The following is a 57,671-nucleotide window of genomic DNA, read 5'->3' as shown; positions in this document are numbered from 1 at the left end:
CATCCCAACACCACGTCCACTGACGTCACTGAGCTTTTCCGCAGTTGAAAACCCTGGCATAAAGATCAAGCGATAGGCGTCGCGATCCGACATCGAAGTCGCCTGATCCTGACTGATCAAACCTTTTTCGACGGCCTTTGACTTGATGACATCGACATTGATTCCGGCGCCATCGTCCGAAATTTCAATGCAGACCTTGCCGGACTGATGGAATGCACGCAGCCGTAAATTTCCCTGCGATGGCTTTCCCTTCGCTTGGCGAACGGCTGGCATTTCCAAGCCATGGTCTACCGCATTTCGAACTAAATGCGTCAACGGGTCGGCAATCGCTTCGACGATCGTTTTATCGACTTCGACTTCCTTGCCTTGGATATCCAGTTGGCATTGCTTGCCTAGCTTGGCACTTAGGTCTCGTACGACGCGAGTAAACCGAGTGAAGACATTGCCGATCGGCTGCATCCGAGTCTGCATGATCGCGTCTTGCATCTCGCAGGTGACTTGATTGATCTTGTTGGCGACAGCCTCCAAACCGCTCGTCTCCCCAGTTGCGATTGTTTGCAACAGCTGGTTTCGACCCAACACCAGTTCACCGGCTAGATTCATCAAACGATCAAGCGACTCAACCGAAACACGAATATTCGACTCTGCGTTAACCTTCGTGGCGGCTGCCAGTTCTTGAACGGGTTTGGGGTCAGGGATCGTCGCTGGCACTGCAGATGGCGACGCGATTTCGGGCGCAGGCTCGGCGACGGCCGGTGGACCTGCGGCGAGTGACGATGCTACGGGAGCCGCTTTGGCTGCGGATTTTCTCGCGGGTGCCTTCTTAGGTGCTGGCTTGCTAACCGCTGCCTTTTTCGCCGCTGGTTTCTTGGTCGATGTTCGTTTCGCTGCAGGCTTTTTCGTCTTTTTCGCTGGTGTCGGCATGGACTGAATGCAAGTTGTTCCCGATGCTTCCATCGCGGCAATCAAAGCCTCAGCTGCGGCAAGTGAGTCATCTGCGTTGAGTTCAACGTCTTCGATCTCGTCGTCTTCAGTTACTTCTTGCTCTTCGCCGTAGGTTCCTGCTGCAACTGCATCGAGATCAACGATGAAGTCGCCGACATCAACGGAATTCGATTCGCTGACGTTCTCAAGAAGCGTGCGTAGTTGGTCGGCCGATCGGAGCATCACGTCCACCGTGGCCGTCGTCGGAACAAGTGCTCGCTCTCGCATCAGATTTAGCACGTTCTCTAGACTGTGTGCCAATTTGTTAATTGTCGTGAGAGCTAAGAATCCGGCCGCACCTTTGATCGAGTGCACGCCACGAAAGACAGTGTTGACCAAATCGATATCGATATTGGCACCGGCTTCCTCAATTGTCAGCAGTTGGTTTTCGATGTCCGCAAGGTGCTCTGCCGATTCAACGACAAACTCTTGAATGATCTCTGGATCTTCGAATTCCATTGGATACCCCCGTATCACGATACAGTTGTGTGTGGTTGACCTCGCATTGGATGGGGCGAGTAGCGTTGTTCGCAGACCAGACAAACTCTCGCTTGAAAGATTCAACGAGCGTTGGTTCGGATGTACGACCGACGAAAAGGAGGCCCCCAACCGGAGTGACGTTCGTGAGGCCGCCAGTAAGCGAACACGTGTCGTCAAACTTGTTGCAATGAATGTGCCGCACCGCTTAGGCAAAGCAAGCCGAATCCAAAGAGATTTCCAGAAGTAGCGATTGCCCGGAAGATGCGGTCTACGTTGCCCGCTCCAAGGCACTCCATGCGAGTTTCCAACAAGCTTGCATTGATTGCGTGCTACGTTTCTTAGAAGAGAATCTGATTAGGTTGGACAGACCGTTCGATGTATGCATCGAAAATTGCGATGCTCACCGTCTACCTAGTCAGTCGGACCATTTTATTTTCAAATTTACACTTTGGGTTTGAGTTGGCATGAGCAGTCAAAAAGTCTTACTGGTCGACGATTCCGGCGTGATGCGGAAAATCATCGTCCGCGCACTCAATGCGATTAGTATCACGGACGTCGTGGAAGCCGCAGACGGTGCGGAAGCGCTTAAACTATTCAATAGCGATTCTTTCGGATTGGTTCTGACCGACTGGAACATGCCGAACATGAATGGTTTGGAGTTGCTGACAGCGATCCGTGCGACGGGCTCCAAAGTGCCCGTCATCATGATCACGACCGAAGCTGAACAAGGTCGAGTGCTACAAGCAATCCAGGCTGGAGCGAGTAATTACTTGGTCAAGCCGTTCGAACAGGAAACATTACTGAACAAGTTGCAAAAGTACGTCAGCGTGCCTGCCTAGCCGACTTGTCTGTAAACTCTCCACACTGGGGCAAAACATGAAATTAGAAGTGATCAAAGCGTTTCAAGAATCGACGTTTGATGTCTTTAAGACGATGTTGAATGTCGAGGTAACGTCGGACGATGCAGTACCCAGCAACCAGCAGATCTTCTGCAGCGTCAGCGGTACTATCGGACTTACCGGTTCGATAGCAGGTGATGTGATTGTGTGCTTGGATGAGAGTCTCGCCATGCACGTGACCGGCGCAATGCTCGGCCAGGCGTATACGGAGATCGATGATGACGTCATTGACGCGGTAGGTGAGCTGACCAACATGATCGCCGGCAGTGCGAAGGGTCGGCTTGAGCAATACGATCTTAGCCTTGCCTTGCCGACGGTCATTCTTGGAGCTGGTCATCGAATCGGTTTTCGCCAGGGGATCATGCCCATGAAGATACCCTTCACATGTGAATGGGGCACATTCAGCATCAAGCTCGGCCTCGTCGAAGCCAAGACACCACAGCCCATCGGCTAGTTTGGATACGAGTGGTGGTCCGTCGGGTCGCTTGTCGTCTACCGCAGCTCAACCTTCGGATATTGTTCAGAAAAAGGTCAGCAAAGAACAAAGTGGACACCAAGAACTCCATCGCCTTCGCAAATGAGTACGATCCTACTTAAGCTTGACCGAAGGATTGCGACGGTATGCTGGATCTTTTCACGCCAGCCCTCTGTCCGGGTTCGATCTGTAAATCCAAATCGACGTTGGCGTGACCGCCTAGATCCTGACTTCGTTCAATACTCATGCTCGACCGCTGCATCCGTCGCGTGTCGCTGAGATACCTAGTCTACGTGCATGAGAGCCTTCGCAGCCTCGCAACTGCGAGAGGCCATAGCATCGGGACAATCGGCGCCGCATCTTTGAGGCCGCAATTTTTGACGTCAAGTCAAGAAAACGTTCTCTCAAGCCATCAACTCTGACCCACAGTTACAGCGTTGGAGGGGCAAGCACTTTGCGAATGTAATAGCGGGTGCTCTTCAATCGGATGTCACAACCGACATGAAGAAAACAGTCAACATCATGGGGCACATGAATATGATGATAGAGGGCAATGATGCGATTCCGATCGCATCGGACAGTCGAATTTTTCGCACAGCAGCCCTCTTTGGGTTTGCTTGGATCGCGAGCGTTTCGTTTGGTTTCTGGACGCTGTTGGACCATGACACCGCAAGTAACGACGGCGAGTCTTCGTTTGCCGAAGTTGTTCCTGTCTCGTTAACACAGTCCGCCGTCTGCGTCTCACGAACCGACTTGGCAGACATGGTCCCTGATAAGGGCTGTCTTCACATTGTCGTAGCAATGCATCCGAAGTGCCCGTGCACGCGAACGACTTTGTCACAGCTTGAACGATTGCTCGCCGAAGCACCCGCATCGACCAAGTGTACGTTCCTTGTATCGAAGCCGCGGAATCGTCTGGCATCTTGGATCCAGTCGGATACCACGGATATGGCTAAGTCGTTCGCGAATTCTGAGATCTTTGTTGACATCGATTCTGAACGAGCCAGAAAGCTGGGCATGGCCCACTCTGGAACGGTCTTGATCGTAAGACCCGATGGAACGCTTTCCTTCATGGGTGGCATTACTGCCGGACGCAGCTGCTCCACTGAAAATCCGGGCTCTTTGTCCGTTGCGAGTCTCCTTCGCGGAGAGTCCGCACCCCTGCTAGCGACGCCGACGTTCGGATGTCCGCTAACCCACTGATCAAGATCTTTCGGAATCGAACGATGTTCTTGCACCAACGATCAAAGCACATGCCCGTCACAGCAAAGGCTGTGTTTGATGGGATGCTTCAAGATACCCACAAAACAACCGATCGCATTTTTGCGTTCATCATGTCCGTGCAATGGATTTTCGGCGTTCTATGTGCGTTCTTCGTATCGCCACTTTCGTGGGACGGCGAAATCAGTCGAACTCATCTTCATGTCTGGGCGGCGATTTTTTTGGGTGGCGCTATAACGGCATTGCCGATCGCCCTCGCTATCAAGTTACCCGGTCATCTGATCACGCGACTTTCCGTCGCAACTGGCCAACTGATGTACTCGGCACTCTTGATCCATCTGATGGGCGGACGCATCGAGGCTCACTTCCATATATTCGTATCGTTGGCGATACTTTCGGCCTATCGTGACCGGGTCGTCTTTCTTCCGGCGGTTGCGATCACCGTTTTGGATCACTTTGTCCGTGGCTATCTTTGGCCCCAATCCGTTTTTGGTGAATTCGCGGTTGTTTCTTGGCGCCCCTTCGAACATGCCGCCTGGGTTTTGTTCGAAACCGTTTCATTGTGCTATCTGATCGGGCAGAATCTCGAGCAAAGTGCGATCGTCGCCGATCTGCATGTTGCGCTTAAGGCGGATCGCGACGACCTCGAATCCAAAGTACTTGAAAGGACCTTCGAGCTCGACGAAACAAGAGTCTTCCAAGAACGCATTCTCGATTCAATCGACGCTGAAATTTGCATTCTTGATCAAGACGGCATGATCTTGTTTGTCAACGAGCGCTGGCGCAATTTCGTTGCGACGAATGCCGGTGACCAACGGTCAACAGAAACCGGCGCGAACTATCTCGATGCTTGCGACCGTGATGACGGACCGCTTGGGAAACAGTCAAAGAACCTCGCCGTTGCACTACGACAAATCGCAGCAGGTCAACTCGATTCCTTCGTCGATGAGTACCCTTGCCACCATGGTGAAACAGAACGCTGGTTCCATGTCCGCGTCAATCGAATCGCGTTGCGAGAAATTAACGCGATCGCGTTGGTTCATGTCGAAGTCACCGAAGCCAAGCTTGCCCAACAGCGTGCTGCATCGCTTGCAAAGCTGGTGCTTGATTCGCCCGACGAAGTGTACATTTTTTCGAAAGAACGATTCAATTTTGTCGAAGTCAATCATGGAGCTTGCAAAAATCTTGGCTATGACCGCGAGACCCTGCTTTCAATGTCTCCGTTCGACATCAAACCCCAACTCAGTGAAAGTGATCTAAGGGAACTGATGGAAGACTTGTTAGCAGGAAAAGTGGAAACGATCAACTTTGAAACAGCTCATCGCCGAAGTGATGGAACGGATTATTGGTGTCGTCTAAATCTTCACTTAAGCGTCCTAGAGAGTGAAGAGGTTGTCGTTGCTTTCGTAACTGACATTTCCGATCGCAAGCGTCTTGAAAGTCAATTGTCACAGGCTCAAAAACTCGAGTCGGTAGGACAACTCGCCGCTGGCGTTGCGCACGAAATCAACACACCGATGCAATGTGTCTTTGGCAATGTCGAGTTTTTGCAAACCAGTTTCGAACGCCTATTGGCTCTTTCCGACCATGTAGTGACACTGCTAGAAAAAAGCGAACTGCAATGGTCCGAGGAACGCAAGACGCTGTCTGAATTGCGAGAAAAATACAAGTACGACTATCTTCGCATTCAAACGCCTGAAGCAATCAAGGAAGCCACCGATGCGTCGTCACGAGTGATCTCAATCATTCGTGCCATGAAAATCATGTCCCATCCGGGCTCAACCCGAAAATCATCGACAGACATTCACGAGATGATCGATCAAGCCTCGATCATCACCCGAAGTCGCTGGAAAAACGTTGCAACGATTGAATTTGACTTCGATGCTGACTTGCATACCGTCGACGTCTTACCCGCTGAAATCAGCCAAGTGTTCATCAATTTGATCGTCAATGCTGCGGATGCTATTGCGGAGAAAATCGGGCCAGAATCTTCTGAACTTGGCAAAATCACGGTTGCGACGCGACTTGAAAGTGATTGGATCCGCATTGCGATCCGTGATTCGGGGACTGGAATTCCCAAATTGCTTCAAGAGAGAATTTTCGATCCGTTCTTTACAACAAAGGAAGTGGGAAAAGGCACTGGCCAAGGGCTGTCCATTAGCCACAACGTGATCGTCAACTGTCACTCCGGGACGATGGACGTCGAGAGCGTTGACGGTGTTGGTACGACGTTCATCATCCGGATACCGAGATTTCCTTTGGAAGACGCGATCCCATCCCAAACCAATCACAACCCAGTTCCGTTGATCACAAATCCTGATTTAAGTGGTCTTCCGACGACATCGACTTCTTACTGAGTTACCTAAATTTTTCGTCTATTCCGCGCAGTGATTTCTTGAAAAGAGACAAGCAATTTCCATCATGAGTAAGCAAATACTATTCGTCGACGACGACCCGTCGCTTCTTAGCACAATGAAGCGTAATCTGGGATGTGACTATACTGTCCACACGGCCGAGGGCGCTGAGATGGCCCTTAAAACCGTTTCGCAACAAGGGCACTTTTCGGTCGTGATCGTTGACATGCAGATGCCAAAGATCAATGGTGTCGAAACCATCAAGCTGTTGCGAGAGCAGATGCCTGATGCGGTGTTCGTCATGTTGACAGGAAATCAAGATGTTACGACTGCGATCAACGCTTTGAACGAGGGTCAGGTGTTTCGGTTTTTAAACAAGCCGTGCAAGACAACCGAAATATCGGCTGTGATTGACGCAGCGCAAAAACAGCACAACCTGTTGATCGCTGAAAAGGAGTTGCTTAGCGGTACGTTTGCTGGGGCGATCAAGCTAATGACGGACGTCATTGAGATGCAAGAGCATCAACCGGTTGATACAGGAAGAATGGCGGCATCGCTTGAGGAACTCGCATCACGGATGTCGATCGAGACCGGATGGGAGGAAAAGGTCGCCGCACGGGTATTCACCCTCGGGATTGCGATGCTAGACACCGATCAAAAGCGAAAGTTCCTTTCGCTGGATCCCACCGACGACGAACATAAGCGATTGTTTGGTTGGATTTGCAAGCAGTCAGCGACGCTCATTTCCCGTTTACCGAGAATGGCCTGGATCGTTGATACGCTAAAGGCCGTACCGGCCGCAGATCGGCTAGAAACAAACGCCGATCGACAAGCAAAGGCAGCCACTCTTCTTCGGATCGTTTTCTATTGGAATTTCCTGACCAATCGAGGCTTATCTGTTGAAGCGACCACTTCTCATATCACAAAGCTGATGCCGAATCTCGGCACGAAGCTTGTTCAGGAAATCCAGTGTCTCAATGACAACCGCGACTCCCATGTCGTTAAGTCCGTTCATGTTTCGAAACTTAGACCGGGAATGATCTGTCAGACCGACATCACTTTGCCGGGCGTTGGAACGGTTGTGAAACGAGGCCTGCCTTTGACCGCCGCAATGGTAGACAACCTCGTCCGCTGCGATGGATCTGACGAGAGAAAGATTCAAGTGATCGAAAATTCGATGGTGGGTGTTTTATAGTTCGACCGTGGAAGACACATTGGTGCGAGCTGTAGGCGTTTGGGTCGCTGAAGTTTCGGTGAATCTAGCTCAACAGAATCGGACTTGTGCCTCTTCCCCATTTACGTCACTGCGTATCTTCGGCTGACGACTCCAATGACTCCACTCGTACCCATCAACACGATCAATCCGAAGGCGGTAAGAGCGCCAACGGCACGCAATCGGCCACCGACTTCGATATTCTTCCAAGCCGTGCGGATCTCGTCTTGCTTGCGACCGGTAAATCGAATCTCGACGGCCGCTTCGTATTTGGTCGCCGCACCCTGAGTGACCGTGCCGACATATTGACGGGCGATCAGGTCCGATTCGAATTCTTCATCACTGGGATCATAGAAATCGAACGCGCCGCCGGCCTCCACCAATCGATTCACGTAGGCAGACACGGCCGCCCGTTTCATCCAACTGAGTTCTTCCAACGATTCTTCGGCGGTGTCCCATGGCATCGACACCACAATGACTCGATGCTCGTCGGGCAACGGTTTTTCGTCGATCCATTTCGGTCGGTCCTCGGGATACTCGACGTGATCAAGGGGAGCGACAGACAGTTCCGACGTCACCGGACTTCCGGAAACGGCAGCGGGTGATGATTTTTCCGACGACCAGGCCGAAGACACCATGATCAGCAGAATCCAAGTGGATCCGCCCCAAATGATGGCCGGGCGAAGTGATAACTTTGCGTTCATGCCAGGCTCCTAGATTGATTTTTGCTCGATGCAACCGGTGGTGTCGCGGTGGTGGTGGTCGGCGTCGGTTGTCTTTGATTCACCCAAGGCGCCGACATCTGGACGGCGATCGCGATCCCACCGGCAACCAACATGCCCATCGGTTGCGGGATCGGAAGCACTTGATGAACGCCCCATTCGGCGACCACCGCAACGGCAACCGCCCAGACACTCAAGCGCGTCCGCCGCAACGGATCGACCGGTTTCCACCAACGCAGTACCGCGAACAGCAATGCGTAGTGGGCCATCATGGCCGACCCCATGGGGATTCCGCCATCGGTATAGAACGCTTGGGGCAAAGCCGACGCATCAATGTCTCGCATCAGCCCCACATCCAACGGCAGCATTAGGAATTGATGCATCGCAAACGCTCCCGCGCCGACGCCGCCACCGATTCCGGCTAGGGCGATGCGGCGAGGCAACCCTTCCCCATCTTCGCGTTCCCAAAGCTTGCCAAGTCCCAAAATTGCGAACGAAGCCATCAAGACCACGATCGCCATCCACTGGTACGGGGCGATGGTCATCGCAGTGACCGGACCGCTGCGAAGTCCCACAACGCCTGCAACGGCACCCAGCACCACAGCTGTCATGATCGCGGCGATCCAAGACGTGTTCAATTCAGCGACGCGGTGGATCGAGTGTTTTGCCCGCAGTCCGCTGCGCAAAAATTGTCGTCGTTGTGATCGCGTCATCGGACGCACCGCTGCACCGGAGCTTGTCGCCAATGCCTGAGCCTGGGCGTACGACGGTTGTTGGCGAACGTGCAACACCATTTGCCGAACGATGTAGTACGGAACATAAAAGACGGCAACCACGGACATCAGCGGCAACAGCCAAGACGTATTGACCAACAAGATGAAACCGGCGACCAAGACGAGCGCTGCTTTCGAGCCGGGCGATCGATCTAGCGTTCGCCACCACAAGTTCAGATCATTCAGGCTGTGTCGGATCGCGCGGGCGAGCGGTTCGTCACTAACTTCACTAGGCGATGCGTCGCTTTGGGGCGAATCACTGGAGGACGACGACACCAGTGTTGCCATCACAGGCGAAGCATCCGACGAAAACATGCCGGCCAGCGGTGTCGAAGCGTAGGAACCTTGGTCGGTCGAAACGCCGAGCGACGACATCATTTCGGGCACGCTATGGAATCGGTTGCCTGGATCTTTTTCCAAACACTTGGCGATCGTTGATCGATAGGGTTCGGCGATCGACGAAAGATCCGGCATCGCCGTCATGTGCTTGACGATAATTTCTTGACAGCTTTCACCGTCAAACGGAACTCGGCCCGTCAATAGTTCGTAAAGCACCACACCCATCGCGTAGATATCGATCTCGCGACCGTACTGGCCACGTCCGATCTCCGGCGCCATGTAGTGAAAGGTGCCGACGCTTTCGGTGTGTCCGCCACGATGCGACGTCGAAATGAACTTGCTCAGCCCATAGTCGCCGATTTTGACGATGCCGCTGTCATCGAAAACATTGCCTGGTTTCAAGTCGCGGTGCACCAAGCCGGCCGAGTGCAGATGTTCGACGCCGCTAGCGATCGCGGTGAACCAACGATTGACTTCTTCCGTTGCCAGACCGTCGGGTGAATCGTCGAGTACTTCGCGAAGGTTCGGTCCGGCCACGTACTCCATCACGACCCACCACTGATTTTGGTCGTCTGGGCAAATGTCGTACAAGGACACGAGGTGGGGGTGCTTCAAATTCAAGCAGTGCGAAACACCCCGAAGCTCGACTTCAAGGTTCCGCTGGATTCGCTTCAGTGCCACCTCTTTGCCGGCATCAGTGACTGCGAAATAGACCTCACCAAATCCGCCAACACCGATCCCACGACGAATCGTGTATCGCGGCAATGGCGTCGATCCTGGTGAATAGGCGAAGTTCATTTGTCGTGGAAGAATAGGTTGAGAAGCACGTGTCTCCGCGAGCCGTGAAAAATCGGCTGGGGGTACGGCTGGCGATACTTGGCTGCCGTTTTCGCCCAACACGAACGATCCCGAATTGGATGGCGGGAGTGACGCGTTGCCATTGATGCCGACCCTCAGTTTATCGAAAAGGCGTGACATGACGCGTTTTTTCCCTGAATAAGAATCGGAACTTGGTTTGGAGCTAGCGAATTTCGGCGATCCCGCGGCCACAGGATCTATGGCCTGAGCCCTTGGACACCAGGGCGCGCGAAAAACTCTCTTCCACGCATTTTCGGCCTCAACCAGCTTGTTCATCGGTGCGTTCATGCCGGCTCCAGCGTCATCGTGATCGATCCCAGCGATACCGGTTGCCCGGTCGCCATTTCTTGAAAATGCCCACCCAATCCGAATTTCACCGACCATTGTCCCGATCGGAAAACCATCACTGCAACATCGGTGGCTTCTCGATGCCGAAGATGACACTCGCGTCCGTTGCCGATCACGATGGTTTGGTCGACCAGCACAACGCCGTCAACGTGCTCGTCAAATCGGTGCGGCGGAGCGATCGACAACACGGCCGTCGATGACAGCGGGCTATTGGCCTGCAATTGGACCTTCGCAGTCCCGTCCACGCCAAGAGTTTGCCCCGAACTTACCAATACGGCCGACGACTCAGGCGCGTCGGTCGCGCGGGATGTCTCTGTCCAAAAATAGTCGCCCGCACGGCGGCAGATCGTTCCGGCATGACGAGGCCAATCGGCGAAGACGCCGACGTCGACTTGCCTACCCGATGCGTCGGATTTTGCCAGTGTCGGCTGAACGGCATCGGCCCGGCCGAGCGATAACTGATCACCAATCAACAACAAAAAACCACCGCATCCATCAATCCACAACCGCCAACGTAAAGCTGCGGCAGGGTTCTTTGGAAAGGTGGTTGGAAGGGACACGAGAACATTCCCGTCGTCGAAGGGAGAAAGAAAAAACGCGTCAGGCCTCTCAGCCTGACGCAAAACCGTCGCTTGTCGAACCGCTTCCGTCACATCTTGCAAGCTAGTTCAACTGAATCGATACCAGTGCTCTGGCGTTGTCCTTGGCTGGCGATTCGAAGTAGGTGGAAATTTCATCCAACAAGTCCGCTTCGCTTGGTTGATCCAAGTCGATTTCGCCAAAGTACTCGACATCGACATGCATCGTTTCTTCTTCGACGTCGATGCGCGATGCAATATCGTTCAGCAGTTCACGAGTGTGCGAAAGCTGGCTGTCATCCAAGTTGAACTGGCTAGTCGTTTGTGCGACTCGCAAGGCGCCCAATCGAGCCTGCAAATTCTCGACTTCGACTTCCAATTGCCGCTTCGCACCCAACATCGCATCCATTCGCTCGTGTGCGGCGCTCAATGAACCCTCTCTCGCGGACAACATTTGTTCCAGCTTGTCGGCGGTGGCTTCGCGAGTCTTGAAGCGTTTGAATCGGTTGCCCAAATCGCTTTTGACTTGAACCGAAGTGTAGGTTCGGCCGGCATAGGTATAGGCCGTGCTGTCGCTGCGAAGATCTTCGCTCAAACGCTCGATCTCGCTTTGGCCTTTCGCCAAACGGTCACGAGTTTCTTGCAGCTGTTCTTCCAACCGGGCAACCTGAATCTTCTCGAGTGCGATTCGCTTGGCGTTCTCTTTGATCTCGGGTTCAAGATCAGCGATCATTTGGCGTGCCCGTTTCAGTTCCCATTCCAACGGCACCGCGTCATTGGCCGAACTGCGAAGCCAGTTCACGCCACAACGAGCGTAACTGAAGACGGGTTTGCCCAGCGTGACGCTCGACAAAAGCGCCAACGCCGATCCGGCAAGAATCATTTTCTTAAACATGGGTCTTCCCTCAGGAAAGTTTCTTTCGATGTGGTCGAGCCGGTCCAGGCAACGTGCCTGGTTTCGCTCGACCGATTGAGCGTCACAACCCATGATTCGCGTCCCTCGCCCCGTTCTTGGCTCAAGCTGAAATATTTTTCCGAATCAACCTGACAAATCGTTGGGATGCCGCTAAAGAACGTTCATTTGATGCAATTTCGTGCGATTGCGGCCAAAAACTCACCTCAACCGTCGCGGACCACTCAACGGAGATCATGTTGACGCCAAAGGAAGAATTGCCGACAACAACTTGACATTTACGGCATATAATTACACTGAGGGACAGGAAATGGCCGATATGGTCTGACAGTGCCTGCCGAGTTGGCAATTCGCGACACCTGTGAATCAAATTTGCAACATTCCCGCGCAGCAGAACTCCGTAACCTAAATTACTTAAACCCTTGACCAATTGTGACTTATGGCATGTGCGGCGAGTTCCTAGGAGCTTCCGGCACATTGCTTGCTGTGAACTTGAGTTACCGTTTGCGGCTCTTATGAACAGAGTCGTGCGGCGGTGCGAGCCGATTCCCCCGCACGGGTTTGGTTTGTTTCCCTAATCGCAATGGATTGCCAAGTAACGGAGCCTCATCCGATGACCACATCAAGCGACAACACCGCCGACCCGCTCCCCAACCCAGATTCAAAGCTGGCACTTGCCGGTGAACACTGGTACGAAATGACGGCCACGCTCGCGCCGGAAGCGACTCAGGCGTTTGCGGCTTGGATGGGCGAAGACATCGACCGTTTGACGGAAGAACTTTCCCACTTCGCATCGGCTCGGTCCGTTTTGAAGAGCATCCACCGCTAACAGGCTCTTAGGCGTTCACCTCGGATGACCCGTCGCGTGATTGCCGACGGGTCATTTTTCGTCTGCAGGACTCGAACCTGCCCCCTCCTTGGCCTGGACATGGCTTAAAATCAGGGAATCAAGCGACACCGGTCGCATGGTTCGCCCTGGGGAAATTGCCATGAGTTCATCGCCCGTCTTTCTGAACCCAGAGGATGACAAAGAAATGGAGGCCGCCTGGAAACAGGCTCGGCAATCGTTTCGTTTCTTCTGGCGAGAACTAGCTTGGGAGTATCGACGGATCATTCCGGGACTTGACGTGGCCTGTGTCAAAGTTGCCTTTCGCGATCCACCCGGCCAGACGCCCAGTGACGCACCATCCGTCGAGCACATGTGGATCAATGACGTCCAGTTTGATGGTGATCTGGTAACCGGCACCCTGATCAATTCACCAAACTGGTTGAAGTCCGTCGCCGAAGGGGATGCCATCGCGGTCAAACCGAGCCAAGTTTCAGATTGGATGTACGCGATACACAGCATCGCCTACGGCGGACATACGGTGAACCTGATGCGTCGTCGAATGAAGTCGGGTGAGCGAAAAGAACACGACTCGGCGTGGGGTTTGGATTTCGGCGACCCCGAGATGCTGCGTCTGGTGCCGCCTGATTATATCGGCCAGCCCGCGTTAAAGACGGGTTTCATCCAACGCATCTTCGGCAGCAAACAGGTCACCCAAACCGTCGCCGAGGTTGGCAAACACGAACACCCCATGTCAGAAAACATGGGATCGTCCTTCGATCAATCGCTTACCGAAGATCCAAGCCTGGTGACCTTTGCCGACGACCGAGGCTTCACGTTTCTGCATCAACTCTCACTCGCCGGCAGTCAAAAAGGCGTCGCCGTCATGCTGCGTCACGGCGCCGATCCGAACGCAGTTGCCAACAATACCATGACGCCCCTTCGTCTAGCAAAATCGCTGGGCTGGAAACGAGTGGTCAACGAATTGGAAGCTGCCGGAGCAACGGGCTAAGTGCCCGTCTTTGACTTCGCACACAGCTCCGCCAATCCTGGCAAATACGATTCGTATTCGGGTTTCGCGGCGACGTTCACGGTTGCACCTGGATCGTTGTCGAAATCGATCAACTCGATCGCGTCCAACTCGCCGGTTTTCATGTTTCGCCACTCGGTGTAGCGGAATCGTTCGGTTCGGATGCTGGTTCCCCGCATCGAACCGACGCCGGGTTGATTTCGAAGGTATTGGCTGAACGCGGCCGGTTTGATGGTCGCCGACGGATCCACCAAGATCGGCGTTAGACTCTTCCCTTGACAGTGGGATGGTACTTCCAGTCCTGTCATCTCGCAAAGCGTCGGAAAGACGTCCACAAACTCGGCCATCGAACGCGTTGATCGATTCGGATCCAATCCCGGTGCCGACACGATCAACGGCACACGGGTCGCGATCTCGTAATTGGTGTGTTTGCACCAATCGCCGAAATCGCCGACGTACCAACCGTGGTCACCCCACAGAATCACAATCGTCTTTTCTCGCTGCCCCGAACGCTCCAGTGCATCGAGTAGTTTTCCGACTTGCGCATCGGTGAAGCTGACCGCGGCTCGGTATCCGTGTATCAGTTCGCGAGTCTTGTCGTCGTCCAGAAATTCGACATTCTTGGGGATGTCGGGATAATTCTTCAGTTCGCCCCAGGTCGAGTTTCCGTACGGCACGCCGTCGACGACATCTTTGCGAGGGGGAATCTCGATCGACGATCGGTCATACAAATCCCAGTACTTCGCCGGCGCATTGAACGGCAAATGAGGCTTGATGAAACCGACGGCAAAGAAGAACGGTTTGTCGTGATCGGCGAATCGTTCGATCACCTTAGCGGCGCGTTCGGCAATGTGACCATCGACATAGCGTTCGTCGGCTACATCGCCACCATTTTCGATCGACGGGCCTGCCTTGGGCTGGACTTTCTGGTTATTGGTCTTTTGGGGTTGGGGAACATCGTCGGAATAGTCCTTTAAGTACGAGTGTCCCTTGCCGCGCTGCTGGGGTGCCCAGTCGCTGGCATTCAACGTCCAAGATTCCGCGTCGTCTTTGGGGCTGTGATAGACCTTTCCGAAAAAGGTCGTTTCGTAACCGTTTTGCTTGAAATGTTGGGGCAACGTCAACACATCGGGCATTTTGGATCGAAGCAACGTGCTGAAGTTCCAGCACCCTGTCGTTTCCGGACGACATCCGCTCAATAAACTCGCTCGCGACGCACCGCAAACGGCAACCTGGCAATACGCCCGATCGAATCGAACTCCCTGGCGCGCCAGACGATCGATGTTGGGACTGTGGATGTAGGGGGCTTCGTAACACGCAAGTTCTGGACGTAAATCGTCGACTGCGATCATCAAGACGTTCAGCCGGTCATCGGCGGTTGCGGTGACAGTGAGCAAAAGAAGTGCTGAAAGAAACGAACTCGGTTTCGAAATTTGAGTCAAACTAGATTTCATAGCGACGGTCCTTCGACAAGGTGTTCGAGGTGCGGAGCGACGATGATAGCTCAACGTGACGACGATTGCCTCTTCATATGAAATCGCCGCAGCATACAAACGCGGTCCGTCCAAAGGGTGCTGCCGACACAGGCCGTCCGCTTCCGACGAACTATCCATAAATAAAGGAGGCCGTTCATTCTGAACGGCCTCCTTCGTTAATTCACGCGTTCGTCAACGCAATTCAGGGTGTCAGAAACGACGCCTACTTACCGTAGGGATCCGCTGCCTCTTGTTCTAACATCGCTCCGTAATCTTCCATCTCTTGAGTCGCATCTACGGGTTGGATGATCACTTCGTTTTCTTCTGTTCCGCATCCGACAAGGGTCAAAACCAATGCGAAAGCAGGAACGATCGTCAGGAAGCGAAGGAAGTCTTTGGTTGTTTTCATAGTTTAAATGCTCGTGACCAGGTTCACAAAGTCGGGAAGTAGGAGAGAGAGGATGTTATCAAAAAATCAGAGCGGCTTCGCTCGAAAGTGAAGCCGCTCTGATCGGATTAGTCACCGAAGTCGAAAACTTCGCCAGACTCTAATTCGTGTCCAAGGACTTCGTCTCTTTACTGGCTCTGGTACCAAGAGCACCCCAAAGACCGAACGGACTTTCGGCGCCCGCATTGCCAGGATTGTGGTCCTTGTAAACGGTGTGGGCACGAGAATCACCTGCCTCAATCGAGTCGGTGATGAATTGCACCGCACCGTCAGCCATCAACACGTGAACACCACCTTGGTGCCGTGAACTTGGCGGGTACATGCCCCAAGAGCTATCATTTGCAACACGGGCGACACATTCACTGTTGGGTGGAAGAATGGTATTCATCCCCGAGTGGTGCATTTCACCGTCGGCCCAGTGATAACCACGTGCCCAACTGGCTCGTGCTCCGTCACCCGCGGCATTGTCGACTACCAAGTTTTCGCCGGGCAACCAAAAGGTAGGACGCAGTGGGTCCATCTTGTTGTTGTCCTTTGCCCAAGAAGGATTGTCACGCAAAGGACCGGATCCCGGACCATCGATCGGCGACGTACGAATGTCGCGGTCACCCAAGTCGGTTGCAATTTCGCCAGCGGCGATTGTGTTGGACAGTCCGTCTAGAATGTCGCGGAATCTCATGTATTCACGAGCAACGAAGACACCACGGCCGGCAACGCGAATTTGCTCGGCTCGAGCGCTTTGAACCACCATGGGATTGGATCCACCCCAAGCACCGACTTCGCCATACTCAACGGCATCACCTTGGCACGCCGCGTAATTGGTTCGGCCGAGTGCCGGCAGTCCCCTACCCGGATCGCTTGGGCATCGCAGTGCCGGCAATTCGGTAATCCAGGGAATGTAATCACCGCGCCAAGGTTGGGGGCCCATTGGCGGCCAAGGACCCGCGCCACGCAGCGAACCATCCGGCAGGATCGCCAGTGGGTTAACGATTTGCTCCCACACCGCTTGCTGTTCGATGAACGGCAGGATTTGAGGAAGCCAACCCAAACGCAGTTGATTCCCGCCTTGGTTTCCACCGACGGCATTGTTGGTGCCCCCCTTCTGGGCTGGAAGCTTTTTATAAGCCGAGTGGTAGTTGTGGAGCGCGAGCCCAATTTGCTTGAAATTGTTGCTACAGCTCATTCGACGGGCGGCTTCTCGAGCCGCCTGCACCGCTGGCAACAGCAGCCCGACAAGGACTCCGATGATCGCGATGACGACTAGCAATTCCACCAAAGTGAAACCGCGACTTTGAGATCTCTTCATCTTCTTAACTTCTCCAAAAGAACAATAAAAACGCGACGTCGTACCTGCAGCCTGCTGCTGCGGTTGAAAATACGCCACACGCTGCCATGATACGTAGGTGATGATGCTTTTAAACCCGGGCCTCAAATTTAATCTACGAAAATTTCCAAAAAACCGAAGATTCAAGGGTACTATCGCCCGTTTCCGGAAACTTTAGGAACCGTTTGCAGACGACACAGTCAAATCGACGGGGTTTCGGCCAATCAACGGAGCAATCACTCGAGCGATGTGCTTGGCGATGATGGCGTTTCCTTCGGCGCTGGGGTGGACACCATCGGCGCTCATCCAGCTAGGTTCGCCGCGGAGTATCTGTTGCAGGTCGACAAGCGTAACGTCGTGCTTGGCGACGACTCGAATCGCTGCTTGTTGGTATGCGCTCACCAGAACTGGTAGTCCTCCCGCGGCATCGTAGAGTTCTCGCGGGTGCCGCTTGAAAAAGGCTTCTTCGCGAATCGGCGGCAACGTACACAGCACGACTTCGGCATCTTGCTTTCGACACGCGTCGATGATGGCTTCCAGGTTCTTTTCGTACTGCTGTGGCGGGACATGTTTCGTCGCATCGACTCGCAAATCGTTCGTGCCGAAAAACACGACCACTGCATCCGGATTCTTGCTCAAGACATCGGCTTGCATTCGACGCAGTCCCTCGCCCGACGTGTTTCCGGCTACGCCCGCGTTGGTGGTTTCGACATCCAGCATTTGCCCCAAAATAGACGGATATCCTCGCTTAGTGATGCTGTCACCAAAACAAACCACCATCCAACGCGAAGACGGATCCGCCGTTTCCCCAGCGTCGTCCACAAATGCCGTCGTCGCCGTCACAACAACGATGGTGGCAAAAATTCCGAGTCTCGAAGTCTGCCAAATCATGATCGATACCGTCGTTTCCTCACCGGTGACTTCCGGATCCGCGAAATGGATGGTGCCAGATCTAGCAGCTCAACGAAACCATGTGAAGATTGCTTTCGGTGTCGGGGATCGTCCCGGATCGTCCGATCGTCGATGGGAATCAGTCACCCATGAACATCTCACCGAGTCCGCCGAGCACGGACCCTTCGCCCTTGCGCGATCCACCGCCGATGCCGGGCATGCTGCTGGCGACTCGTCCGGCCAAGCGGCTGAACGGCAACGATTGCAACCACACCGGACCGGGACCGGTGACCGTGGCCAAGAACAGTCCTTCGCCGCCAAAGAACGCGTTCTTCAGCCCGCCGACAAACTGGATGTCGTAGTTGATCGACGGGCCCAGCGCCATGATGCACCCGGTGTCGACTCGCAATTGTTCGCCCTGGTTCAATTCGCGGTACATCATGGTGCCGCCGGCGTGGACGATCGCGATTCCGTCACCCTTGAGTCGCTGCATGATGAAGCCTTCGCCGCCGAATAGCCCGGCGCCGATCTTCTTCTGAAATGCGATATCGATTTTGATGCCGCGAGCGCCGCAAAGAAACGCGTCCTTCTGGCAAATGATCTCGCCACCGAGTTGGTCCAAGTGCATCGGGATCATCCGACCCGGGTAGGGCGAACCGAACGCGACCTTTGCTTGGCGTGGGCCCATGTTGGTGAAGGTCGTCATGAACAAGGACTCGCCCGTCAGCACGCGCTTGCCGGCTGACATCGCTTTGCTTAAGAAGCCCTTGTCTTGCTGTGACGGATCGCCAAGCACCGTCGCCATTTCGATACCGGCGGTCATATACATCAGTGCACCGGCTTCGGCGATCGTCTGCTCGCCCGGGTCCAACGTGATTTCGACATACTGTGCCTCGTGACCAAAGATCTCGTAGTCGATTTCGTCGGCGTTTCGGGCTCGCCCGTCATTGGATTGGCCGCCCCGCATCGACACCTGGGCGGTCGCGATCTCGTTGTTGCCCGCCATGAAGTCGTTGTCACCGTCGGCAGCGGAATTGGCCATCGGCGCTGACGACTCTGCCACGCGACCCGTGATCGGCTGCATCGCAAAGGGTTCGTCGGATTCGTCCGATCCGGGGATGCCGAAATTGCTGCCGCACGCTTTGCAAACCACCTTGCGGCCGATCATCGAGGCTTCGCCACGGTACTGTTTTCCGCACTGGGGACAATTGAAAAGCATCGACAAGACCTCGAAATTCGTTTTTTGGGGGGAATGTACAGCGGCGATCGGCACCGATGGCGGCCGTCCAATTTACCCAGGCCGAATCGGTCACGCCCTGGGGCGCTCGATCGAAGAAAATCATTGGGACGATGGAAACTCTACCGTCACAGAGGGTAAACTGTGGGGATCAGATAAGCCTCACTTGGCTTTTTGCCCGCCTCGATGCCCCACCGACATTCCCGATTTTAAGGCTTTTAACCTTGTCCGACAGCAAACAACAACGGCGCCAGTTCTTAAAGACGACGGCCATTGCCGGGACCGCCGCATCGGTCCCCTACTTCACTTCCGGTTCCAAAGCTTCGGCCCAAGAAACGAAGTCCGATGATAATCGCATGACAATCGGCGTGATCGGTTCGGGCGGTATGGCCAGCGGAAATATGAACGCGGCCAAGAAGTGGGTCGAAGTCGTTGCGATCGCCGATGTCGACAAAGGCCGCGCCGACAAGTTCAACAAACAATTCTCCGACGGCAATGCGGACGTCTACGAAGACTACCGCGAAATTCTTGAGCGCGACGACATCGACGTGATCCATGTCGCGACGCCAGATCACTGGCACACCAAACCGCTCATCGAAGCGATGTTGGCCGGCAAGGATGTGTACTGCGAAAAGCCGCTGACGTTGACCATCGACGAAGGCAAACTGATCCGCAAAGTTCAAAAAGAAACGGGCCGCGTCGTTCAAGTTGGAACGCAGCAACGAAGCACGTTCAACCTATTCGTCAAAGCGATGGCAATTGTCAACGAAGGTCGCGTGGGTAAGATCCAACGCGTCCAAGCTGCGATTGGCGGCGCGCCCTCGTGCGATCCGATCCCGGTTGCCGAAGTCCCCGAAGGACTGAACTGGGATCGCTGGCTCGGCCCGGTACCAAGTGTCGCCTATCGACACACCGCGGCCGGTGACAAGAAGGGACGCGGAAACACGAATTGTCATTACGAGTTCCGTTGGTGGTACGAGTACTCGGGTGGCAAGTTGACCGACTGGGGCGCTCACCACGTCGACATCTGCAACTGGGCGCTCAAGCTGAACGGCCAGACCGAAGGTCCAACGTCGATCAGCGGAACTGCAAAGCACCCGGTTGAGTTCAAAAACGGTATGCCGGTCGAAAACGATCGTTACAACACCGCAACCAACTTCTTGTTCAACGTCGCTTACCCAGGCGGCACCGAAATGGTGATTCGCAATGACACCGACAACGGCGTCTTGATCGAAGGCGACAAGGGCAAGATCTTTGTGAACCGCGGCAAGCTGGTCGGCAGCCCCGTGGATGATTTGAAGAACAACCCGCTTCCCGATGACGCGATCAGCAAGGTGTATCGCGGCATGCCGATGGAGCACAACGAACGGGCTCAGCACTGGGCCAACTTCCTGCACTGTGTCAAGACGCGCGAGACACCGATCAGCGACGTACACACTCACATGGAAATGTTGAACGTGTGTCACCTCGCGGGCATCTCGGCAAGACTTGGCCGTGACTTGAAGTGGGACAACGCCACCGAGCAAATCATCGGCGACGAAGAAGCCAACGCGATGCTGGCCCGTCCGTACCGCGAAGGTTACGAAATCGAAATGCGTCAACCGGCGCTAAGCTAAGCGATCGCGTCGTTCGGGATACTTGAGAATCAATCTCGCACGGTGTTGCCGTGCGAGATTTTTTTGACCATTCGCTGAGTCACGATCACTCGAAGATCGCCTGCACGTCTTTGGCCCACGATTCCCATTCGTCGGCCGCGTCTTCGAAAGGTGCCCGCATCCATCGAATCGGATTCTCGGGCAAGACCCGCGGCGGAAACTTGCTGCCGCGGCTGATGGGAAGCTGGCTGCTGTCGCCCATCGCCAAACGGTCTTCGGTTTCGGGCGTCACCAAGTAGTCGGCAAGTTTGCCGGCGGCGATCGGGTGCGGTGCGTCTTTTAAGATCGCGATCGTGTTGGGAATCCGAAGCGTGCCAGGTTCGTCGGATGCTTGATCGGGGTAGACGATCGCGACGGGAAAATGCTGATCCTTTTCGATGATCGCGTCGTCGGTGTCGGTCAAACCCCAAGCGACGGTGCCGGCCGATACCGCCAGTGCCACTTGTTTGTTGCCCGATAAGATCTTGGCGTTCGCCGCAATCGCGCGAAGCTGGCCCAGCGTCGCGTCGCGTCCATTGATTTCGCGAAGCACCGCAAAATGTGTCGCCGTGGTTCCGAACAAAGGCCGAGCCATCGCGCAGTTGCCCGCCCATTTCGGATCGGCAAGTTCGGCAACCGAAGTCGGATACGTCGACGGGTCCGGCAACAATTTGGTGTTGACGACAAGAACGCGAGCTCGCGCCGCGAAACCGCACCACGTCCCGTCGGTGGACATCATGTCGCGAGGATATCCGCCGTCGACGTTCCAATCATGACGCGCCAACAACCCCAGCTTCTGTAGCCGAACCGTGTGCATGATCTCGTTATTCCAAAACAAGTCACAGGTCGGCGATGGTTGTTCTGCGATGATCTGATTGACCAAACCGACGGTCTTGGTCGACTCAACGTCAAACTTGGAAATCACACCGGTATCGTGATCGGTCGTCCGCTCGAATGCGTCCAGAATCGGCATCGCGAATTCTTGATCGAGAGCCGAATAGACGACGACGTCGCTTTCCGCTTTGGGGACACAGCCCGCCAACGCGACGACGCTCGCCAACCCGATCAAGCGAAAGAAGTTAGAATGATGGAATGAATCGAACATGGATCTTTGCAGTCTTGATTTGCGGATGGTGCTGGACCGGCGCACCGATGTTCGCAGCCGAATTGGTTCGCGTCGACGGTCGTTTCATCGAGTTGACCACCGACTTGGAATCGCGTGACGAAGCCGACGCCTTGGTGGCTTCGTTCGACGCCGCCGTGGATCAGTGGACATCGTTTTGGAATCTGTCATCCGATTCGGTGGCCGATTGGAAGGTTTCCGCGATGGTGATGCGTGACAAATCGCACTTCGCCGCGGAAGGTCTGATCCCCGATCACGTCCCCGATTTCCCGTACGGGTACGCCTATAACGATTCGGTTTGGGTGATGGCTCAACCGAGCCAGTATTACACACGGCATCTGTTGTTGCACGAAGGCGTCCACTCGTTAGCGTTTCACTGTTTCGACGGAGCCGGACCGACGTGGTTCATGGAAGGCACCGCCGAACTGTTGGCAACCCACACCGGCGACGGCAAATTGATTCGAACCATCACCGTTCCCACCGACCGCGACGACGTACCGTATTGGGGACGATTCAAGAAATTGAACCAAGTACGGACCGATGGCAGCGTCCCACCCATCGAAACGGTGATGGCGTATCCGCCAACGTTGTCGGGCGATGTCGAGACCTATACCCTTAGTTGGGCTGCAGCATCGTTGTTCGCCGGCTACCCCGAATATCGCGAGACGTTCGAGTCCGCGGTTCAAAGCGGCCGCGATTCGGGCCCAACTTTTAATCGTCAGTTTTATTCTCGTTTGTCGAAAACTTGGCCCATCGTGGCAGCCCGTTGGCGCATCTTGGCGAACGATTTCGATTTCGGTTTCGATTGGGAACAACAACGGCTTTCGATTTCCACGTCCGATCCATTGTGGGATGGCAAACCGATCAAGTTTTCGGTTCGCTCCGACGTCGGTTGGCAGTCGCCGGGAATTCGCATCCCCGCGGGTGCCAGTGTGAAAATAGAAGCGACCGGACAAGTTACCTTGGCCGACGAACCGAAGCCCTGGATCAGCGAGCCGCCCGGGGTCACGATCGACTACGTCGGTGGACGTCCGCTGGGTCAATTGATCGCGTGTGTACTTCCGAACCAAACGCCTCGCGAAGGGAACCTGCCGCCGTTAATGGTCCAAACGGTTGGCAACGATTCAGTCATCGAAGTTGAAAGCCACAGTTGGTTGCTGTTCAAAGTCAACGACGCCGTCGGCGATCTCGGGAACAACCGCGGTACCTACGAACTCACGATCTTGTCGCCACCACGATGAAACCGCCCGCGACGCCGCCTCGGCCCAGAATGCGATCCGCTTCGATCGACAACCGCAAGCAACGATCAACCGACCAGCCGCTGGAGCTTAAATCTCGCACCAACTCGGTTCGCGAAAATCGGTGCATGAACATGCCGCTTAAACCACGATACGCATACGTCGAATCACCAAACTCGTAGTGCTTTTTTTGGATCGATCGCAATCTCGAACGGATCAGCGATCCATATCCGCCCGGTTCGCACATCGCCGCCCATCGGTTGTGCACGTGGATCACGAACTTGCCGCCCGGCCGAACAATTCGGGCAATGTGCCGAAGGAATGTTCGCCGATTCGATCGCCCTTGAATCATGCCCATCGTTGCAAACAAGCACACCGCATGATCGGCCGCTCCGTCCGCGATGCCACCCAGATCGACCAAGTTGGCTTTCACCGGATAGACCGACCCCGGCGATGACTCGGCCGCGTACTTTTCGGCTGCGATTTTGTGGACCAGAACGTTCAGCATCGGCTCACTCAAGTCGATTCCGATCACGTCATAGCCGCGTCGGGCCAGCGGCAAAGCCGTCCTGCCGGTGCCACATCCGAGATCCAGGACCATTTCCCGGCGCGAATCCGCTTCTTCCACGCCCGGAAACTCATTTAAGAGAATTTCGGCGTCTACCTGGCAAACCGCTGCATCTTCCACAAACGCGTCATAGTGGTCCGCGATCGACCGTTGATGGACGTATTGCCAAGTTCCCGGGGCGACACCGGGGGGGCGGCTCCACAATGGAGGCGTACTTGATGGCGGGGGCTGTTTCACTTTTCGTGTCGCTTCCTATAATTCGCGGCTAAAGAATCTTTGGTGGGCCGTTCGCCGTCCTAAGAAAGATCGTTCCTCGAACACAATCAGAATAAGGTAACGCACACATGATTAAGGTCGGCATCAACGGATTTGGTCGGATCGGACGTATGGTCTTCCGCGCTTCGGTCAATCGTACCGATATCGATGTTGTGGCAATCAATGACTTGCTCGACGTCGACTACCTGGTCTACATGCTCAAGTACGACTCGGTCCACGGCCCATTCGAAGGCGAAGTTTCGCACAAAGATGGCAACCTGATCGTTAACGGCAAGACGATTCGCGTCACCGCTGAAACCGATCCAACCAAGTTGGCTTGGGGAGCCGTCGGCGCCGACATCGTTGTCGAATCGACCGGCATCTTCTTGACCGGCGAATCGGCTCAAGGCCACATCGACGCCGGTGCAAAGAAAGTCGTCATGTCGGCACCGTCGAAGGACGACACCCCGATGTTCGTCATGGGAGTCAATTGCGACTCGTATGCCGGCCAAGCCATCGTCAGCAACGCTTCGTGCACCACCAACTGCTTGGCACCGCTTGCCAAAGTGTTGAACGACAACTTCGGCATCAAGCGTGGTTTGATGACGACCGTTCACGCGGCAACCGCAACGCAAAAGACCGTTGACGGACCGTCGAAGAAGGATTGGCGCGGCGGACGCGGCATTCTGGAAAACATCATTCCGTCCAGCACCGGTGCCGCCAAGGCCGTCGGGAAGGTCATTCCCGAACTCAACGGCAAGTTGACCGGCATGGCTTTCCGCGTCCCAACCTCGGACGTTTCGGTGGTCGACTTGACCGTCGAACTGGAAAAGGAAGCCACCTACGCCGACATCTGTGCGGCGATGAAGAAAGCTTCGGAAGGCCCGCTCAAGGGCATCATGGGTTACACCGAAGACTTGGTCGTCTCGACCGACTTCCGTGGCGACGCTCGCACTTCGATCTTCGACGCCAACGCCGGCATCCAATTGGACAAGACATTCGTCAAGGTCGTGTCGTGGTACGACAACGAATGGGGATACAGCAACAAGGTCCTGGACCTAGTCGCCAAGATCGCATAATTCGATCGCATAGCGAATTCAAAAGACGAAAGGGTTCGGCATTCTTGCCGAACCCTTTTTTCGTTTTACGGTTGCAATTGCTTTGGCCGCAGAACGCTTATCCCGGGCCACAGGTCACCACGACCTGTGCTGTCAATCGGATCTGACGCCCTATTCGTCTCCGGACGTTTCGTCTTCGGATTCATTTTCGTCGTCCGAATTCGAATCACGATCATCGTTCATCTCGGCACCGTCTTCATCACCGTCACCGACTAACTGGGTCGCTGGTGATGTCGATGCCGTCACGATTTGCTCGGTTTCTTCGGACACTTCTTCGGCGGGAACTCGAACGACGGCGATCAAGCTGTCACCATCGTCAACGCTCATGATTCGGACGCCTTGCGTGTTACGACCAATGACGCTGATGTCGGAAGCCTCGATCCGTTGGATCTTGCCCTTCGCCGTCATCATGAAAATCTCGTCGTCGTTGTTGACGCGTGCGATGCCGATCACTTTGCCGTTTCGTTCGCTGGTGCGGATGTCGCGAAGTCCCTTGCCGCCGCGCTTTTGCGTTCGGTATCGGGCGCTCGAGCTGGTTTCTTCTTCGCTGGCTTCCTCATCGTCGCCAAGCACGTTGGGTCCGAACGGAGTTCGTTTGCCGTAACCGTTTTCGCAAACCGTCAACAGTGTCGCATCGGGATCGGCGACCACCATACCGACGACTTCGTCATCACCGACCAAGCCGATGCCTTTTACGCCCGATGTGTTTCGTCCCATCGGCCGCGAATCGGATTCTCGGAACCGGATCGCCATGCCGCCTGCGGTGACCAGGATAACTTCGTCGCCCGGTCCGACCACGGCGGCATCGACCAATTCGTCGTCCTCGCGAAGCTTGATCGCGATGATGCCGCCTTTTTTGGGTCGGCTGTATTGTTCCAGTGGCGTCTTCTTGACCAAGCCTTTGCGAGTCGCCATGGCGACGTAATAGCCTTCTTGGTCAAAGTCGCGGACCGCCAAACACTCGGCGATCTTTTCGTCTTTTTCGAGGTTCAAAAGATTGACGATCGCGCGGCCTTTCGCATCACGTGCCAACTGCGGCAAATCATAGACCTTTTGCCAACGCACTTTTCCGGCCGTTGTCAGAAACAACAGGTACGCGTGCGTGCTGGCGACGAACAGGTGCTCGATGGGATCTTCGTCGTCGCTCTTGGCACCCTTGAGTCCCTTACCGCCGCGCCGCTGAGTGTTGTAGACGCTCGATGGCGTCCGCTTGATGTACCCTTGGTGGCTGATCGAAACGACCATGGTTTCTTCGGTGATCAAGTCTTCCAAGTCGATGTTGCCGAGCTCTTCCATCGAAATGCGAGTGCGGCGGGCGTCACCGAAGCGACGCTTCATGTCTTCGAGATCGTCCTTGATGATGCCGAAGATTCGCGACTGGTTGGCCAAGATGTCCAAGTAGTCGATGATTTCGGCCAGCAACGCCGCGTGCTCGTCGGCCAACTTTTCTTGTTCTAGTCCGACCAACTGGCTCAATCGCATCCGCAGGATTTCGTCCGTTTGGACGCTGGTCAGCGGGTACGAATCGGCCACGCCGCGTTCGGCTTGGAACTGTTTGAAACCGACGTCCCCGAGAGCCCGTTCCATCATCGACGCGGGGCACTGGATGCCCATCAATCGTTGCTTGGCTTCGGGTTGCGTACGGCTTTCGCGGATCGTTTTGATGATCTCGTCGATGTTGGCCAGGGCCAGCAAGAGACCTTCGACGGTGTGCTTACGGCGACGGGCGCGGGCCAGCAAAAACTGGGTCCGGCGACGGATCACGGTGACACGGTGACGGATGAACTCCATCAACATTTCTTTCAGCGTCAACTCGCGCGGCTTGCCGTCGACGAGCGCCAAAAAGATCATCGAGATCGTCGATTGCAGCGGCGAGAACTGATACAGCTGGTTCAGCACCACGTCCGGATCGGCATCCCGTTTGAGCTCGATGACAATTCGCACCGGCTCTTTCAAATCGCTCTCGTCACGGATACCCGAGATGCCCTTGATACGGTCGCCGTTGACCAGTTCGGCGATCTTTTTGACGACGCCGTCACGCGACTGTTGATAGGGAATCTCGCGGATCAGAATCCGCGATCGCGAACCTTTCTTTTCTTCGATCTCGCACTTGCCGCGAACCAGAATCGTGCTGCGACCGGTCTTGTATCCGCGGCGGATTCCCGCGCGGCCGCAAATCACGCCGCCCGTCGGGAAGTCCGGACCGGGAATGATTTCGTATAGGTCCTCGACGGTCAGGTCGGGGTTTTCAACCAGCGCGATCACGGCATCGCAAACTTCAGTCGGGTTATGTGGCGGAATGCTGGTCGCCATCCCAACGGCAATACCACCGGATCCGTTGATCAGCAGGTTCGGGAACTTGCTCGGCAGCACCGTCGGTTCGGTGCGGACTTCGTCATAGGTCGGGGTGTAGTCGACCGTGTCCAGCTTGATGTCTTCCAACATCGCCGCGGCCACGGGTGACAAGCGGGCTTCGGTATACCGCATCGCAGCGGGCGGCAGACCGGCGATCGAACCAAAGTTTCCCTGCTTGTCGATCAGCAGCCGGCGCATGTTCCACTCTTGGGCCATCCGCACCAGCGTCGGATAAATGACCGATTCACCGTGCGGGTGATAGTTACCCGATGTGTCACCCGAAATCTTGGCGCATTTGACTCGCTTGGCACCCGGCGTCAGGTTCAAGTCGTTCATGGCGACCAAAATCCGCCGCTGGGACGGCTTCAAACCGTCGCGGACGTCCGGCAACGCGCGGCTGACGATGACGCTCATCGCGTACACCAGATAGCTGTCGCGAAGCTCGTCCTCGATCGGCTGGTCGATCATCCGGAACGCGCCGGCCCCTGTGCCGGTGTAAACCATGTCACTGCCGCCCGCCTTGACGGGCGGGGTAAAGTCACCGGCGTCACTCGTATCGCCATTGCCGGTCTGGCCAGGCTCGCCGTTCTGGTCGGGCTCACCGTTCTCGCCGGTTTCGTCCATCTCGTTTTCGTCGTTGCCGTCTTCGTCTGCCAAGGGAGAAATCCAGAGAGGAGGTACGCAAAAGGCCGAGGAACCCGACCGCCGATCAATCGCGAAATTCTACCCGATTTACCCCATCCTCACAACGACCCGAAGCGTCAGGGGAGACCGCCAACACTTGTCGCAAACCGTTTCCTGGATGATACTTACGCATCCTCCTTCGGAGCCCATTCATGATCGTGATCGAAAGTATCCAATGCGGCCGAGTCGTCACCGAAGGCGACCCGTTGACCCAAGACCCGACGCGCCGAGAATGGACGACGGCGTTTTACAAAAATCCGATCGACGGTCCCGTGGAAATGAACTCCATGGGGCTGGTCGGCGACTCGGTCGCCAACACGAAGAACCATGGCGGCCGCGATAAGGCGGTGCTCTGTTACGCGGCAAGCCACTACGAAAAATGGGCCGCGGAGTATCCCGAGCTGGGCATGTCGGCAGGCGGTATGGCCGAGAATCTGACGATCGCCGGTCTCGACGAGACAACCGTTTGCATCGGAGACCGCTACACGATTGGCTCAAGTGTCACCGGTACTTGCGTCATCGAAGTCAGCCAACCCAGACAACCGTGCTGGAAGATCAATCGTCGCTGGGGCAACAACACCGTTTTGAAACGTGTCACGCAAACCGGTCGCACCGGTTGGTACGTGCGAGTCATCCAAGGCGGCACGATCGCGGCCGGAAACAAAGTTACCCTAACCGCGCAGCCACATCCGAATTGGCCGGTCGCACGCGTCAGCGAAATCATGCTCGCGAAGACGCCGGACACCGATTCCATCGAAGCGATCAAGAACCTTTCCGAGCTGTCGCCCGATTGGAAAAAGGACTTGCCGTAGGTTCAACACCGCCTACGTCAAGATTTCTTGGATGATCTTGCCCTCAACGTCTGTCAAACGAAACTCGCGGCCCTGATATCGGTACGTCAGCTTTTCGTGGTCCAAACCCAACTGGTGCAGAATGGTTGCGTTCAAGTCATGCACATGGACGCCGTCTTTGACAATGTCCATGCCAAAGTCATCCGTCTCGCCGTGACTGACGCCGCCCCGAACACCACCACCGGTCATCCAGATCGTGAATGCGTCTTTGTGATGGTCGCGACCGGGTGCGGTTTGGCCGGTGCCGCCTTTACTCTGACCGAGCGGCGTTCGCCCGAACTCGGATCCCCAAACCACCAACGTTTCGTCAAGCAGCCCGTGTCGTTTTAGGTCCGTCACTAGCGCCGCCATCGCTTGATCAACGTCACCGCATTTCTGTGGCAATCGCGTTTTCAAATTGTTGTGGTGGTCCCAGTCCGAATCATACAGCTCGATCATCCGTACGCCGCGTTGGACTAATCGCCGGGCCAGCAAACAATTGTTGGCGAAGGATGCTTTGCCCGGTTCTGCACCGTAGGCAGCCAACGTGGCAGCACTCTCGCCGGAGATGTCCATCAGATCCGGAACAGACGTTTGCATCCGAAACGCCATCTCGTATTGGGCGATTCGCGTTTGAATTTCTGGATCCCCCGTTTCGTCTTCGTGCATCGCGTTCATTCGTCCAAGCGTGTCGAGCACGTCGCGCCGATCGCCGGGCGTGTGTCCGGCTGGACTGGAAAGGAACAGCACGGGGTCGCCGGCCGATCGAAACTGGATGCCTTGATAGACACTGGGCAGAAATCCGGTCGACCAAAGACTCGTTCCCGCGCCGCCGGGCGGACCGCTCAACAGCACAACGTAGGACGGCAAGTCTTCGTTCTCGCTGCCCAAACCATACGTCACCCAAGACCCCAGACTAGGCCGCCCGCCACGACCGAAACCGCTGTGCAAAAACATTTGCGCCGGCGCGTGATTGATTTCTTCGGTGTGCATCGAACGCACGATCGCAATATCGTCGGCGACGGTGTGCAAGTGTGGCAACAGTTCTGAAATCGATTGCCCCGATTCGCCGTGGCGATTGAATTTCCACTGCGACGCCGCCAGTGTCGATGTTTTGCCGAGAAACGCAAAGTCTCGCCCCGCCGTTACCTCCGGCGGACACGGTTTGCCATCCCATTTCGATAACAACGGTTTGTGGTCAAACAAATCCAACTGCGAAGGCGCGCCGACCATGTGCAGATAGATGATGTTCTTGGCCCGCGGTCCAAAGTGCGACGGTCGCACCGCGTGCGGATTTTCGATCTCGGCTGCTTCGCTGGTTTCGGATCCCAACAATCGGGCAAACGCCAGTCCGCTCAAACCGGCACCGCCGAATCGAACAAATTCACGACGACCGATGTTTGGTTTCCGCGATTCCATGATTCACTCCTTGGTGATCGTTTCGTGCAAATTCAGCATCACGTTGGCGACACCGAACCAAGATGCAAATTCGATTTCGGATACACCGTCGAGTTGTTGCCCAACCGCCAACTGTTTGGCTCGGTCGGGATGCGCGTCCAATTCGGCCGACTGATTCAACCACAAAGACGACATCGACTGAACTTCGTCGACGTGCGGTTCTCTCGCCACGCATCGTCGAAATTCGTCGTAAATCGTTGACTCAACCGACTGTCGCTTCGCGCTGGTGGCCGCCCGCAGCGCGATCGCCTTGGCTGCCTCGACATAGACCGGATCGTTCAACAGGGTCAACGCCTGCAGCGGTGTATTGCTTCGTGATCGCCGTACCGTACACGCGAACCGGCTCCCCGCGTCAAAATTCGTGAAGCTGGGATACGGTGCGCCGCGTTTGATGACCACGTAAACGCCACGACGATGTTTTTGATTCCCCGGGCTGACGACGTAATCGTATTTCTGTCCACCGACCTTCGTCCAAAGACCATTGGGCTGGTAGGGGCGAATGGGTGGGCCAAAGGAATCAAGCGAAATCAATCCCGAGATCGCCAGCGCGTTGTCGCGGATCGTTTCGGCATCCAAGCGAACTCGCGGCCCCCGCGCGAGCCATCGGTTTTGGTCGTCCCACTCCAACAACTCCGACGAAGTCGCCGACGATTGTTGATAGGTTTTGGACATCACGATCGTCTTGACCAAATGCTTCATCGACCAACCGTGCTGGACAAAATCGACCGCCAACCAGTCCAGCAATTTCGGATGCGAGGGTCGGTCGCCTTTGATCCCAAAGTCCTCTCGCGTGCGAACGATTCCTTCGCCAAACAAATCGGCCCAAATTCGATTGACCGTCACTCGCGCGACCAACGGGTTGGACGGATCGATCAACCATTTCGCCAAGGCCAACCGGTTGCCGCCGGATGACAATTCTTCGATCGAATGCAAGAACGCCGGAGTATCCGGCTGGACCGATTCGCCGCGTGAACGATAGTCGCCTCGCATGAAAACGTACGAGGGTCGCGGTTGATCCAGTTCTGACATCACCTGCGTCGTGTCGGGAGCGACGTCGGACAAGGATCGATCGATTGCCGCGATCTCCTTGTCCAACAGCAGCATCGCGGTGTCGGACTGCGATCGGAAATCGATCAACGCATTGCGATTCTTCGCCGACCATTTTTGGCTGGGTTTGTTCAGCAACGAAACGATCGTATCGGGAATCGTGTCGTGGTCCGGATTGCCCGACACGGCCGACAGTTGCAGACAACCGATTGTTCTCGCGTTGCCAAACCGTTGATCCAAAACAAACTCGACCTCGACGGGCCCATTTTCGTTCAAGGGTTTCTCGAGCGTGAATAGCGCCCAGTGTGGCCGCGAAAACTGGGGCGCGATGGCCCAGCCTGTCTTCTCGATGCCGTCGATCGCCATCGCCACGTCGTACGATCCCTGCGAATGATCGGCACGTGCGCCGACGAAAGAAAGCGGCGTTTTGATGCCGTCACGCCGAACCAAGGATGCCGAAAACTCGTTCAACACAAAATTGTTTCGGACGGGGTCGCCGCGACCGGGGCCAGTCCCGGGCAGCGACGGATCCGTCAATACGTCCAAGCGAATGGCGCGTATGTCCGACGCATCGATCTTTGCCGATATCAGGTATCGGTCCGACGATGGCGGATCGTCACCGACCAACAACACGGCACCGTCGTTGCGAACCTGGTACGAATCGGTCGTTCCTTCGGATTCGAACCCAGTGATCTTCATCACGTGCAATTGGGGGGACTGTTTGAAATCCTTTGCGAGCCGTTTTGCCCAGTCGTCTAAGTCGACTTCATACTTGGATCGCAAGGCCTTGCGTTCAACGACGAGTGGTTTCTTCATCAGTTCCAATTCGCGACGTTTTTGATCACGCGCCGCGTCGGCGATCGGCATGGACGGGCCGAGAAATCGGATCGACGAAATCGTTTTTGGATCCGATCGATCGGCTTCAATTTCGGTTTGGTTGAAGAACGCAGCGAACTGGTAATAGTTCTTGATGGTGAACGGATCAAACTTGTGATCATGGCACTGGGCACACTCAAGCGTTGAGCCCAACCAAACGGTGGCCGTTGTGTTGACGCGATCAAGAACCTGCTCGACGCGAGTTTCTTCCGGCAACGCACCGGCTTCGACGTTCGTCGGAGAACAGCGATGGAATCCGGTCGCCACTTTCTGAGACTCCGTCGCATCGGGTAACAAGTCGCCGGCAAGTTGCTCGATGGTAAATTGGTCGAACGGCATGTCGTCGTTGATCGCACGAATGACCCAATCGCGATACGGCCACAAGTCACGAAGGTCGTCGCGTTGGAAACCATGCGAATCGGCATACCGCGCAAGGTCCAACCAAGGACGCGCCCAGTGCTCGCCGAACTGCGTTCGCGCCAGCAATTGATCGACCACGCGACTGTAGTGCTCGTTCGAAGGATCCGCTTCGAATGCACGCACTTCATCAAGCGATGGTGGAAGTCCGATCAAGTCCAAGTGGACGCGACGAAGAAGCACCGCGGGATCGGCGGCTTCCGACGGCGCCCGACCCAGATCGTCCAACCGCGCCAGCACGAAATGATCGAGGGGCGTTTGGGGCCAATGGCGATCTGAAACGGTGGGCAGCGATGGTCGCGTCGGCAATACGTAAGACCAATGCGGCGGAGGCTGGAAACCATCGGGCCATGTCGCACCGGAAGCGATCCACTTGCGAATCGCACGGACTTCCGATTTCGACAGGGGATCGCCGATCATCGGCATGACTTCGTCATGATTTCGCGGCAACTCGATCCGCCGAACCAACTCGCTGTTGTCGGGATCGTCCGCCTCAAGGATTCCCGATTCCGTCAAGCTTGATTCTTGATCCAACCGCAACCCGGCATCTTGGCGTTCTTCACCGTGACATTCAAAACAGGAACGATGAAGCACGGAATAGATATCCGCGACGAAATCGAACGACTCGGCGGCAAGCGAGACCGATGCCGACCCGGCGACGAACATCATCGTGATCGCAATGCGTACGAGAGTCCTCGGTGATGAATTTGGGTAGTGATCCTGCACGGCGAGAGAATCCAAAATCAGTCGAGAATTGCAATCAGCCCTACTATACCCCATCATCGATGGTTTCCTGTGACGCCCGCGTTCCCATGGCTCCCCAAACGCCGAAGACGCTCGGTTCCCCGGCGGTGCTCGCTGTGGCGACCGATTGTGGGGCGCCGGTATCGATGTTGTTGGTAACCAATCGCACCGCTCCGTCACCCATCAAAATATGGGCGCCGTCGGCGTGCAGGCTGGCCGCCGTCGAGATTCCTTGGGACATATCAGTATGCTGGAAGCAACTCATCTGGTTGGGTGCCAAAATCGCGTTGAAGCTGGTTTGCGTCAGCCGTCCATCGGCCCAAAGTAGACCGCGAAGCATATGAAATTCACCGACATTCACACTCGTTCTCAGACGGGTCGGCCGCAGGGGATCGATCTGTTCCATGCACGCCGTGATCGATACGGCTTGCATACCGATCGAGCTTACCAAACCCGAATACAGAGCGTTGTTGGCGCTCACCAGCGTCGGATCCCAACTTGTCGAGATTTCACCGCACATGATCGTATTGGAAAGTCCATCTGTTACGTCGCGGAATTGCGTCCGGTGGCGAGCCCGAAACATCCCTCGATTATGGTGGCGGGCTTCGACGATGATACTCGCGTCCTGAATCGGAATGACACCCAATAAACCCGCGTTAAAGGACCTGTCCGCTTGGTAGACCCCGATTGAATTGCGGCCTCCCGAGTGGACCAATCTTGTCGAGTCACCGACGCATGCGGCGTAATTAGCCCGTCCGTACTCGTCGGACACGACCGGTTCGCTGGGGCAGCGATAGGTCGGAATGTTTCGTTGCCAGGGATCAAAGTCGCCCACTTCGGGCGCGGGCCCCATCGATTGATAGCGGATTCCCGTGCCATCAGAACCATGAACGACCTGCTCCCATGTCGCCTGTTCGCCGATGAACGGAGTCAACGGCACCAACCACCCCAGCCGCAAGCGGTTGGTCACGGACGCCCGGGTGGCGCTGCGCTGAAACGACATCGTCCCACCCATGCTTTTTGGCAGCTGGCGAAACGCTGAATGGTAATTTTGCAGCCCCAACCCAATCTGCTTCAGGTTATTGGAGCACGTCATCCGACGCGCCGCCTCCCGAGCCGATTGAACAGCCGGCAACAACAGCGCCACCAAGATGCCAATCACGGCAATCACAACCAACAATTCCAACAACGTGAACGCCCGGCGCCCACCGCAATGACGACCAGAGAATTTCAACATCAATCACCCCTCACTAAAACGCCCGTTTCCAGCAACGCACTCGCACCAAAGCCTCGGCTCATGCACCCGAAGTTGACGCGATAGCTTAACTAGTGTCTGTCCGGAAATCACTCCGAGTGCGATTTCCTCGGGGTGAGCTTACGAGTTTCAGTCGCGAAGATTCGGATTCCGAGTAGCGGGCGAAGTGATTTCCGGCTTCTCTACATGTTTTGCGAGCGCGCGATGGACGTCGGTGTCGAGGTCCATTCGATGAGCAAGGGCTACGACATGATCGGTTGGCGGATGGGGTTCGTATGCGGCCACCCGCGGATCGTATCGGCGTTCGCCGACGTCAAAGACAACTCCGACAGCGGCCAGTTTATCGCCACGCAAAAAGCCGCCGCGGCAGCACTGGACGACGACGCGATTCCCGCAAACATCCGATCAAAGTACTTGCGCCGCATGAAGAAGTTGGTCACGGTGCTGAAGGAATGTGGCTTCGAATGCGAAGTCCCCGGCGGTACGTACTTCCTTTACGCCAAGTCACCCTCGGGCACCAAGTCGGGCGAAACGTTTGCCGCCGCCGAAGACGCGACGCGTCACCTGATCGAACAGTTCGGCATCGTCACCGTGCCCTGGGATGACGCGGGAGCGTTCTTGCGGTTCAGCGTCACCTACGTTGCCCCGACCGAAGCCGACGAAGACGCGTTGATGATCGAAACCAAAAAACGCCTCGGCGATGCCGGGCTGGTTTGGTAGACGAATCGGTTAAGCACCACGCCACCGAAACTACGGCGTCGGAACTTGCGTGGGATGCGAAAGGTACGCGATCAATTCGCGGATCTGAACGGGCGTTAGCGCGTCGAACAAGCCATCGGGCATCGGCGACTTTTCGGTTATCTTTCGCGATGCAATCGTGTCTTTGTTGATTGTCAGAGACTCGGTCGAGGTCTGCAGTGTCACCGTTTGATCGGTTTCAGCGATGATCAGCCCGTTCATGATTCGGTCGTCATCCAACAACAAAATGGACATGCGATAGTCTCTGTCGACGACCGCGCTGGGGTCGATGATGTTTGACAGCAAGTAGTCCAGGTTGCCTCGATTGGCGCCCGTCAAATCGGGCCCGACCTTTGCGCCCTCGCCGTAGAGTCGATGGCAAGTTTGGCAAGCCTTTTGGAACAGTTCTCGCCCATGGCTTTTGTCAGCAGACGCGATCACTTCGGCCGTCAGTGACTTCTTCAACGCATCGATCGTTTGCTGTTTCGCCTCGGGCGTATCGCGCACCTCGCCCCAAACTTCGCTGACTTGTTTCGTGAGTTGTTCATTGCCGTGGCTGTGAATTTGTCGAACTTGATAGGCCGATAGATCGTTGCGGGAAATCTTGCCGCGATCGATCGCGCTGAGCATCTCCCCGGCAAAGTTTGGTCGCGAAACGAGGATCGACATGATTTTCGGCCGTTCGGGGGCACGAAAGTTGTTGTAGCGGGCGACCAGTGCTTTTCCGATTTTGGGATCGTCGAATTTTGAAAGCCCCTGCGCCGCCAAGACATTCATCTTTGCGTCCGCAAGCAGTGACTCACATATCTGACGCAGATCACTCGGTTCGATATCGATCAACGTCTGCAGCGCGGACAGCCTCATTTCCGAATCTGCTTCCGTTTTGCCTCGTGCGATCGCCTTCAATTCGTCGATCGCACGACCGTCGCCGAACACCACGCTCAATTCGCGAACGTTCGGATTGTTGGTTGCGGAATCGGATTCGATCAGTCGGTCCCACGATGCAGGCCGCGGTGCGGTTCGCCAACCTCGCAATCCTTCGCTGATGCCGGCCAATACGGTGGCCGTATATGCGGCGTCGTTGCGCTGGACCGCGATTCGGATCAGTCGATCGATCGGCTCGGGAAGCTCGGTCATTTGCTCGGCCATGGCCCGCGTCATCAATCGCAACGTCGTTGGCAATTGACATGCCGCAGCGACAGGAACCAATTCGCCCGGGGACTCCAAGGCGACGGGAATCAAACCGTACCAAATCATCAACGGTAAGTTATGGTCGCCTGCGTCCGACGCGTGAGCCACCAAGGGAGTTGCAAGCGACGCTCGCATCGCAACCGGCAATCGCTGGATCGTGGACGCTAAAGCTAGTCGCACGACGGGCGAAGGATCCGAAGTCGCCAGTTCGATAAACGTCGGCAACCACCGACTCGCTTCGTCGGCGATCTTGGTCGCTTGTTCTGTTTCAATCCAAGCCGGTCCCAGCGCGTCGTCGATCGTCCACTGATCGGTGATCATGCGAATCGACCAAGCGCGAAGGTGGGGTTCAGCATGCTGCAGAGTCGATGCTAAGAGTTCATCGCTTGCGAAACCCAGGCTGTGCAGCGTCAGCAATGATTGAACGGCGACTTGGGGGCGATCAGCGTTGTGGAAATACTCGGTCAACAACGTTCTCGCTTCGCCAATATCTCCGCTGCCTGACTGTCGCCTCGCCAACTCCAATCTTGCTTGTTGGGTGTACCAATGGTTGGTTTGTTGATGGCTGGTTGCCAATTGCGTGGCGGACCACGTTCGCAGATCGCTGACGGGCATCACGGGTTCATCGGCAAGACGCGAGACCCCGCCATCGGACGAAATCTTGATCACTCGCCCGCTAGTCCGGTGAACGCCGGTATGTTCGTGGCACTCGCCCGCGTCCGACCAATCCAGCACCATTGCGTTACCGTCGGGGCCGCTGCTGATTTCCATTCCGCGAAACCAAGGGTCATCGGAGAGAAAGAAGTCCGGTTCATGGCGAGCCACGTAGCCGCTGCCGACGGGATCTAGTAACTCTTGGTTGGCGCGACGGCCGTGAAAGTTAAGCGTGAATAGTTTTCCGTTGTACTGGGCCGGCCAGCGACCCCCTTGATAGATCATCGTGCCACAGTGCGCGTGGCCACCGCCGAACGAGTTGGCGACACCGTCGCGTGACTCGTGCCACGCACCCTTGGTATCGAAATGCCAATGGTCGGCGTGAAAGTCGATCAGCTCGTAAGTTCGAGGATTCGGATCCAGCGTAAACGGACGGGTGAAGTGGGCGCCCGGGATCATGTGCCACAGGTGCCCGTTGACCGTGTTGATGAAGAACATCTCGCCAAACTCGTTCCAATCATGTCCCCAAGGATTGGTCGTTCCCGTGGTCAGTACTTCATAGCGCTGCGTCGTGGGGTGATAGCGCCAGATGCCACCTTCCAAAGCCAATCGTTGGTGGTCGGGGGCATCAGGTTTGCCGATTCGTCCCGGGCACGAACCGCCACATCGGCCGTAGAGCCACCCGTCGGGACCGAAGCGAAGTCCATTGGCAAAGTTGTGATAGTTGGCGCGGGCGACTTCGAATCCGTCCAAGACAATCTCGCCATCATTGTCGGGGACGTCGTCGTGGTCGCGATCGGGGATGAAAATCAGCTTCGGCGGACACATCAACCAGACGCCGTCGTGACCGACCTCGATGCCCGTCAACATCTGCACATTGTCGGTAAACACGGTGCGTTTTGTTGCAGCATCGCCGTTGCTGCCGTCCAGAATCACAACTCGGTCGCGCAGATCCAGCTGGAAACGCTGCGTCCGTTCGGCGTAGGTATAATTTTCCGCGACCCATAAACGACCTCGACCATCCCACGTCATCGCGATCGGATTTTGGATATCAGGCTCACCCGCAAACGCCGTTGCTCGAAATCCGTCGGGTAACTTGATCGATGCAGCCGACTCGCTTGCCGACATCAAAGACTGATCGGAAATCGGTTCGCTGTTGAAGGGCTGGGGAAAGTCGTCGCCGAATCCCGTGCCGTTGAAGATGCCAAGGCATAGGAAGAACGAAAGGATCCGAAACGAAACGCTCATGAAGTGCTCATCAATGTGGGAACGACCAGAATTGTCGACATCCCCATTGTACCAACGATCGCCAGGCACCAACGATCGCTAGAGCAATCGCCGGCGGCCTAACGAGCGGCTTCCGTCCAAGCGTCGAAGACTTCGTCGTCGAAAGCGACCAGAACGGCGGAACGAATTGCCGTGTGAGACTCGGCGGCCAGTCGGATCGTCCTCACAGAAATTTCAGCGGCTTCGACAATCGGAAACCCATAGATCCCACAACTGATTGCCGGAAAAGCGATCGACGCGGCTCCGACTGCTTCGGCCAACCAAAGCGATTGACGGTAACAGGAGGCCAATAGATCACGCTCGCTATGGATACCGCCGTTCCAAACCGGGCCGACGGTGTGGATCACGTACCGAGCGGGCAATCGAAATCCGCTCGTGACCCGCGCGGCGCCCGTCGGACAACGTACGCCGGGCTTCGTTTCGGGAAACACCCGGCAAGCCGCAAGCAGCTCGGGACCCGCCGCGCGATGAATCGCTCCGTCGACACCACCGCCGCCGAGCATCCGTTCATTGGCCGCGTTGACGATTGCATCGACATCAAGCTTGGTGATGTCGCCACGCTGAACTTCAATATCGATCATGGTGTTCGGAGATAGAGTTAACCAACATCGAACTCGGCCAAGTACCGAATTTTTTGTTGGTTCGTGTCAAACACAATGTACTCGTTGTTCTGAACACCGGAATCACCCGCTTTGCCGAACACGCAATGATGCCCATCCGGCGGTGCCGTGTAGCCGTGTGCGTGAGGCGCCACGAACGGCTGGCCAAGGACGACATCCATCGCGAACATAAACGCGCCACGGCCGGACACGCTTCCGCTGCCGCGACTCCAATAACTGTTCGTCAAGCTGGTGTAGCCGGCGGACTTTTTCCAGTCATCGGCAAAGTAAAGTCCAGGGCCGAACATCGCGCCCGAAATTACGACGCCCACCAGTTCTTTGGGCATTCGCAACGACTCTTTCATGATGCCCCGAACGTTTACACTGCGCGTGCCGTGGAACATCAAAGCCGTGTTGGAATCCTTGTACGATTTACGGGTCGCGGTTGGCAAATCGGACCGAGTCTTTGGCTGGTACAACGGCCGCTCGGCGATCTTTGGTTTCGCTTTGCAGATCGTCGTTTGCCATTTCTTCAATCGATCCTTATCAGCGTGACGTTCGATTTCCCACAGATTGCGAATCGTCATGTCTTTGATGTAGCTGTGCCGATTACCTGTCGCGGTTGGCCACCATTTGTAGAGCCACTTCCCGGTTGTTGATTTCGGATCAATCCACTTCATATCCAAATTCAATTCGGACAGCGGATTGACCGGTTCGTCGTCCTGTTCGATATCGGTGGCATAGAGAGCGCTCTCGAATGCGTCCAAGTCGTTGGACCACAGCAGCACGTTGTCTTTGGTCAGCACCCATGTTTCCGGTTCGGCACGCAATTCTTTGCGTTTCGGAATCCTGCCGTACATCAGCGTCGTCATCTCAAGAAGCTTTTTGTCTTTGACCTGCTTCTTGATACTGTCGCCGATCTTGGTTTGGCGTTTTTGGGCCTCGGCAAGAATCTTGCGAGCGTCATCGATCGCGGCCTGAGTCGGCAGGCTCTCGTCCGCCATGCTGCCGCGGGTGTAAGCGATCGTGGCGATGCTCAAGTCTCGTAACAAATCACGCGTCGCTTCATCGACTTTGGGTGTCTTTGTCGCCGACTTTCTTTTGGTCGCTTTCTTTTTTGATCCGTCGACTGCGTTGCCGGTGACGGGTTTCGGTTTTGCACCTTCATTGATTTTGATACTGCGAGCATCCGGCAAACCGGTACTCCGGGTCGCCATGGGGCGAACGAGATAGCAGTCTTTGCCCGGCTTTGCACGCAGAGTACGGATTCCCGCGACGGTTACCCATTGTCCGCGCCGATCGTTTTTGGAATGCAACTGCGAAGCGAAACTATTTACGGCATCCTGTTCGCCACCGCAAGCAACAAACTGAAAACTTGGCCGCGCCGCGCCGGTGCGTCCCCATTCAAAATACGCATACCAATTTTTTGATTTGCGATGTTGGACCACCGCCGCGTGGTAGTACTTGTTGGTGTCTTTCCCGTCCTGGGTGAAGCAACCAAGGTCACAGATTTTTACAGCATCGAATTCGCCATCTTTGGTCGCTGGTGGACCAAAACACTGAAAGTCAGATGCGGAACCTTTCTCCGGATAGGCGTCCTTCGCCAGTTTCGTGCCCATGTCCTCGACCTTCTCAGAATTGAAATTGAAAAGAGCAACGTCATTCACAATGTTCGGAAGTTCACAACGTGCTGTCCTGGTGCAAACGAGAAGGGCTCAGTCCCTCACGGATTGCAATTGTGCCAAGAAATCTTTGGCCAACTCGGGACGCGTCATCGCCACAAACGCGATCATGCCCTGCATCCAAGCACGGAAATTGGCGTGCTGTTCGCGATTCTGGGCCGACAAACCGTCATGATGGGCGTGATGCAGGATCGCCCGGATGCGGCGAAGCTGGGTTCGCGAAACGGTCGGCTTATCGTTGACGACCAAACCAGTGACAATTTGTGCCGTGTTTCGCCGCAGCACTCGGGTCTTGGATCGGTTGATGACGAAGCCTTCGTCTTCGGCAATATGCCGCAACTTTGCCATCATGTAACCGATCCGCGTCGTCATCTCGGCGCCACCCGATACTGTCATATCGTCGGCATAGCGTGTGAACGCGACGCCAAACTTCGTCGCTAACCCTTGCACGCGTCGATCCAATCGCTTGGCGACTTGGTTGCTGATCGCCGGACTGGTACACGCACCTTGCGGCAAGCCGCGTGGACCCGATGCAACCAGGTACGGCTGGCCGGCATAGGTGACCGCGCGTCTTGGCGATTCGGTGCAAAGCAAGGCAAGAATCGTAGCGACCGCCGGGGAATAGCCGAGGCCTTTAAAAACTTGCCGGACGCGAGGGAACCCGATGCTGGGGAAGAAGTTCTCAAGATCCATGTTCAACACGACATCTTTGCCGACGTGCGGGATTGCATTGGTCAGAATGTCACGGTCTCGAACAAATCCGTGCGCACTGTCCTCGACGGGCAACTTGTTCAGAATCTCTTTCAGAATCCACCGTTGTTTTTCGGCCAGCAGTTTATGTGGCGAACTGAGTTGGCGTGTCCCGCCGCTGCGTTTGGGAATTTCGAAACGAACATAGTGCGTGCGAGTCGCGACGTCGTTGTGGAACGCGAGCCAGCGAAGCTTCGATATCGTCAAACCCAACGCCGACGCCAATTCGGCAGGTGTCGACAAGATCGGCAAATCAGCCGCAGCAAGTTTTTCGGCATCACTGTCGCGCAGATGCAATTGTCCCGATACGCCACGCCCGAGGAACACGATGTCCGTCGCCTTACGCTCGGCGATGTCGGATTGACGTTTTTCTTTTCGCTCCTTCGCCTCTGCTTTCTTCTTGGCCTTCTCTTCGGCCTTCCGCTTGTCGTCGACTTCGATGGCCGATCGACCCGCGGAATGTGCTTGTGACTCGATCAAGATCTGGGTCGGTCGATAGTGATCCATGTCCGCGCCGATGCGGTGAATCTCTGCCAACTGGTCCGGCGTCAGAATCCCTCGCGCCACCATCGCTCGATCGATCAGCTTCGTCCGAGGGTCTCCGATCGGCGGAATGATATCGCGACGTCCGAACCATGGGTTTCCCCACAACGTCGTCGTCTTCGCGGCCGACATCAAATCGTCGCGGGAAATCGGCAAGAAATCACTCGCATCCAAATCTAGCGACGCAGGGGGCCGAAGCGCCAAAGCGCCAACATCGTCACCACTCGCCGCATTCCCGCCGTCCCCAACGACACGGCCCACGATGGGTTGGTCCTTGCCGCCGCCGAACAAACCTTTGACCAAGCGACCGATCAGTCCAGGGGTATTTGCCGGAGGCGCCGCGGCGGGTGGGAAGGGCTGCGTCGGTAAAGCACCCGGTGGGGCGGAAGCCGCCGTCGCCCCCGTCGATCCTGATTGATAGGTGCGGGGACTGTCGCCGCGTCGATGGTAAACCATCGGGTTGGCGTCGGTGCCTAGGTCAACGACCGTTCGCGTGTAGTCCGTTCCCATCCGACCGGTGTTGAACAATTCATGAACCAGATCACGACCTTCGCCATGTCGCAACTGCATTCCGCGACCACGCGCCTGCAGCGTGATGTCATACGCGGTGAACATTGCGCCCGCCGCGACTTGGTTCAAAACCAACTGGCTGACGACTTGGCGTGTGGTTGAGTCCGTCATCCGTTCAATTCCAAAAACTCTGGTACCAAGAATCAAGTGTGTCGGTTTTCGTCATCGCGTTGATATGATTGCGGACCGCCTGCAAATGGCGGCAAGGACCACGTCGCAATCCGCCCGTGAAATGATGCGAACACTTGCATTGACCTCGCGTGATTCGCCCGTCGCCATCGATGACCATTTCCACTTTGCGATTTCCGTCAAACCGATCGTTGATCGAGGCTTCGATCAATCGCATGCCGGTACGCGAAACCTCGTCGCGAGTGATGTCGAACTTGGCCCGACCGATCAACACACGCGCTTCCACCGTTTCCTTGTCATCACCACCGACCTGCTCGGCCGTCAGCGGCACAGGCATCACCTGCCGCCAGCGATAGACGCTGTGCGGCAAGTCGTGAATCACTTGCCCCAACAACGCCAATCGATTCAACGATGCGGCCACTTTCGCCGGCGGCAAATCGATCGACGAAGTCAGTTGGTCAAACGTCCGCACCGGGTCCGACTTGAACGCCGCCGCAACGGCCGTCAACATGACCTCGTTGATCTCCGTCGGCGGCATCAATTGCGTCAGCGCCGAAGCCGCCGTCCAATCGTTCGTCGTCCATCCGCTCAATCCCAGCGTCAAACGCATGTCGCCCATCTGGGTCACCCAAAAGCTCGGCAAGCCGTTTCCGAGCAGATAGACATCGGCCGAATCGGTGATCGGTAGAGTTCGCGCCAGCACTCGCAATCGGTCGCGTCCCCATACGCGAATGGTCTCACCGCGGGGACCGTCATACGGTGTGCTGTGCAGTTCGATCGGTTGCTCCCACGGTTCCAAGACGATTCGCACCGGTTGCCCCGGCATCAATTCAAAGCGAACCGCACGCGGGCTGCGCGCCGCCTTGTGCCGTCGCAAAAACGCCAGGACGTTGTACAGCCCTTCGCGGCTGACCGGCACACGTCGCATTGGCAGGCTCATCGCCGACTGCAACTGCATGAAACCTCGCAGCCAACTGTTGGGAAGATCCACTTTTTCTTCGCGATGCGAATCCGTCCCGGTGGTCGCGACGTCGAATCCTTGTGGGTCGATCGTGAATCGCGTTTCGCGGTAGCTGCGCAGCGTTTGGAAGTGTTCGTACAGCGGCCATGTGTAGTCAACGTTCGTCGTGCCCAGCGAAACCGCGTCCTCGCGCTTAAACGCTTCTCGCGAAACGCTCAAGCAACCGTAACTGCTCTCGTCGGCGCTAAAGCACTCGAAAAACAGACTGTCCGGCGCGACCGTCATGACGGGATCACATGGCATCAACAGCCGCCATAATTCGCGGTCATGCATCAGCAGATAGTTGGAGTACTTTTGGCGTGCTCGCCAGTATTGTTTCCGCGCCGTACGGAATCGCCCTTCCAATCCGTCGGGCATCACGAGCGGTTGCTTGGCCTTGATCTCGTCTCGCTTGGCACGCGTCGCCCCGGTGTAGATCGCTTGGCGTCTCTGTTGCTCGGCAGCCTGAAACGCTTCGTAAGTCGACTTATCACGAGGCTTGTAGCGCAGGTCGCTGATCACGATCTCGTGCAGCGCACTGACCGCTTCGCGGAATCGCAGAGGCTCGCGCAGCACGCCATCGAAACTAACACGATCGCGGCGCAGGTTCGGCGACAACGCGATCGCAAGACCCGCCGGCCCACGATCCACACCGCTGCGTCGACGATAGGCGAGATCGATTTGCATGGATGCGCTCGAGGGTAACGGAGTCAAATGTTTTGCAATCGACTCCCGTCAGGTGTGTCGAACGCATGGCGAAGAAAAGGGAATAAAAAAGCACCCGAGAGGTAGCGGCACGATCGACTTCGAAGCGCCGCCCAAGGTCGTTCACTCAGCCGGATACACCACTGTATCGGAGGGAACCACGTTGTCTCGGCCCGCCGATACAGTGGTGTATCCGGCGATCGAACAACGGCCTTGGGGAAGCATGTCAAAGCAAACTCAAACCACGGCGGAACGCCGCAGCAAATTGGTCTCGATCGTGTCCACTCTCCTCTCGGGTGCCAGTTTCAAAATCACTTCAAGTTCAATTGCAGTTCCGGAAAATTTGCTTCGACCGCCGACGACAACTCGGGACGCCGCTGGATCAACTGCACCAACGCCGCAAGCCCCGCGCGAAACTCCGTCCGGCGAATCGATCTTACCGCCACGGTTAAAATCGGCAACAACGAATCCACTTCATCGGGTCGTCGACCCAACCGATCGGCGATCGCCGTGATCACCGCCGGTTTATGTTTTCCACCGCTATGAATGCCAAGCAGCGTCGTCGCCCACAGTGTTCGTAAAAGATTCGCATCAAGCCCATTGTTGCGAACCAATCGGCCGGTCACTTCCTTGGCCGGAATTTCATTGCGTCGCAACTGGTCGACCAAACCGAATCGCACGTCTTCGTAGGGCGACTCCATCAACGATTGCCAAAGGCTTATGTCGCGATTCAGCACCGCATCGCTGGTGAACCAAACCCACGCGGCGCGGCGCACGTCCGATTGCCGTGCGTCCAGCAATTCCAACAGCCGACTGCGCTGATCCACACCGGCCTCGCCGCCTCGCAGGATCTCGATCATCCACGCTAAAAGTGGCTCTCGCATGGCGTCACATTTCGCGTCGACAAGCACCAACGTTTCCGTTCGCTCGGATTCCGATACCGATCGTTGCTTCAACCAATCTAGCGACATTTGCACCACCGGCGCGGGCGTAGCACATGCTAACTTCAACATCTCGTCAAGCGAAAGCGAACCAGCCTTCATATGCGAGCGAGCCACATCGCAGACCTTATCCAGCACGTCGGAGTTCGCTTCATCGAAAACACGCACCCACGTCGGCGTGTCGATCGATGCCGTTTCCGGCGACTCTTTCAACCGATCGGCCGCGAAATCCGCGAGTTCTACATCGTCACTGGCCAGCCACGCCAAGATCGTTTCGATCGAAAGCGACTTTAGCGAATCGCCGCAATGATCTCGCAGCAATTGCAAGCTCCATTGTCGCACGGGTCTGGCCGATGCGTTTCCGCACACTTGGATCAATGACATCGGCGCCGCGGTCCAGGCCTTCAAAAAGATTGGCTTGGGCGACAACGCCGACAATGATTTTCCTTCGCCGAGCCGCCATCCGCTGGCGGTCGATTCCAACACGTCCGTATCGTGGAACATGACGTGGACGAGCGACCAATTGTCCATCAGCGCCAGCCCGTCGCGGCACGCATCGTCCTGGTATCGTGGCAACGCACCGGTCATCGCGGCGACATAGCGAACCGGATCCCGTTTACCCAGTTCGCGGAAGTAACGCCACACTCGGCGACGCAGGTAGTTGCGCGTTCGCACCGAAAACAACCTTAAACGACCTTGCCATTGTTCGTATCGAAGTCGCTGGGCAGGCGTTGCCCATTGGTTCGGCGGCGTGGACCGCGGATTGTAAGTCTTCGGCAACTCCGTCCGCGGCACCATGCGAATGGTTTGTTCCGTCCATTGCTCGCGAGATCGCCAATCGTATCGGTGTTTGGTGACCACTTCGCGGCGAACCACCTGGTCCAGCATCACCATGAACCAACCCATGACTTCGTCGTCGCCGGCCGCCTCGGCCAACTTGAACAACTGCTTCACCAGCGATTCGTGGCGATAATGTGCAAGCGGCAATTGCAGGTACTGATCCAACAGCCGCCGTGCTTCTGGGCGACGATCGGCGTACCAAGTCTTCGCGAAAGCACCCAGCCGACCCACGTCGTCGATGCGACAAATCTCGTCGACGAACCCATGGTCACCCGCTTCAAAGAGTTCTTCGGCCAACAGCCAAGAACCCTTGGGTGAATTCGCACCGTTTGATGAGTTTGAAATGCGATTGTTCATAACAAAAAACATTCTAAGGGGTCCGTTGACACGTTTGGTCAATCGGAATGCCTCTTTACGAAAATTTTTCTTCGGCCGCTTCCGCCATCTCGATCATCACATCGCGATCGCAACGCGACTCTTTTCCTTGGCAACCCAGGCTGTAGGACGTGATCCCGTCGATCCACCGGCCACGAATCGCCTTGCGTCCGTGAATGGCACCGACGTACGCGCCCACGATCGCCGCGATCGTGTCGTTGTCTTTCGTATCGTTTACCGCAGCAATCAGACTGCTCGTCATGTCGTCGGCGTGGCACATCAGCGTGTACAGAACGGCAGGAACGGTCTGCAGGATGTCGGCTCGCGAACCAAATCCGTCCAGGGAACACGCATCACGCAGCGGGACTCCTTTGCGAAACGCGTCTCGTACCGGACCATCCAGAAAATCACACAGTCCGCCGCGAAAGTTCTGGAACCATCTCGGAATCGGATCCGTGTCCAGCGGATACGGCATGGGGCCGATTTCGATATCAGCACCGACGCGAATGTACTCGTCGAGCCACCACGCATCAGGCGGCGGATCATCGACATCGCGTGCCAACACGCTCCACAACAAGTGAGTCATCGGTGCGATCGACGCGAGAGCCCAGGAATTGCCGTGCGTGGCCAGAGTGGACATGATCGCATCGGCGTACATTTCGTTGGAGGGCTGACGCAAGTACGGCAAAACGATCGGCGCAAACCGCATCAACCCGCCGTTGCCGCGGCCTTCGATGATCGGATCGCCCGCGCAAGATTCAATCGACGCGCGTCCCGATTGCAGTCGGCGATGATGGCGCGTTAGCGATGCGCCCGTGTTCTTTCCCATCCCGACGATCTTGCCCTGTCGATCGACGAAGCAGCCGACGACATCATCGAATTCGAATCGCCCATGGCTGAGCAATCGTTCGACGGTCCAGAATGTCATTTGCGCATCATCGCTGATCCGCCCCGCTCGCACGTCGCTCCCGCGCAAGTGATCGACGATTGTTCCGAATCGTTGGTGACGCGAATCAGGATCAAAACGCCACTCCGTTGAATGCCCCAGCGCATCGCCAACGCCGACACCGATCAACATCCCCGCGACACGATGGTCGGCTCGCAGTCGCTGCACGTCGACGGAGATCGGCGTCGATGAAAGCAAGTCGCCGCGTCGGATCGGGATCCGACGCTGATCGATCAGATCGTCCAACGAGTCCACCGAAAAACTCTCGTCGTCGAAGTCATCAAAGAGGCTGGGGGTGCGCTGCGTCATGCCGCTTAATATAAGTCGGCAACCAACGGAGATGTTTGAGTCCAAGGCGGAGATACCCGCCAAGTGCTCCCAAGCCCGCGTTCGTTGTACGTATCTGGATTCGTCGCCTGAATAACGACACCTTTCATTACCAGCCGTACCACGACCGCTACCAAGGCAAACTGCAAACCCAAAAAGCCTGACGCCAATTCGGCACCAGGCTTTCAAAGAAATACCCCCGGCGGGATTCGAACAACGGGACTGAAAAACCGAAAAAGGCCAGTCAACCGGATCGGCGGTGTCACGGGCGGTGTCATCGTGTTCAATCCAGGACATTAAAGCTCAAGAATTGCTGCAGCTGTGGTATGTGAATCGTCACGTGCGTAAATCGCTCGCGGATCTTTTCGACAACTCGCCGCAGATCATCGGCCGCTCCCAGGCTTGCGTGGGCACTGCCAAAGGGCAGACTCGGCAACACGACCATGTCGTTCTGTGCACAAGTGATCGCGCGAACTTGAAATTGGTACTGGTTGTAGAAACGGTGAAAGAGGACGAGCTGTTGATTGCCATGCGCGGGATCGTCGAAGGTGTCGATGTCCAACGTGATCTCGGCTGGCGCTTGGGCAAAGGAATCGACGAAACGGTCGATGAATCAGTCTTTCATCTTCAGCAGATCGGTTGCGGTGACGACGTTCTCCGACCGTGAGATGATCGGTTGGCTAAGTCATCGTCTTCGGGCGACCGACCGGCGATGAGTTTAAAGATGGGATTACTTCGCAGTGAGTCGTGATCGTTTTGGTCTTCGTATCCGGCGATGATTCCAAAGACAAACACGGCAGACACGAAGGGGCTTCGTCGCTCATCCACATTCGGCCCGCTTGGGCTTCATTCCCCGGCCTTTGCCGGATCAATACTTGGCACACGATCGACGCATCGAACGACCGTTGCATTCCTGATTGTCTTAGATGTTAAACGCTGGTCTTGTCGCAACTCGGGAGGAGCTCGAGTTGCCAAGTCGTGATCGTTGTCGAGCAATCGCGACAACCGGACAGATGGGCGGATTGCTGCGACCTTCGCCTCGGTGGTCAACAGCAACCGACAAACTTAGAAGTAGGCGACCCGTCTTGACTGCGACTGTATCCCATGAGGTAAAACCACCTCTCGACTTGATGCGACACGTTGATCGATGATGACATCGATTCGCCCGGTGTTCGTTTGAATGTCCGCTGATTCTCTGAGAATCATGAACTCTGGGCCAACCTGGGCTAAAGCGAGTATCTGCCCGGCGACGGCGAGTCGAAGAACCACTTTCGCGGAATAAGGGTCTCGTGGAGTCTGCATGAACGAAATTGACTCTCGAAAGCGTGCTACCGAATACTGTCGGGCGTTGAATCGTGAGACCGACTTTGACAGCTTACTTGGAACCGGGCAAGAGGGATACGTTTGGAGAACGAATGACAATTCAGCCATCAAAGTCTTCGATCGAGTGGTGAATTTTGATCGGGAATTGGCTTGCTACCAAATTCTGTCTACGCATCAGATCAGCGACATCGATGGATTTGCGGTGCCGGAAATGCTGCAATTCGATAGCGATTTGCGAGTGATCGAGATGTCGATCGTGGCAGCTCCGTACATCCTGGACTTCGGGAAGTGCTACGTCGGCCGTCCACCTGACTTCCCGCCTGACGTGATGGAAGCCTACGAGCGTGAGCGTGAGGAATGGTTCGAGGGGAACTGGCCAATGGTGCAATCTGCACTTTGGACGTTGGAAACGCTGGGCATCTTCTATAACGATGCGCGGCCTGGAAACATCGATTGCACGGGTCACCCTGAATCAAAGCAGACCGGACTGTAAAGTCTGGTTCAACCACGAAACCAACTTGGAAAATCGCAAGCATCATCGGGCAACCGGCCGACCAGCTCAAAGCCGTCGCGTTGTTCCGATTCGGTCTTGAACATCCATTCCTGCTCGCTGGCCAAGGACCGACAGCACAACTGCCAAGAACACCGCCAGGATCAAGAACACCGCCAGGATTCCGAGGCCAGCATCGTCGCGACACCGCGGCGGTGTCACTGGCGGTGTCATCTCTGCCGATCAGGGCCGATCGGGAAGCAAGTCTACCCGTAAGAAACCACGAAAAAAGCCTGCCCTGATGACCTCGGAGGCATCAGGACAAGCTTACAGGCACCCCCGGCGGGATTCGAACCTGCGACCTGCTCGTTAGGAATGAGCTGCTCTATCCAGCTGAGCTACGGGGGCGATGTGGGAAGTTTGAACGTTAGGCGGGGAAGTTTGAATGGGGTACGGATTTTTTTGATCTGGCGCAATTCCCTCTGCCGAAGTTTAGCCGCCTCTTTGCCCCGTCGCCTGCCGACTTCCAGGGGGAAATTTGGGCCAGGCCGCCGCGATGGAATCCATGTCCTTCACGGGGCTTCAAGCTTTTGAAGCCGAACTGCCGCCGGCCCGTTTCTCGAAGTTCTTGCGTGAATATCGAAAAAATCAGAAAAGCCGGAATTTTCGCTGGCCCTTCCGTTCGCCAGACGGCGCGTTGCTTCTTAACGAAGAAATCCATCCCCGCTCGATGCACTGCAACTTGCATGCTGAGCTCCCAGCGTTGAGCTCCCGACACGGGGGGTCCTAATCAACTTTCCAATGGAAGCCATTGCCACGATGTCGAAATCCCAGAGTCTTTTCCGTCGGACGTTATCAAAGTTTGACCGCTCGCAGGATCGCAAAGGACCACGCCGTCGTCGGCCGTCGCGTCGTCTGTGTGCCGAGGCGCTGGAAGCCCGCCAGTTGCTGGCCGGTGACCTTTTCATCAACGAGATCATGGCCAGCAACACGGCCACCATCGAAGACCCCGATGAAGCGGGCGCGTTTGAGGATTGGGTGGAAATCTACAACGCCGGTACGGCAGCGGTCGATCTGGGCGGCATGTATCTGACCGACGATGTAAACGCGCCCACTCAATGGCAGTTCCCGGCTGGATCGACCGTCGCCGCCGGTGGCTTCCTTTTGATTTGGGCCGATGGTGAACCCGAACAGGGTAACAACCACGCGCCGTTCAAGTTGTCGGCCAGCGGCGAAGCGGTCGCCCTTTACGACACCGACGGCGCGACTCTGGTCGACTCGATCGAGTTCGGTGTGCAAACGGCTGATGTCGCCTATGGCCGTTCACCCGATGGTAGCGCAGCGCTCAGCGTCCTGACGACGCCGACGCCCGGTGCTGCAAACTCGGTCGTTGGCGAAGCGAATCTGGCGCCGAGCGCCAATGCGGGCGGTCCCTACTTCGGCACGACGGCGGATACGATTTCGTTGACGGCTGCAACGTCGTCCGATTCCGACGGAACGATTGCGACATACGCTTGGGACTTCGATCGCGACGGCGAGTACGACGATGCGTTTGGTGAATCGGCAAGCTTCTCGTCGGCCACCGTCGGAACATTCGTCGTCGGTTTGCAGGTGACGGATGATGACGGCGCGACCAGTGTGGACACCGGTACGATCAAAATCTCGCAAGTGGGCGAAGTTGCATCGCCGTGGGAAGCCGTCACCATCGATGACGAAGCGGCTGCGTTCTTTGACGACACCTATGTTCACGAACTCTCAATCACGTTTGAGGATGCCGACTGGTACAACACGCTGTTTACGTCGCACGACACCGATGCAGCCGACCCCTATTTCCAGGCCAACTTTGTCGCGGACGGGGTCGCACTGGACAACGTCGGTGTTCGCTTCAAAGGGAACTCGTCGTTTAGCGGCAGCGGCGTCAAGAAGTCGATCAAGATTGACTTCAACGAGTACGAAGATCTGACGTTCATGGGGATGAAGAAGCTGAACCTGAACAACAACTACAAAGACCCCACGATGCTGCGGGAGAAGTTGTTCTACGACTACGCTTCGAACTTTGTCGAAGGGGTTGGCCGCGCGGTGTTCACCAGGGTCACGATCAACGGCGAATTCTACGGGCTGTACACGGCGGTTGAACAAGTGGATTCGACGTTCACGCAAAGCCGATTTGGTGACGACGAAGACGGCAATTTGTACAAGGGCACGGCATCGGACGACGCCGTGCTGGAAGATCCATCAGCCGACTTTGGTTCAGACTTGACGTATTTGGGTACCGATCAAGCTGCTTACGAAGCCTTCTATGAACTGAAGACGAACGAAGCCGCGAACGATTACTCGCAGTTGATCGAGATGATCGATGTGCTCAACAATACTCCGTCGGCCGAGTTGGCGGATGCGATCGAACCGCTGCTGGACGTTCAGGACACGCTTGCTTCGCTGGCGCTGAACAACCTGTTCGTGAACTTGGATTCGTACTCGGGCGCGGCTCACAACTATTACTTGTATGACCGTGATGACACGGGCCAATTCACACACTTGTTGTGGGATGCAAACGAATCGTTCGGCACGTTCACCCAGTTTGTTGATCGAGGAACCAACGTTGTCCAACTCGATCCGTTTTTTCTGCCGGTGGGTACGGGGGGGCGTCCCGGACAGCCCGTTGAGGAAGAACTGCGTCCGCTGGCCGAAAACCTGTGGGCGGTCGAAGAGTACAGTACCGCGTATCTGCGCGATCTCGCCGAAATGTTGCGTGAAGGTTTCGACACCACCTCAGCCTCCACTCGAATCAACAAGCTAGCGAATCTGATTCGCTCCGATGTCTCGGCCGATCCTAACAAGCAGTTCACACTCGCACAGTTCAATTCGAACCTGACGACGAACGTGACGTCGGGAGGGAGGACGATTTACGGTTTGACGAGCTTCATCTCATCTCGGGCGTCGTACCTGTCTTCGACTTTAGACGGATATGCACAGCAGTCGGATTTGGCGCTGAACGAATTGATGTCCGCCAACGTCGCAACGGCACAAGACCAAGCGGGTGACTTCGATCCTTGGGTTGAAATTTACAACAACGGTCCCGGATCGGTATCGTTGGCTGGGTTGTACCTGACCGATAGCGCCACCGAACTTAGCAAGTGGGCGATTCCGACGGGCAGTCTGAACGATGGTCAATTCCTAACGATTTGGGTTGATGGTGAAACCGGCGAAGGCAGCAATCACGCCAACTTTTCGCTCAGTGCATCCGGTGGGGAAGTGTTTCTGACCAACGGCACGACGGTGATTGATACGATTCCCTACGGCGCAGTCTCAAGCGGCAACACACTGGCTCGCATCCCCGACGGCCTTGGTGAATTGGAAGTAACGTCCCAACCCACGTTTGGGGCGAGCAATATCGCCGCCGTCCCAACGGTTGAACCGGTCGTGATCTACATCAACGAAATCATGGCATCCAATTCCTCGACGATTGAAGATCCGGACGAAGCCGGTGCGTTTGAAGACTGGGTCGAGCTGTACAATCCCGGCGCGACGGCGGTGGATTTGAGCGGTTTCTATTTGACCGACGACCCTACCAGTCCGACGAAGTGGCAATTCCCTGCTGGATCGACCATCGGCGCGGACGGTTATCTGATCGTCTGGGCCGATGACGAAGTTGCTCAAGGAATCAATCACGCCGCATTCAAACTGTCGGCCGGTGGCGAGTCTGTTTCGCTCTACAATATCGACGGCACGACGTTGGTTGACTCGGTCGTGTTTGGTGCACAGACCACCGACGTTTCGTACGGACGTTTTCCCAATGGAGCTTCGGAATTATTGTCGTTGTCGGTCGCCACGCCCGGTGCCGAAAACATCAACCCAATCACCGTCGCAACGATTGCGACACGAAGTGTTTTCTACAATGGTGCAACGGGCGCCAATCTAAGCAGCGTTGGTTCAGCAGACAACGCGATCGCGAGCGACAAGAGTGCGTTACTGCCCGGCGAATCGTCAACTTATGCGAACTATACGAACTACTCTCGCGGACTCAATGGCGTCATCGTTGACATCAACGATCTTCCAACGACCGCAACCGAGAGTCTCGTTTTGGGAAGCTTGCAGTTTGCACAGTGGAACGGCATCAGCGCGGCTGGGTTTGATGTTTTACCTGCCGCCGCGATTCCATCGGTGACGATTCTTGCTGGCAGTGGCGTAGGTGGATCGACACGGGTCAAGATCACATTCCCGGACAACGCGGTCCAGAACACATGGCTTCGCGTGAAGGTTGCCGCGAATACAACCACCGGCCTCGCATCGGATGACGTGTTCTACTTTGGAAACGTCATCGGCGACTTCAACATCGGCAATACCGCTACGCAACTTCGCGTTAACGCGACTGACACCGGTGCTGTCCGCGGCAATCAATCGACCGCAGCGAACTCTTCCGCTGTGACGAGCATCTACGACGTCAATCGTGACGGTCGGGTGAATGCGACGGATACGGGAATCGTCCGAAGCAACCAGCAGACCGCTGGCATCGTCGCACCAATTTCGGTTCCAGCAGCCGCCCTGTCGGCCGCGCCCGCTTTGTCGCTCGCAGCGACTACGCAGTTGGTCATGGCCAGCGTGGACTCGGTCGAAGCGACCTCATTGGCTACCACGTCAGTGACGACGACTCCATCGGTCGAGGTAGGCGGAGCGGAAGAAGAATCCGTGCGACAACGTCGCCAGCGGACGTATGACCGACTCGCTAAACGCTTACGAAACGCCGTTATCGTCTCGGATTCGGCGACTGGAGACGAAGGCAACACTGGAAGAACGGATTCGGACGTCGTCGCCAGTAGGTCCGTTGACCGCCTATTGTCAAGACTCGAAAGACTGGACCTGTATTTTGCCTCTCTTTGAGCATCACTTGATTACTCTTGTACGCATCCTTGAATTGACACTTTGAAAGAAGATAGACAAATGAAGATTCTCTCCTTTGGTCTTGGGCTCCTAATCGCTGGATCCATGCTCGTTTCCACGGCCAGTGCTGCGGTTGTGATTTCGGCTCCAGCGTCTGGACCCATTTTTGAACAAGATTCCGGAATCCAGTCCGTCGATGTATTTGCACGTTGGAACGGAATCGGAGATCCGGCCGGGATTGCCTTGACCGTGGACTTTAGCCTGGGCAATGGAGCGACTTTCGACACGCCCAGTGCCGGGATCTTCGACCGTTCGGGTTTGATCGGAAACGGAAACATCATCAGCGCTGGCTCCAGCTTCAATCGCGACACCACCAATCCGGGCGTTGCGTACCTGAGCATCGAGTACGATTTGCCACAAACGTTTCCGACCGACGATGCTCTGTTGACAACGCTTAGCATCAACACCAACGGGCTTGCGCCGGGCACCTACGCCGTCAACATTGATGATGCGCAACTGGACGGCAACCTTGGTGTCTTCACCGGTGGTTCATTCCAAATTGTTGCAGCCGCCGTACCCGAGCCCGGATCGTTCGTGGCCCTGGCAGCAGCAGGCGTTGCACTCTGGGTGCGACGACGGCGCAAGGCAAAGCAGTTCGCTTCCGTCGCTGCTTAGCATCGCATGACCAACAACGGACGATTTTACGCATCGCGGAAGTCGCTAACGGTTGGTCGACTCAGCTAGACTTTTGCCACGAATAACACGAATGGACTTGCACTGATTCGTGTCCATTCGTGCGATTCGTGGCAGCAAAACCATTTCGTTGAACGAAACTCGTGACGAGGTCGCTACGTCAGTTGTTGATCACGCGACGCTTGGTCCATCTTGGGTTCAAACACTTTATGCGACAACCAATTCTTGGAAGCGACTTGTCTTGTTCGGTTAACAAGTTGACCGTTTAAGGAATCGTCAAAAACTCAGTTCACGTTGTCGACGTGAAGCGAGATGTTCGCGTCCGATACGAACCTATTTTGATCGCGTGGCCAGTGCGACGCGGACGGTCTTGGCGACTTGTTCGCCCAGTTTCGCGGATCCCTCGGGCTTGTAGTGGACGTCGGCTTTGTTTTGCAAGTTCGCGATGGAGACGGCGACTTCATACATCGGATCGGTTTCGATACCGCCAATTTCAGCCATCACTTTGGCGGCGACTTCGTTGTATCGCTTAGAATCGCCGGGGACGCGGCCTTTGGCTCCGTCAGGTACCGGCGTGGTTTCTCGCCAAATCACCGTGGCGCCGGTCGCCTTCAATCGCTCGGCGATCTTCCGCAGGTTCTTGGCGTATTCGTCGATCGGAACCTGGGGTGCACTGGTCGGGTCGGTCGGGTCGGCGAGGTTCTGGCCTTTGGGGCCCATGAATTTCAGGTCGTGAAGCCCGAAATTAAAGTGAATCACGTCCCATTCGGTATCGCCGATCCATGTTTCGAGTGATTTCAAGCCGGTTGTCGTTGGTCCACAATTGGTGGCGGGTCGCCAAACGTTGGCTTCCCCTGCAAGCTGTTTACGTGCGTCTAACATGTAGCCGATGGAGATCGAGTCGCCGATCAGCAACACGTTCGGCAAACTGGCGTCGACTTCGGGTGGCAAAAATTGAGGCCGCATCTTTTTGGGCGGCGTTTTTTTCGTTGCCACCTGAGCTTGGGTATGGACCGGTAGGGCTGCCGACGCGACCAGCAACAACATTGCGACCCAACTTGGCTTGAACACATTCATCATCTTCTTGACCACCCGATTTGTATGACTGACGAAACACTCCGCGCGACCTATCGTATTCTGGACGCGTCGACAAATCGAGCCTTGGAAGGTCTGCGGACCATGGAAGAGTGGGCTCGGTTCGCGATCGACGATCCCGCGATGTCGTCGGAATTGAAGTCGATCCGTCATTTGGTGGCAGGCGCCATCGGCCGGCTGCCTCGAACATCGTTGTTGCTGGCCCGCGATACGCCGGGCGATGTGGGGACACAGATTTCGTTGCCGACGGAAATGTCGCGAGCTTCGGTCGCATCGGTGGTTGCCGCGGCAGCCGCGCGGACGGCCCAATCGTTAAGAGTGATCGAAGAGTACGGCAAGACAATCGATACTGAATTGGCCGCACAGATCGAACAGGCAAGGTATCGAACTTATACCGTGGCGTCGCGATTGGAGTTGACGTTGCCCGGGGATGATCGACGACGACGTTTACAAGACGCGTCGCTGTATGTGCTGGTCGACGCGGGCCGTGATGATGCGAGTTTTGGCGACGCGGCGCGGTCGTTGTATCAAAACGGCGTTGACGTTTTGCAATTGCGCGACCACGACGCGGATGATCGAACGCTGTTGGAACGGGCACGCCTCGGATCGGTGATTGCGGGTCAATGTGGCGGTTTGTTCATCGTCAACGATCGTGCGGACTTGGCGTTTGCCGCCGGGGCCGACGGCGTACACGTTGGGCAAGAGGAGTTGCCGGTGGCGGACGCGAGGCGGATTCTGGGGCCGACGAAGTTGATCGGACTGTCGACACATTCGATCGAACAGGCTCGCGATGCCGTTGCCGCCGGCGCGGACTACATCGGGTGCGGGCCGGTCTTTGCGGGGCATACGAAGTCGTTCGACCACTACGTCGGGCCGGCGCTGCTGGAGCAGGTTTCCGCCGAGATCGCGTTGCCTGCTTTCGCGA

General features: G+C 56.0%; 42 protein-coding genes, 1 tRNA gene and 1 pseudogene (2 of these 44 running past the window's edge). 16 read left to right on the top strand and 28 right to left on the bottom strand.

The features are described from left to right. Positions 1–1,443, bottom strand: partial view of a hybrid sensor histidine kinase/response regulator gene (locus tag Poly51_RS07270; protein ID WP_146455840.1) — the beginning only. The gene continues 1,461 nt to the left of window position 1, outside the view; 1,443 of the gene's 2,904 nt are visible here — the first part of the coding sequence; the start codon lies at positions 1,441–1,443; its stop codon lies off the left edge, out of view. Positions 1,444–1,928: 485 nt separating this feature from the next. On the opposite strand from Poly51_RS07270, the gene Poly51_RS07265 reads away from it, so the two are divergent. The 5 genes from Poly51_RS07265 to Poly51_RS07245 all read left to right on the top strand — a co-directional run bounded on the left by Poly51_RS07265 (position 1,929) and on the right by Poly51_RS07245 (position 7,608). Next, positions 1,929–2,303 carry a response regulator gene (locus tag Poly51_RS07265; protein ID WP_146455838.1) on the top strand — a complete coding sequence of 125 codons (375 nt, stop codon included), beginning with the start codon at positions 1,929–1,931 and terminating at the stop codon, positions 2,301–2,303. Positions 2,304–2,352: 49 nt separating this feature from the next. Next, positions 2,353–2,817: a chemotaxis protein CheX gene (locus tag Poly51_RS07260; RefSeq protein ID WP_186775406.1), complete on the top strand. Its 465-nt coding sequence runs from the start codon at positions 2,353–2,355 to the stop codon at positions 2,815–2,817. 522 nt (positions 2,818–3,339) lie between these two features. Further along, positions 3,340–4,041 carry a hypothetical protein gene (locus Poly51_RS07255; protein ID WP_146455834.1) on the top strand — a complete coding sequence of 234 codons (702 nt, stop codon included), beginning with the start codon at positions 3,340–3,342 and terminating at the stop codon, positions 4,039–4,041. 23 nt (positions 4,042–4,064) lie between these two features. Further along, a complete protein-coding gene (locus tag Poly51_RS07250) occupies positions 4,065–6,416 on the top strand; it encodes a PAS domain-containing sensor histidine kinase (protein WP_186775405.1) in 2,352 nt (783 codons plus the stop codon). A 64-nt stretch (positions 6,417–6,480) separates the two neighbouring features. After that, a complete protein-coding gene (locus Poly51_RS07245; protein WP_146455830.1) occupies positions 6,481–7,608 on the top strand; it encodes a response regulator in 1,128 nt (375 codons plus the stop codon). Between the two features lie 101 nt (positions 7,609–7,709). On the opposite strand, the gene Poly51_RS07240 is transcribed toward Poly51_RS07245, so the two are convergent. From Poly51_RS07240 to Poly51_RS07225, 4 genes are all read right to left on the bottom strand, one after another. Continuing rightward, positions 7,710–8,330, bottom strand: coding sequence for a hypothetical protein (locus Poly51_RS07240; RefSeq protein ID WP_146455828.1), 621 nt, complete (start codon positions 8,328–8,330; stop codon positions 7,710–7,712). Beyond that, the gene (locus Poly51_RS07235) at positions 8,327–10,438 is read right to left on the bottom strand and encodes a serine/threonine-protein kinase (RefSeq protein ID WP_246114323.1); all 2,112 of its coding nucleotides are present in this window, start codon (positions 10,436–10,438) and stop codon (positions 8,327–8,329) included. The genes Poly51_RS07240 and Poly51_RS07235 overlap by 4 nt, the downstream gene beginning before the upstream one ends. A gap of 164 nt (positions 10,439–10,602) precedes the next feature. Continuing rightward, positions 10,603–11,226 (bottom strand): hypothetical protein, encoded by a 624-nt coding sequence (locus tag Poly51_RS07230; RefSeq protein WP_146455824.1) that lies wholly within the window; start codon positions 11,224–11,226, stop codon positions 10,603–10,605. Between the two features lie 103 nt (positions 11,227–11,329). Further along, positions 11,330–12,139 carry a hypothetical protein gene (locus Poly51_RS07225; RefSeq protein WP_146455822.1) on the bottom strand — a complete coding sequence of 270 codons (810 nt, stop codon included), beginning with the start codon at positions 12,137–12,139 and terminating at the stop codon, positions 11,330–11,332. 631 nt (positions 12,140–12,770) lie between these two features. On the opposite strand from Poly51_RS07225, the gene Poly51_RS07220 reads away from it, so the two are divergent. Together Poly51_RS07220 and Poly51_RS07215 are read left to right on the top strand one after the other, a co-directional pair. Beyond that, on the top strand, positions 12,771–12,986 hold the full coding sequence (locus Poly51_RS07220; protein ID WP_146455820.1) for a hypothetical protein: 216 nt from the start codon (positions 12,771–12,773) through the stop codon (positions 12,984–12,986). 160 nt (positions 12,987–13,146) lie between these two features. Then, on the top strand, positions 13,147–13,995 hold the full coding sequence (locus Poly51_RS07215; RefSeq protein WP_246114322.1) for a DUF2314 domain-containing protein: 849 nt from the start codon (positions 13,147–13,149) through the stop codon (positions 13,993–13,995). Here Poly51_RS07215 and Poly51_RS07210 read toward each other — a convergent pair. From Poly51_RS07210 to Poly51_RS07190, 5 genes are all read right to left on the bottom strand, one after another. Next, positions 13,992–15,467: a sulfatase gene (locus Poly51_RS07210; protein ID WP_146455817.1), complete on the bottom strand. Its 1,476-nt coding sequence runs from the start codon at positions 15,465–15,467 to the stop codon at positions 13,992–13,994. The genes Poly51_RS07215 and Poly51_RS07210 overlap by 4 nt on opposite strands. 244 nt (positions 15,468–15,711) lie before the next feature. Beyond that, entirely contained in the window at positions 15,712–15,897 is a 186-nt protein-coding gene (locus tag Poly51_RS07205) for a hypothetical protein (RefSeq protein WP_146455815.1), read from the bottom strand. Between the two features lie 139 nt (positions 15,898–16,036). Next, positions 16,037–17,242, bottom strand: coding sequence for a DUF1559 domain-containing protein (locus Poly51_RS07200; protein ID WP_146455813.1), 1,206 nt, complete (start codon positions 17,240–17,242; stop codon positions 16,037–16,039). A 192-nt stretch (positions 17,243–17,434) separates the two neighbouring features. Then, positions 17,435–18,151, bottom strand: coding sequence for an SGNH/GDSL hydrolase family protein (locus Poly51_RS07195; RefSeq protein ID WP_146455812.1), 717 nt, complete (start codon positions 18,149–18,151; stop codon positions 17,435–17,437). A gap of 139 nt (positions 18,152–18,290) precedes the next feature. Beyond that, entirely contained in the window at positions 18,291–19,370 is a 1,080-nt protein-coding gene (locus Poly51_RS07190; protein ID WP_246114321.1) for a TIGR00266 family protein, read from the bottom strand. 242 nt (positions 19,371–19,612) lie between these two features. Here Poly51_RS07190 and Poly51_RS07185 point away from each other — a divergent pair, with 242 nt between their 5' ends. Then, positions 19,613–21,004 carry a Gfo/Idh/MocA family protein gene (locus tag Poly51_RS07185; protein WP_246114320.1) on the top strand — a complete coding sequence of 464 codons (1,392 nt, stop codon included), beginning with the start codon at positions 19,613–19,615 and terminating at the stop codon, positions 21,002–21,004. Between the two features lie 85 nt (positions 21,005–21,089). Here the strand turns inward: Poly51_RS07185 and Poly51_RS07180 are convergent, their stop codons facing one another. Next, a complete protein-coding gene (locus Poly51_RS07180) occupies positions 21,090–22,127 on the bottom strand; it encodes an extracellular solute-binding protein (protein ID WP_146455809.1) in 1,038 nt (345 codons plus the stop codon). Here Poly51_RS07180 and Poly51_RS07175 point away from each other — a divergent pair. Further along, complete coding sequence (locus Poly51_RS07175; RefSeq protein ID WP_146455808.1) at positions 22,115–23,386, top strand: hypothetical protein; 1,272 nt, start codon at positions 22,115–22,117, stop codon at positions 23,384–23,386. The two genes, Poly51_RS07180 and Poly51_RS07175, sit on opposite strands and share 13 nt — an antisense overlap. Here the strand turns inward: Poly51_RS07175 and Poly51_RS07170 are convergent. Further along, positions 23,361–24,155 (bottom strand): class I SAM-dependent methyltransferase, encoded by a 795-nt coding sequence (locus Poly51_RS07170; RefSeq protein WP_146455806.1) that lies wholly within the window; start codon positions 24,153–24,155, stop codon positions 23,361–23,363. The two genes, Poly51_RS07175 and Poly51_RS07170, sit on opposite strands and share 26 nt — an antisense overlap. Before the next feature lie 140 nt (positions 24,156–24,295). On the opposite strand from Poly51_RS07170, the gene gap reads away from it, so the two are divergent. Next, positions 24,296–25,285 (top strand): type I glyceraldehyde-3-phosphate dehydrogenase, encoded by a 990-nt coding sequence (gene gap, locus Poly51_RS07165; RefSeq protein WP_146455804.1) that lies wholly within the window; start codon positions 24,296–24,298, stop codon positions 25,283–25,285. A gap of 150 nt (positions 25,286–25,435) precedes the next feature. On the opposite strand, the gene gyrA is transcribed toward gap, so the two are convergent. After that, the gene (gene gyrA, locus Poly51_RS07160; RefSeq protein WP_390621773.1) at positions 25,436–28,303 is read right to left on the bottom strand and encodes a DNA gyrase subunit A; all 2,868 of its coding nucleotides are present in this window, start codon (positions 28,301–28,303) and stop codon (positions 25,436–25,438) included. 212 nt (positions 28,304–28,515) lie between these two features. On the opposite strand from gyrA, the gene Poly51_RS07155 reads away from it, so the two are divergent. Continuing rightward, a complete protein-coding gene (locus Poly51_RS07155; RefSeq protein WP_146455802.1) occupies positions 28,516–29,175 on the top strand; it encodes an MOSC domain-containing protein in 660 nt (219 codons plus the stop codon). Between the two features lie 12 nt (positions 29,176–29,187). Here the strand turns inward: Poly51_RS07155 and Poly51_RS07150 are convergent, their stop codons facing one another. The 3 genes from Poly51_RS07150 to Poly51_RS07140 all read right to left on the bottom strand — a co-directional run bounded on the left by Poly51_RS07150 (position 29,188) and on the right by Poly51_RS07140 (position 34,972). Next, a complete protein-coding gene (locus Poly51_RS07150) occupies positions 29,188–30,612 on the bottom strand; it encodes a DUF1501 domain-containing protein (RefSeq protein ID WP_146455800.1) in 1,425 nt (474 codons plus the stop codon). Between the two features lie 3 nt (positions 30,613–30,615). After that, positions 30,616–33,660: a PSD1 and planctomycete cytochrome C domain-containing protein gene (locus Poly51_RS07145; protein WP_186775404.1), complete on the bottom strand. Its 3,045-nt coding sequence runs from the start codon at positions 33,658–33,660 to the stop codon at positions 30,616–30,618. Positions 33,661–33,760: 100 nt separating this feature from the next. Then, the gene (locus Poly51_RS07140) at positions 33,761–34,972 is read right to left on the bottom strand and encodes a DUF1559 family PulG-like putative transporter (RefSeq protein WP_146455795.1); all 1,212 of its coding nucleotides are present in this window, start codon (positions 34,970–34,972) and stop codon (positions 33,761–33,763) included. A 195-nt stretch (positions 34,973–35,167) separates the two neighbouring features. Here Poly51_RS07140 and Poly51_RS07135 point away from each other — a divergent pair. Further along, positions 35,168–35,710 (top strand): annotated as a pseudogene (locus Poly51_RS07135) (aminotransferase class I/II-fold pyridoxal phosphate-dependent enzyme); the annotation flags it as partial. Between the two features lie 30 nt (positions 35,711–35,740). Here Poly51_RS07135 and Poly51_RS07130 read toward each other — a convergent pair. The 9 genes from Poly51_RS07130 to Poly51_RS31735 all read right to left on the bottom strand — a co-directional run bounded on the left by Poly51_RS07130 (position 35,741) and on the right by Poly51_RS31735 (position 49,062). After that, positions 35,741–38,821 carry a PVC-type heme-binding CxxCH protein gene (locus Poly51_RS07130; protein ID WP_146455793.1) on the bottom strand — a complete coding sequence of 1,027 codons (3,081 nt, stop codon included), beginning with the start codon at positions 38,819–38,821 and terminating at the stop codon, positions 35,741–35,743. Positions 38,822–38,919: 98 nt separating this feature from the next. Continuing rightward, positions 38,920–39,441, bottom strand: coding sequence for an O-acetyl-ADP-ribose deacetylase (locus Poly51_RS07125; protein ID WP_222435807.1), 522 nt, complete (start codon positions 39,439–39,441; stop codon positions 38,920–38,922). Positions 39,442–39,458: 17 nt separating this feature from the next. Further along, on the bottom strand, positions 39,459–41,126 hold the full coding sequence (locus Poly51_RS07120) for a WGR domain-containing protein (RefSeq protein WP_146455791.1): 1,668 nt from the start codon (positions 41,124–41,126) through the stop codon (positions 39,459–39,461). A 48-nt stretch (positions 41,127–41,174) separates the two neighbouring features. Continuing rightward, complete coding sequence (locus tag Poly51_RS07115; RefSeq protein WP_146455789.1) at positions 41,175–43,115, bottom strand: reverse transcriptase family protein; 1,941 nt, start codon at positions 43,113–43,115, stop codon at positions 41,175–41,177. Positions 43,116–43,119: 4 nt separating this feature from the next. Beyond that, positions 43,120–44,820 carry a hypothetical protein gene (locus Poly51_RS07110; RefSeq protein WP_186775403.1) on the bottom strand — a complete coding sequence of 567 codons (1,701 nt, stop codon included), beginning with the start codon at positions 44,818–44,820 and terminating at the stop codon, positions 43,120–43,122. 329 nt (positions 44,821–45,149) lie between these two features. Next, a complete protein-coding gene (locus Poly51_RS07105) occupies positions 45,150–46,976 on the bottom strand; it encodes a hypothetical protein (protein WP_146455787.1) in 1,827 nt (608 codons plus the stop codon). 55 nt (positions 46,977–47,031) lie between these two features. Further along, positions 47,032–48,249, bottom strand: coding sequence for an ADP-ribosylglycohydrolase family protein (locus Poly51_RS07100; RefSeq protein WP_186775402.1), 1,218 nt, complete (start codon positions 48,247–48,249; stop codon positions 47,032–47,034). Positions 48,250–48,550: 301 nt separating this feature from the next. Beyond that, a complete protein-coding gene (locus Poly51_RS07095; RefSeq protein WP_146455782.1) occupies positions 48,551–48,877 on the bottom strand; it encodes a transposase in 327 nt (108 codons plus the stop codon). A 17-nt stretch (positions 48,878–48,894) separates the two neighbouring features. Then, positions 48,895–49,062: a transposase gene (locus Poly51_RS31735; RefSeq protein WP_390621772.1), complete on the bottom strand. Its 168-nt coding sequence runs from the start codon at positions 49,060–49,062 to the stop codon at positions 48,895–48,897. A 505-nt stretch (positions 49,063–49,567) separates the two neighbouring features. Here Poly51_RS31735 and Poly51_RS07080 point away from each other — a divergent pair. Continuing rightward, positions 49,568–50,083, top strand: a complete 516-nt coding sequence (locus tag Poly51_RS07080; RefSeq protein WP_146455776.1) for a hypothetical protein — start codon at positions 49,568–49,570, stop codon at positions 50,081–50,083. A gap of 66 nt (positions 50,084–50,149) precedes the next feature. Here Poly51_RS07080 and Poly51_RS30335 read toward each other — a convergent pair whose 3' ends face one another. Together Poly51_RS30335 and Poly51_RS07075 are read right to left on the bottom strand one after the other, a co-directional pair. After that, the gene (locus Poly51_RS30335) at positions 50,150–50,314 is read right to left on the bottom strand and encodes a hypothetical protein (RefSeq protein ID WP_186775400.1); all 165 of its coding nucleotides are present in this window, start codon (positions 50,312–50,314) and stop codon (positions 50,150–50,152) included. A gap of 100 nt (positions 50,315–50,414) precedes the next feature. After that, positions 50,415–50,488 (bottom strand) — tRNA-Arg (locus Poly51_RS07075). 393 nt (positions 50,489–50,881) lie between these two features. Here Poly51_RS07075 and Poly51_RS07070 point away from each other — a divergent pair. Both Poly51_RS07070 and Poly51_RS07065 read left to right on the top strand, forming a co-directional pair. Next, complete coding sequence (locus Poly51_RS07070; RefSeq protein ID WP_146455775.1) at positions 50,882–54,958, top strand: CotH kinase family protein; 4,077 nt, start codon at positions 50,882–50,884, stop codon at positions 54,956–54,958. A 60-nt stretch (positions 54,959–55,018) separates the two neighbouring features. Then, positions 55,019–55,633: a PEP-CTERM sorting domain-containing protein gene (locus Poly51_RS07065; RefSeq protein WP_146455773.1), complete on the top strand. Its 615-nt coding sequence runs from the start codon at positions 55,019–55,021 to the stop codon at positions 55,631–55,633. A 351-nt stretch (positions 55,634–55,984) separates the two neighbouring features. Here the strand turns inward: Poly51_RS07065 and Poly51_RS07060 are convergent, their stop codons facing one another. Then, positions 55,985–56,743, bottom strand: coding sequence for an SGNH/GDSL hydrolase family protein (locus Poly51_RS07060; RefSeq protein ID WP_246114318.1), 759 nt, complete (start codon positions 56,741–56,743; stop codon positions 55,985–55,987). Between the two features lie 9 nt (positions 56,744–56,752). On the opposite strand from Poly51_RS07060, the gene Poly51_RS07055 reads away from it, so the two are divergent. After that, positions 56,753–57,671 carry the 5' portion of a thiamine phosphate synthase gene (locus Poly51_RS07055; RefSeq protein WP_146455771.1) on the top strand. It continues 137 nt past the right edge of the window, so only the first 919 of its 1,056 coding nucleotides appear in the window; its start codon is at positions 56,753–56,755; its stop codon lies beyond the right edge, outside the window.

It is taken from the genome of Rubripirellula tenax, assembly GCF_007860125.1.
In the GTDB taxonomy this organism is placed as follows: Bacteria; Planctomycetota; Planctomycetia; order Pirellulales; family Pirellulaceae; genus Rubripirellula; species Rubripirellula tenax.
This window is presented reverse-complemented; position numbering and strand designations above follow the sequence as displayed.

Coding starts and splice junctions, on each gene's coding strand:
- Poly51_RS07265 (WP_146455838.1), top strand. CDS start 1,929: ATGAGCAGTCAAAAAGTCTTACTGGTCGACGATTCCGGCGTGATGCGG.
- Poly51_RS07255 (WP_146455834.1), top strand. CDS start 3,340: ATGAAGAAAACAGTCAACATCATGGGGCACATGAATATGATGATAGAG.
- Poly51_RS07250 (WP_186775405.1), top strand. CDS start 4,065: ATGTTCTTGCACCAACGATCAAAGCACATGCCCGTCACAGCAAAGGCT.
- Poly51_RS07245 (WP_146455830.1), top strand. CDS start 6,481: ATGAGTAAGCAAATACTATTCGTCGACGACGACCCGTCGCTTCTTAGC.
- Poly51_RS07240 (WP_146455828.1), bottom strand. CDS start 8,330: ATGAACGCAAAGTTATCACTTCGCCCGGCCATCATTTGGGGCGGATCC.
- Poly51_RS07235 (WP_246114323.1), bottom strand. CDS start 10,438: ATGTCACGCCTTTTCGATAAACTGAGGGTCGGCATCAATGGCAACGCG.
- Poly51_RS07225 (WP_146455822.1), bottom strand. CDS start 12,139: ATGTTTAAGAAAATGATTCTTGCCGGATCGGCGTTGGCGCTTTTGTCG.
- Poly51_RS07220 (WP_146455820.1), top strand. CDS start 12,771: ATGACCACATCAAGCGACAACACCGCCGACCCGCTCCCCAACCCAGAT.
- Poly51_RS07215 (WP_246114322.1), top strand. CDS start 13,147: ATGAGTTCATCGCCCGTCTTTCTGAACCCAGAGGATGACAAAGAAATG.
- Poly51_RS07210 (WP_146455817.1), bottom strand. CDS start 15,467: ATGAAATCTAGTTTGACTCAAATTTCGAAACCGAGTTCGTTTCTTTCA.
- Poly51_RS07205 (WP_146455815.1), bottom strand. CDS start 15,897: ATGAAAACAACCAAAGACTTCCTTCGCTTCCTGACGATCGTTCCTGCT.
- Poly51_RS07200 (WP_146455813.1), bottom strand. CDS start 17,242: ATGAAGAGATCTCAAAGTCGCGGTTTCACTTTGGTGGAATTGCTAGTC.
- Poly51_RS07195 (WP_146455812.1), bottom strand. CDS start 18,151: ATGATTTGGCAGACTTCGAGACTCGGAATTTTTGCCACCATCGTTGTT.
- Poly51_RS07190 (WP_246114321.1), bottom strand. CDS start 19,370: ATGCTTTTCAATTGTCCCCAGTGCGGAAAACAGTACCGTGGCGAAGCC.
- Poly51_RS07175 (WP_146455808.1), top strand. CDS start 22,115: ATGAATCGAACATGGATCTTTGCAGTCTTGATTTGCGGATGGTGCTGG.
- Poly51_RS07180 (WP_146455809.1), bottom strand. CDS start 22,127: ATGTTCGATTCATTCCATCATTCTAACTTCTTTCGCTTGATCGGGTTG.
- gap (WP_146455804.1), top strand. CDS start 24,296: ATGATTAAGGTCGGCATCAACGGATTTGGTCGGATCGGACGTATGGTC.
- gyrA (WP_390621773.1), bottom strand. CDS start 28,303: ATGGACGAAACCGGCGAGAACGGTGAGCCCGACCAGAACGGCGAGCCT.
- Poly51_RS07155 (WP_146455802.1), top strand. CDS start 28,516: ATGATCGTGATCGAAAGTATCCAATGCGGCCGAGTCGTCACCGAAGGC.
- Poly51_RS07150 (WP_146455800.1), bottom strand. CDS start 30,612: ATGGAATCGCGGAAACCAAACATCGGTCGTCGTGAATTTGTTCGATTC.
- Poly51_RS07145 (WP_186775404.1), bottom strand. CDS start 33,660: ATGATGTTCGTCGCCGGGTCGGCATCGGTCTCGCTTGCCGCCGAGTCG.
- Poly51_RS07140 (WP_146455795.1), bottom strand. CDS start 34,972: ATGTTGAAATTCTCTGGTCGTCATTGCGGTGGGCGCCGGGCGTTCACG.
- Poly51_RS07130 (WP_146455793.1), bottom strand. CDS start 38,821: ATGAGCGTTTCGTTTCGGATCCTTTCGTTCTTCCTATGCCTTGGCATC.
- Poly51_RS07125 (WP_222435807.1), bottom strand. CDS start 39,441: ATGATCGATATTGAAGTTCAGCGTGGCGACATCACCAAGCTTGATGTC.
- Poly51_RS07115 (WP_146455789.1), bottom strand. CDS start 43,115: ATGACGGACTCAACCACACGCCAAGTCGTCAGCCAGTTGGTTTTGAAC.
- Poly51_RS07110 (WP_186775403.1), bottom strand. CDS start 44,820: ATGCAAATCGATCTCGCCTATCGTCGACGCAGCGGTGTGGATCGTGGG.
- Poly51_RS07105 (WP_146455787.1), bottom strand. CDS start 46,976: ATGAACAATCGCATTTCAAACTCATCAAACGGTGCGAATTCACCCAAG.
- Poly51_RS07100 (WP_186775402.1), bottom strand. CDS start 48,249: ATGACGCAGCGCACCCCCAGCCTCTTTGATGACTTCGACGACGAGAGT.
- Poly51_RS07080 (WP_146455776.1), top strand. CDS start 49,568: ATGAACGAAATTGACTCTCGAAAGCGTGCTACCGAATACTGTCGGGCG.
- Poly51_RS30335 (WP_186775400.1), bottom strand. CDS start 50,314: ATGACACCGCCAGTGACACCGCCGCGGTGTCGCGACGATGCTGGCCTC.
- Poly51_RS07070 (WP_146455775.1), top strand. CDS start 50,882: ATGGAAGCCATTGCCACGATGTCGAAATCCCAGAGTCTTTTCCGTCGG.
- Poly51_RS07065 (WP_146455773.1), top strand. CDS start 55,019: ATGAAGATTCTCTCCTTTGGTCTTGGGCTCCTAATCGCTGGATCCATG.